Below are 57671 nucleotides of genomic sequence, written 5' to 3'. Positions count from 1 at the left end.
CCAGCGCGCCCGCCGCCTCGGCAACGGTCAACCAGTCACCGCTCGCAAGCTCGGTGGCGTCGATGCGCTGCCAGCTGGCCGCCGTACGTGGCCGGCTCGAGGTGCGCGTGCCCTTCGCTCGCACACGTGTCGCGCGACGCTCGGCTTTGCCCGCCCTCACGGTGCGGTACCAGGTCGCCCAATCCAGGACCGAGGTTCGATCCAGAGTCGGCCGCGAACCGTGGGTGGTCCGGCGGTTGATGCGGCCGACCCTGACCGCGTGCTCGACGGTCGGCACGGGCAACCCGGTCAGTCGTGCGGCCTCCTCCCACGAAACCCACGTCTCCGAGTCGCTCACGCCGACATCATGCACCGGTCGCGGCACGCGGATGAGCGCTGCGGCTCGATCCGGAGCGTTGATCTCGGCATCCGTGAATAAGACGGCGCGGGACCAGAGGGGCACGACCGACGCCGGAGGCAGGACAGGCTCGGCTGCGTCGGGAGCGTGCCGGGGTCCAGTGCTCACACGGCACCCACGACCCGCTGGCCTACCTGGACTTCTGCGCGCGAGAGCCTCCCTAGACTCTCGAACAATTGTTCGATCTAGAGGTGGTGGGTGTGGCCGGCGGAATGGGCAGGCGCGACGACGACGCGTTCCCACGCGAGACACTCGCCGAACGAGTTGCCAACACTCGAGCCCGCAAGGCCGAACAGGAAGCCCCGTCAGATGCACCCGCCGCAGCGCACTCCACGGCCGGGTTCAACAGCCGACACACCGCTTCGCCACCCAAGTCCTGGGCGGCGCCGCCTGCCCTGCCTCCCTCGCCAACCTCACCGGCGCCGCTCATCCGCCACTGCTTCTATCTGAGCCCCGACTACGGGCGCCTCCCGGCGCTCTTCCTCAAGTGGCGCCGAACCAGCCAACCTGGGACGCCGCCGCACTTCGACGGCTTCATCTGCACCATCACGCTCGACGAGAGCGGGACCTGGTGCCTTACGGAACTCTGGGTCGATTCCGCCATGCTCGAACCAGCCTGACCAGAAGCATTGGTCGGCGCACAAGCTGACACTCAACGGTCGGGGCATTGCCAACGGCGCTCGGTACCCGACGAGAATGTCTCCATGGTCACCATCAACTGGGAGCGGGAGAGCGGCGACCGGATCGAGGAGTTCGTTGCGGCTGCGCTCGTGATGCGCCACGGCGCCGGATGCCGGGTCACGCCATCGCGGGGGGACGGCGGGATGGACGTCAAGCTTCCGCTGGCGAACGGCAGGTGGTGGGTCGTGCAGGTCAAGCGGTACAGCGGCCCGCTGACGTCTCGACAGGAGACGAGCATCGAGAAGAGCTACGGCGCGCTGCTCGCCGAGATCGCCAGAACTGGCCTCGAGGTTGAGCGGTGGACCTTGGCCACGCCGTGGGATCCCACCCGCGAACGTCTCGGCTGGCTCGAGGGCTTCGACAGGTCGCCCGACGGCCTTCCCGCCACGCTGGACTGGATGGGTCGGGTGTCGCTGGATGGATTGGCTGCCGACTGCCCGCAGCTGGTCGACTACTACTTCGGCGACGGTGCCGAGAGGCTGACAAGCCTCATGGCCCTCGCGTTGAAGTCGAGCATCACGCTGAGCGGCTCCGGTCCCGAGCAGCTGCTCGAGGCCGCGATGGAACGCATGAACGACCTGGCCAAGGCGATGGAGGAGATCGATCCCTTCTACCGCTACGAGATCTCAGCGATCGACGCCATCCCCGATCACTCGAAACTCGCGGAGCACGGCGAAGGGGCAGCGATGGTCCGCTTCGGTACTGGCCCGGACGGGCGCGCCGTCCGGCTACGCATCGTCCCGATGAGCGACCTGTCCGCCCACTTCCGACCAATCCGACACAAGGTCCGGCTCCATGCCGCGCCTGGCAGCGGCGAAGAGGCGGCACTGCGCGACTTCGCGGCCACCGGCAAGCCCTTCGCTAACGTCCGCGCCGAGGTCGTCAAGTCCGTTGGACCACCTGGAGCCACTTTGGGCGGACAGTCGCTGCTCTCCCTCTACGTCGAGGAGCACGACCATCTCCCGCCGATGGAACTAGTCCTGCTCGACGACGACGAGGTGGAGGTCGCCGCGCTGAAACTCGAACAGGCGCGGGGAAACCTGAGTCCGGCGGGAAACGGGTTCTGGATGGCCACCTCGGATATCGCGGGCGCCGTAGACGTCGAACTCAAGCATCCGGGCGAAGCCCGGGAGATCACGCTAGGTGTCACCTTCAACAGACCGGCGGACGTCCCGGTCGCATCCCTTGTCCCCGTGGTGAAGTTCGCCAATGCGCTCGCCGAAGGTGGCTGGCTCTTGATCCGTGCCGTCGCTGGGCGCCCGCTCGTGGGCCCGTTTGGCCGGGTCTGCCTCGACCCGAGCACTGCGAAGTTCTGGGAGTTCGCCGACCTCTACGTGAGGCTCCAGGCGCACACTTTCGATGTCGTCCGCCTGCCCGACCTCAGCACCGTGAGTCCGGATGACTTGGTCCGGCTCCAGTTCACAGTCCGTGCACTCGACGGTGACGCGCCCGAAGGCATCTGGGCGACACAGGTCATGCAGGCAAACGGCATCGATTGGCCCGCAGGCGACTTCGAAGGACGGCTTCTGCGAGAGATCACCATGCCGCTCGCGGGGGTGGACGTCGCGCTGCACAAGATGCTCCAGCAGCGTTTTCACTCATGCCGCGTCGACCCGAACGCAGTACTGCCCGCCGGGGCGACCGTCTGTTTGGTGCCCGGAGAGTCCAACACGATGTCCATGCACGCCCTCAACTTCGAAGACGGCATGGAAGACGGGCTCTGGACCATCGAGAGTGAGTGAGCCGCCACGGCCACGGCGACCGTCCTGACTGGTGCTTTGGCTCCACGGCCTCACGCGTCCCAGCCTGGCCGCCTTCTCTTCACACGCCAGCGTGATCAGCTGCCTGGATCTCCGAACACCACGACGACTCTGGCCTCCAGGGCACGCTCCGCGAGCCGCCCGGCCATCGCTTCGTTCTCCGCAGTCTCCGTCTTTATTAGAACTTTGGATCCAAACATGACTTCGCCATGCCAGCTCTCGGGGTCAATCGAGTCGCAGACTGCCCAAAACGTGAAGGCAACCTTCTCGAGGTTGGAATGGTGCCTGTCGCGGGCGCCGGGTACTACCTCGACACCGGCCCCAGTGAACCGCTTGCTCTCCAGATACATGTAATTGACCGTAGCTCTGGCCGCTGACATCGGCTTGTCATGGGCCGAGCGCTCGCAAGGCACGGGAACGTGCTCGCTAGAGCTGCTGTACTTCTAGTGAGGCAGACGCAGTCCCGCAACGACTGCCACGATCCGCCGAACGAGCACCGTGTGGGTGGCATCGGGAACGATGGCCGTGTGAGGTACTCGATCAACCAATTCATGTGGGGCTTCCAGCAGCACTTCCGTGCCGGTTTGGAGAGAGCGACCCGCCGTGTATTCGACGACATCGGATTCGGCCTCGGGGCGAGAGCGTTTCTAGTCGGGTTCACCGATGATCCTGACAGGCCGTTCTCCGTCTGCTTCGAGCCCGAGGAGGATCCGATGGCCGCTGTCGATCTGTCCGATGTGGTGGCGCAGGCGCGAACCGGATATGCGGAAGATCCCGAGTCGCGGATGCTGATGAGCAGCGCGCGACACCGGGAGCGCTTCCATCGTTCGCTGTTCGACTCCCACCGTGCCGAGGCCCTTCGTAGAGCCCTCGCCGATTCCGCGCCCGGCAGCGAAAAGACGTTCTTCGTGGGTAGGTCGGTTCTAGTGGATGGACGCTACGAAGTGCACCCAGTGATCTCCGTCCCCACTGCCCGATGGAACTCGAAGCCAAAGCTCAGTCGCTCCCGCATTGACCGTTATGCCGTTGTCCCGTCGTTCCAAGATGCGCTCATGCAAGAGATACTCGCCGCCGCCACTGCCGACCTCTCAAGGAGCACACCACCGGAGGACTTTTCGGTCTACTGGTCCGACCGATCAGAACTGATACGGAAGGCGGCGCGGAGCTTCGTCCAGTCAGTGTCGCTCTACGCCGGCCACGAGTTTCCGTCAGAACTCGCGGTGGCTCTCGACGAAGTGTCTGCACAGCCCTACGAGGGCCGCACCGGAGTGGGTGGCATCCTCCTTGCCGCGACCGATCACCCGCACATTGAAGTCGTCATGGAGTTCGTCGACCCGATCCACCTCTCCGAATCCCGTTCCCTGCGCAAGGCGCTCGAGATGACCGACCCGCGGCACCAACTTCTATGCGACGGCGAGAAGGTCCGGGGACTCGCACGCATGTTGGAGACCTACGATCCTCTCGGTGAGAGCGCATTCAACTTCACTGTCGCCGCCCGAGGGACTTGGGAGCTGAGCCACCACGGTGAACCCCTACTCCGGGTAGCTAACACACGCCCAACACTCCCCCGCCCACCGCTGGACCCCGCCCGATTCAAGTCAGTCGCCAAGCGAGTCTTTTCCGAGGTCGGCGAAGTCGAAGCCGACACCCTCTGGAACCTCAGCCAAGAAGCGTCTCGCGCCTCACACGGAACCATGCTGGTCGTTCACCGACACGCCGACCGTGAGGCCGCGCGGCTCGTGCCCCAAGCCCAGCAGATCCGTCCCCAGCCCCTCGACCCGACGACCTTGGGAGCAGTCACCACTATCGACGGCGCCGTCCTCGTCGACACTCAAGGCGCATGCCACGCCGTCGGAGTGATCCTCGATGGCCATGCCACCGGAAGCGGCGACCCAAGCCGCGGCGCTAGGTTCAACTCGGCGGTTCGCTATCAAGCCGCCCAGGCAGGCGACACGATCGTGATCATCGTCAGCGAGGACGGCATGATCGACCTGCTACCCGACCTCCGCAGGCAGGTGTCCCCCAGCTCCATCGAAGCGGCCCTCGACAATCTCGAGCAGACCATCGGCGAAGACCCGGACTTCGAGGTTTTCTTCAGGCACTGGGAGCACCTAGAATCCTTGGCCTTCTACCTCTCCGAAGACCAATGTGGCAGAGCGAACGCGGCAAGATCCGCACTCGAGGAACACCGCGCCAAGCCAGACCCGCGCGACACCAGCGGCCTGGGACGAATCACTCACGTCTCGTGGACACCCCTCGAGCCCGATCCCGCCATGAACTCCAGCTACTTCCTCGCCGAGGGTGACGACTCGGGAAACTAGAGGCCGCTCCAGCCGTCGCAACACAGGGCTCTGGCGCACTTGCCGGTGGGCATCACCAAATGCTCGCCGCACGTGCGATGACATTCAGGGCGCCGGACGAGAATCTCGTCCGGCGCCCCCCGCCTTGTGGCGGTCGCGGATCTACTGGGTGAGGACCTGGGCCTCTCCCACACGAATGGCAGCGACGCTGGACAGGTCGAACTCAATCACTCCGGTCATCCCTCCCCCGGTCCACTCCACGATCCAGTAGGAGGTCGCCGATATCTGGTACGCACCGTGGGGTTGATCGGCGCTGGTCCGCTGGTAGCGGTACCCGCATGTCGGAGAGTCCGACTTCCCGTAACGGTCCGCGTAGGGCGTTCCTGCTCCGCAAGTGATCGGGTCGGAGCCATCTCCCATGTCCCACACGACCTTGGAGACCGATGCCGTTGCTGTGACGGTCACGCCGGCGGCTGACGCCGACCTCGTGATGGGGCCGAACGTGTTGGGGGCGGGATTTCCCACCCACATCCACACCGGGAGCCCGATCAGACCCATCCGATCTTCGCCCGCCTCGGGGACGATCCCGATTCCGATCGGCTCAAGGTCCATCGATGCCACCGCTCGCGCAGCAAGCTCGCCGGGGTTCACCCACTCCGTTGCGGGCCCGTCGATCCACACCTTCGGTGGCCCACCTGTCGGGGCGATGTAGGGCGGGGGCGGTGAACAGAAGTACCAGTCGCCGTCCTCATCGACCTTGCCCTCCGGCGGCGGGTCCTGAGGATCCACACGAGTCACCCAGCAGTTGTGAACTGCGCTCCATGGAGCGCCTTGGTTCTCGCACGGAACCTCGTTCCCCAGGTAGAAGCATTTGACGGTGCCACCACCCGGGTTCTCGCCGCCCCCACCGGGTGTGCCGGGACAGACGATCTTGATCTTGATCTCTCCGGTCTTCGGATCCTTGTAGGTGACCTTGTAGCAATCGTCATCACCGCCTTGGGACGGGCTAGCGTGGCTCGCGACTGCATTAGCCGTGAGGGCCAGCGCCACCACTGCGATCCTCGCGAGACGGCTCAGCACTCGGCCACCTCATTGGGCAATGACTCTGCGGACGAGACCTTCCACCGGCCACCCGTCATCTCGACGCGGTAGACCTGCTCAAGCCTGCGCGGGAGTTCCTTTCCTTCAAACTTGATCCACGGCAGGACTGAGGAATCGGCAACACGAACGACATTGACGTCGCTGCCATCTTCACAGTCGGTCACCAACGCGCTGCCACCTGATTTCAAATCGACGTTGATGACGTCGTGATCCCAAGCGCCCTGGAAGCGCGTCTCGGGAGGTGAGGTCAACTGTTGTACGAATTGCTGCAGTGCGAAGTGCTCTTGGCCGGTCGCGTACTTGTTGAGCTTTTTGCTGATGCGACCTGTGGCGTATGCCTTGTCGCGAACGTCGAGGTAGCCGAGAAGGGCGGCTGCGGCCTTCTCTTCATCCGTCGCCGGCTCTGACGTGGTCGGTTCGGTCGGTGTCGGCTCGGTGGTGTCTGAAGTGGCGCTCGTCGGGCTGGGGTCAGTGGGCTGATTGCCGTTGTCCGGTTCGTTGCCGCCGCAGGAGGCGGCGCACATCAGCGTGCTCACCACGCTCAGCGCAACGACGGCGCGTTCTCGGCGGGACCGCCGTGCCGTTCCGCTGCGGGTTCGATTGGTCATGCCGCTACTCCTTCGCGCATCCCCGCTAGCTCGCGAGCCATTGGTGGTTGCGGATGATGGTCTCGGTCCGTTCGGGCAAGTCGGTGGGGGCCTCGTCGCTGTCGGTGCGGTTGCAGACCTGTTCGCGGAGGATCTGCTGGGCGCCGGCTGCGTCGCCCTCGGCTTCGGTGATGCGGACAAGGCACAGTCGGGTTACTTCTTCGTCGGGGGCGGCGAGCATCGCGATCTCCGTCGCGGCGCGGGCTCGGACGAGATCGCCGGTGGCGAGGTAGGCGGTGGTGAGAGTGAATGCCACGTCGGCAACTGCGACCAGGGCGTACTCGTCGTGGCGCTCGCCTTCGAAGAGCCAGGTCCAGCCGCCGGGTCGCAGTTGGTCGAACGGTCGCCCGGTCACAAGTCGGAGCGCTGTGGCGAGATCTCGTTGCCCGTCTGCTCCTCCGCGGGTCCTCCCACGCAGACTGAGGCGCTTGAACAGGTCCGCGTCGACGAGCAGTCCGTGATCCACCTGGTAGAGGTTGAGGCCACGCGCCTGGGCTGCGGGTGACTTGTCGGCGTGCGGGAGGTGTGGCTCGTTGATGCTGGGGTTCGTTCCGAGCCAGTCGCGGACGATGTTGATGTAGTCGCGGCACTTGCCAGGCGAGATGCCGAATGCATCGCACACCTCGTCGCGGGTGACGCCGTGGCGGCGCCTTAGGGCGAGGTAGGCCAGCAGCTCGGTGAAATAGGGCTTCCGCTTCGTTAGGGCTTGGCCGTGGGTGCGCGCGGTGACGGGCCCGAGAAGGATGAGTCGCGGCCGGGGGCAGTCTGGGTCGAACCAGTCTGTGACGTCTTGGTCGAGATGTGGGTCTGCTGTCTCGACGTCGGTTCGCAGTCCGGCCGAGACCTTTGGTGCCACGGCTTGGAGGTCGTCCTCGGTCAGGGCGCCAGTGCGGAGGTAGTCCTCGTCCGGGCCGTCTAGGAGGCTCACATAGCCGGACTCCTCGCCCCCGTCGTCTTCATCGTCGGCCCGGTCTGTGTCTCGGGGTCGCGTGTATTCGTCACGCAGGGCGCCGGCCTTGTCGGCGTAGATCTCCCAACCGACCGCGTTGTCGTCGGAGGCAGGTTCGTCGTCGACGGGAACCGCGACGTCGTCGAGATCTGCGCGCTGGGCGTAGAGCTGGGCGCAACCGCCAGCTTCATCGGCCGTCAGCCCGACGGCGATCAGGTCGAGGCCGGCCTCTTCGAGAGCGAGGCGCCCGGTCGAGGTGAGGGTCAAGGTGACCACGTGGTCGCTTGCGCCGTGGGCATTGTGATTCGGGTCGTTGAAGACAATGGCGGTGGAGGCTTGGCCGGGGTGATCGGCGATGAGCTGGGTGAGGTGCTCGAGGAGCTCCAGCGTTGATGGTTCGGCCGATGCTGCTTCGATGAGCAGGATGCGTGCGGGCCACGTGTCGTCGTCGACGTAGCCGGTCCGAGCCGTGGCGACGTCTGTGGCGTGGGCGCCTGCGCGCGTGATGCTCGCTTCGGCCGCGGTGATCGTGTCTTGGACGAGCGTCTCGATGTCCTCGGCTCCGGCGATGTAGGTCAGTCGCTCGTCCATCGACGCGGCCTCCGCGGCGACCCCGACACAGGTCGCGGTGACGCGCGATGACCATGGGTTGACGGCGATCTGCGCGCCGAGATGTCGGATGAAGTTCTGCGCGTTGTCCCGGTCGCCCGAGATAGCGATGGCTCCGAGCTCCTCGCAGTTCAGCATCCATGTCTCGCCGATGTCGCTGGTGCCGATGTTGACGAGGAGCGGATACGGCGCCTCCAGGTCCGACACACTCGACTCCGGACCATCGGCGGACCGACCATGGCCGCTCTCGTCCGCGATGCCGAGACCGTCCACAAGAACGTTGCCTGATCCGCTGCCAGGGCTGACGTCGAGATCGGTGCGAGGCCCGTCGATGTGCCAGTGGGTTCGATCGACCGATCCCATCCATGGCGACGGAAGGTCGGAGGGTGCGCTGAGGTGCAGCGTCAACGTTGAGTGACCCAGTTCGACAGCTGCCAGCGGCGGCATGCTCGACCGCGTTGCGGCGACACTGACAGCGAGGTGACGCAGGGCGTGGTCGAGGAACTCAACCGTCACTGCTGCGCCGGTCGCGGCGGCGATGGACTTCTCAACCGGAGCCAGTGCAGGGTCCGGTGCTGCGATCGTCCGGCCGGGTCGACGGGCGCGGACCTGCGAGCGTCGTCGCGCCCGTAGAGCCATGAGGAGGCCACCTGCCAGCAACATCCCGCCTCCGGCGAGCCCGGTGACGAACCAGGGCGCCGACACGATGGAGTCCTGTCCCGCTTCATCATCGACCCGAACGCGATTACCGGATCGATCGTCGCGATCAGCAGAGTCTCCGATGCGGTCCGGGGTCCGAGAGCGATCTCCAGATCGTGTCGACTCGTCCGAACGAGACCCCAGCATCGAACCCGCCGTGGTGTCTTCATGGTTGACGTTCCCGCGATCGACGTGGTTGTCGGCCGTGTCCTCGGCTTCCCCGTCGGGACGTGCGTGGTCTCCCCCACCATGCCGGCCCTCTGTGGGCGCTGAGTGTGCTGGGCTGGTGGTCACTCCGGGGATCGTGAGGGTCCAGCCGGGTCGAATCAGGTCGGGGTCGGTCAGCCGAGAGCCGTCGGCTTGGAGAGTGCTGGCGGAGGCGTGAAAGATCTCGGGGTAGCGTCTGGGATCGCCGAGGTAGTGGTCAGCGATGGCAGTGAGGGTGTCACCGGGGTGCACGGTGTGGTGCCGTGGTCCCGTCGGCGCGCCGGTAGCCGTGGTGTTGGCGGGGATGCGGAGCACCCATCCGGGCTGCAGGAAGCTGGGTTTGTCGCCGAGGAGGTCGCGGTTGAGGTCCACGATCTCGGTGAATCGGGATCCGTTCCCGAGGTGCTGGGTTGCGATCGACCAGAGGCTCTCTCCAGGCTTGACGACGTAGTCGAACGCTTGCGGCTGCGCGGGCGTGCGCGCGTGCTGTTGCTGAGCGGTCTGACTGGGCGCTCGTGCGGACGGGGAATCGCTGGCGTAGTCGTTGAGCTGCGTGGCGGCGCCACTCGTTGAGGTCGAGGGGTCGTGGAGTGGGCGGGCGGTGGTCGGTGCTGAGGATGCGACGCCTAGGGGTGTTGCTGCTGCGGGAGCGGCTCCGGTGACGTTGGGTGCGGCCACGAAGAGCAGCGTGGCGAGGCCGAGGAGTGTCCTCGCCATCAGCTGTGAGGTGCCCAGTCCGGGCAGTCGTGGTGCGGGAACGCCGCGCAGGAGTGCGGTCAGCTCGGCCAGCAGGCCCGCTGCTGCGAAGGCCCATGCCGCCCATGCGACCACCTCGAGTGTGGCGAGGACGAGGGAGCCGTCGTCGGGTGCGAGGAGGCGGTCGGTGAGCGATGTCAGCGAGGGTGAGGCGCCAGGCAACGGGGTCGCACCGATCGTCAGCAGCAGCGCCGGCAGTCCCACGAGGATGCCGACCACCGCGAGGCTGGCCACGAGTCCGAGCATTCGACGACTGGCTCGGTCCACGAATCGCGACGCGTCGTCCGCACGCTCGCCTTGGATCTTGCGCTGGATCTTGCGCTGGACGTTGATCTCGTCCTGACGCAACCCGTGGTGGGGAGGGGTGGGTGGGGTCATGTCCGGCTCCCGAGAGTCTGGATGAGGCGCGCGGATCCTTCGCCTGTGACGGTCATGCGGGTGAGCCCGATGATGCTGAGGAACTTGGGCCGGTAGGTGTCGGTGGTGCGCACCGTGAGGAGAGTTCCGTTGCTGACGGTGACGGTCCCGGTCACGCCTGCAGCGCGGAGGTAAGCGGTGGCGGCGGCGCGGGCACTGGTGGGGTCGATCGCCAGGCCCTGGCCTTTGACGGAGGTGGCGTCGAGCTCCTGGGCGCCGGCGCGGGCGGCCTGCGCGGCGACCGCGCGGGCGCGCTGCTGGGTCTGGACCTGTCCGCCAACGTCGACGACCAGGCCGACGAGCACGACCATGATGAAGGACGTCGTGGCGAACCAGATCGTGATCGATCCGCGGTCGTCGCGACCTCGGCCCACCGCGGTACGAGCGCACTCGACGGAGCGGCTGGAGATGTTCTTGCCTGCGCTGCGGTCCGCGGGATGCACCAGGCACGGGGCGTAGGTCATCGGCGCTCCCGGTAGGCGTCGACCGGGCTGTAGGCGGTCTCGGTGATCACGCGGTGGCCCGGGACGCCGGGCAGGGACAGGTCTGCGAGACCGACGCGGCACGTGATGGTGACGCCGACGAGCACCGTGGTACCGAGTGGGGCGTCGTAGCCGGCTGCGTCGACGACGATGCTGCTGGTGCTGCACGGAAGGCCGGCGAGGCTGGTGGCGACTCGTGAGCGTGCGGCTTCGGCGGCGTCGGTTCGGGTGCGTTCCAGCGATGCCGTGCGGGCGCCGTCGTAGGCCGCAGCTTCGATGGCTTGGCGAGTGACCTCGATCCGGCCTCCCATAACGATGAGCGCGACGAACAGCGCGAAGGCTGGGAGGCCGACGACGGCCTCGATGGCGACCGACCCGCGGTCGTCGCGGCGATGCCAGTCCTGGAGGATGGCGTCGTCGGTGAACTGTGAGCTCAGCGCGGGGCTCATGGGGTAATCCGTTCGACGGGCATGCTCGCGTGTTGGGTCACGGTGCCTCGCCAGCCGGGGATGACGCTGAGGGTCTTGCCGGTCACGGTGACCGTGGCGGTGGCAGCAGTGCGGGTGCCGGTGATGCCGGTGTCGGTCATGACGTCGTCTCCGCCGGCATCGCGCAGGAAGGCCGATGCGACCGCGATTCCGCTGTCGCGGGTGCCGGTCTGTCCGGCTGCTTCGCGGGCGCCTTCCTCGGCGGCGGCGAGGGCGACGCTGCGTGCGTGGTAGTACAGGGATGCCTGCATGCCGAGGAACATCACCGCGAACAGGGCAGGGAGCAGCAGCGCCATCTGGATGGCGACGGACCCGCGGTCGTCACGGGTGCGGTGCTGCTGGGTCGGGCCCTTGCGCGGCGACATCGTGGACGGGCCTACTTGATCTTGTCGGCCTGGGTCGTGACGTAGCCGGTGATGGCAGCGACCACGATGCCCACGATCACGATGACGGCGCCGGCCCAGATCACCTGCTCGATCGTGACCGAGCCGCGATCGGTGCGTCGCCGTCCCGCGTGTCGTGGTGCCGCGACGTCGCTGGTGGAGGCGCGGTCGAGCGAAGTGGCCCTGGCGTTGAGCATGTGGAGCCAGAGGTAGAGCTGGGTGTGGAGGTGGAGGAGAAGCTTCATGGCTGCTTCCTTTCGGGCTGAGTGGGAGGTGTGTCGTGGACCGGTGGTGCTCCTTGGTGTGGGCGGGATGTGTGCGGGTCAGGTGGTGAATCGGAGGAGTGCGGGGGTGATGAGGATCGCCATGAAGACGATGCCGAGGAGGCTGGCGGGGATGTACATGCGTTCGGAGGCGGCGTTGGCCTTGCCGATTTCGGCGCTGAGCATGGCGGAGCGCAGCGCGGTGGCTCGTGCGCGGAGGTTGGTGTAGATCTGGGCGCCGTCCTGGCTGGACTGCTGCATGATGTCGGCGAGGTCGTCGAGTTCGGGGACGCCGAGCTCGTCGGCGAGGTCGTGGAGCGATTCCCACGGTGCGCGTGAGGCGTAGCGGGCGCGGCGCAGTTCGGTGGCGATGCGGGTGAAGACCCATGAGTCGCCGACGTCGGCGGCGGTCGCGAGGGCCTGGTGGCCGCTGGCGCCGGAGCGGCGTTCCAGGGCGACGAGCTCGATGTAGGCGCCGAGCGCGCGGAGGAACTCGACCCGTGCGCGTTTGGCGTCGTCGACGGCGTTGTAGTTGGGGACGAACCAGCCCACGGTGGCGAGCACGATCGACCCCAAGGCGGGGACTACGAGTGGGATCGGCAGCCCGAGGAGCGCCCAGATGGTCGACAGCACGGGGAAGAAGATCAGGCCAAGTCCAGCCCAGAGGACCTTCTCACCGTAAAAGCGGGTCTCACCGATCTGCAGGATGGCCAGGTCCCGGCGCGGTGTACGCGCCCAGGCGCTGCCGGGCAGGGTGCGCATCGCCCAGACGCCGAGCCGGTCGGCGAGGGTCGCCGACGCGATGCCCGCGCTGGCGCCGCCATCGCCGTACGCGCTCCGGGCCAGGGGTTCGGGGCCGAGGCGGTCCAGGACGTCACCCAGGTGCGGGTCGGACGGCGCGAGGCGGTAGGCCAGCAGGGCGCAGGCCAAGCCGATCGTCAGACCACCACACAGGGCGACTTGGAGGCCGGTCATGAGACGTCCCCCGCCCCTACTCGACGTGCGGGAGGGCTGCCTACGACCAAGGCTGATCCCGGTCCTGCTTGGGGTCCTGGGCCGGCGTGGGCTCGCTGGCGGTCGGCGAGGTTGAGGAAGCGTGGCAGCGGTGGGAGCACCGCCATGCGCCGCAGCCACAGCAAGGTCGCGACGTAGGCGCACAGGAGGAGGCCGAGGACGATCTGGCCGATGGGTGTGCCGTAGGGGGCGATGTAGGTCCCGGTCAGGCTCAGCACTGCGAGCACGGCGAGGGTGATGGCGGTGACGGTGCGGGCGGTGGTGCGCGGCTTGGCCTGGTCGGCGGCGATCTGCCGTCGTGCACGGACGTCGGCGGCCACGGTCTCCGCGAGCGCCTCGAGCGCGACCGACAGGCCGACCTGACCCCGCCCGGAGGCGGCGAGGATGAGGTTGGTGACGACCACGTCGCAGGTGGAGTCGTTGATGTCCTCGGCGAAGAGTCGGAGCACGTCCTCGGTCGAGGTGCTGTTGTCCCACAGCCGTGCGACGAGGAGTCCGACCTCGCGTTCTATCGGGGCCGGCGCCGAACGCAGGGACCGGATCAGTGCCGAGCGCAGGGACTGGCCCGCGGTGAGCTTCCCGGACAACGACCTAGCCCATTCCTCGAGAGCCTCGAGCTTCTCGACCTGAGTGCCGGACGTCGGTGGTGTCAGCAGGACCGGGATCCCCACCACGGCGGCCGGTACCAACACGATCGCGATCACCCACCCCGAGACGAGCGCGACCACCAGCCCGGCCAGCGCGCCGATGAGCATCAGCCGCTTGGAGCGGACGCTGGCGCCACTCCACGCCCGACCGACCCGGCCGAGCCGCGCTCCCCTACCGCCGGGGCGGTTCCCCGCGCGCGTCCGTACCGGTCGCGCTGGTGCAGGTTGAAGGGCGACCACCATGCCGATCAGTCCGGCCACCATGACTACACCGGCGACGGCTGCGATGAAGGCGTTCACGATGCACCTCCGCCGCGGTTGAGGGGTCGCGTGTGGGTGGACTCGGCGTTGTAGGCGTCGAGGTCGAAGCCGTGACGGACCAGGTCGCGGCACAACCGGTCCGAGATCTCGCCGGTAGCGACAGCGGTGCCGGCAGAGCCGGTGCCGTCGGGGCGGAACACCGAGGTGGCCGAGTAGCCCATCACCGCGTCGGGGCTGGGTTCGACGACCAGGACCTCATGGACCCAGCGGCGCTTGCGCTGGGTGCCATCCGGGTCCGTCACGGTGTCGGCCTGGAGATAGACCACGACATCGATCGCGGCGGCGATCTTGCTGATCGCGAGCTCGCGGGTGACCTGCGGACCTGATTCCATCGCGCAGGACACCAGCTTCTCGACCGTGTGCTCGGCACTGCGCGCATGGGTGGTGCTGATGGAGCCGGGGCCAGACTCCATGGCCTTGAGCATCGCCCACACCTCGGGTCCGCGGACCTCCCCGACGATCTGGCGGTCCAGGTTGAACCGGAACGAGTCGTGGATGGCCTCCTCGAGGGTGAACTCCCCTGCCTGACGTCCGGCCACGCCGATCTCTCCCGACCCGGGACGGTGCTCCCAGGCGTGCACGATCCGGTGCCGGCCGGTCATCTCGTGCAGGTGCAGCTCGAACTCGGTCTCGAAGGTGCCGATCATCTCGTGCGAGGGGATCTGGGAGCACAGGGCGCGCACCCACGTGGTCTTGCCCGAGCCTTGGATGCCGGAGACCACGATGCTCTTGCCGGCCCTGACGCAGGCGGAGACGAAGTCGGCGAGCGCGGGGCTGCAGGCGCCTCGTACGTGCACCATCTCCTCCATCGACACCTCCACGAGGCGGTGACGGCGGATCACGACCGAGGTGTGGGCGGTGACCCAGGACGCGGCGGCGAGACGAGCACCGCCGGGAAGTCGCAGGTGCAGGCTGGGGCGTGCTTCGGTGAAGGGACGGTTCTGCCGGGCACCAAGGTCGGCGAGGAACTCGCGCAGGTCATCCTCGGAGTCCGCCACAGGCGGGCCCTCGGACAGGGTGCCGTCAGATGCCTCGAGCCACACCGTCACCACAGCACCACGGGCGGTGATGATGATGTTCTCCAGCGACTCATCGTCCACTAGCGGCTGCAGGCGACCCAACCCGAAGATCGCGTCGTAAAGCGCCTGACGGAGGTGCTCCTCCTGCGAAGGAGCCCAGCTGGACTGCCCGGACGAGACGCGTTCCTCCGACTCGGCGCGGACCAGCTCGGCGATCACAGCGAGACCGACTTGCTCGCGTTCGTCGTCGGTAAGCCGGCTGCCCTCCTTCTCGAGCCGAGCGGTGAGCCGACTCGAGGCCTCCGCCCGCAACTGGGCCACCACCTCCCATCCCACGTCACTAACCCCGTGGGTGGCACCATGGTGGGCGCCGTGCCTGTCGGGCAGTGGGGGTTCGGGGATCAGCGCGCGCACCGGCCCGCCCCAGGCTCCCGCGCCGGCTCCCCGATCCGGGACCGCGTCGGCCCCGGTCGCAAACATCGGGAGATCACCCAGGTCTGGCGGATCAGCGAATCGGGTACCGACCGACACGTCTCCGGGGCTGACAGGGCTGACCGGGGTGGAGGACGTTCGAGGTGCGGGCGCCGATCGGCTGTCGCCTCGCAAGTGCGCGAACCGCGACCCGGCCCGGCCCAGCTTCTCCGGCTTCTGGGGCGACTCAAGCGACTCAGTCGGCTCGGGCACGCTGGCCGTGTCGAACGCGTGGTCCAGTTCGTCTCGGTGCTGCTCGACCTTCTGCTGTTCAGCCTGGTGCTGTTCGGGCCGCTGCTGCTCGGCGCTCATGTCCGGCCTGCTGTCGTCGGCGTCAGCACGCTGTAACGGGCGGTGGCGCGGGCGGAGATGTGTCCTGCGATGGCGCCGACCGCGGCTCGGCAGCCGGCCACGAGGGCAGAGTCGGCGAACTTGCGGGGTGGCCGCGCGCCGTGCGAGTAGACCTCGGCTGCGTCGGGTGCCCACGGAAGCGTGGTCACGACGGGCAGCTCGAGTGCCTTCTCGATCTGCCGCGGCGTGTAGGGGCGCACCGCCGGGAGCCTGTCGGCCTTGGTTGGCCAACGATGACGTTCATCGACCGTCAGGATCCCGAGGCGATCGGTGCCGCCGACCGATGCGAAGTTCTCGCGCAGCATGTCGGCATACGACCGCGTCGAGGCGAGCGCAGGCAGCGAGGTCCGGGTCATCAGCAGCGCGAGGTCGGCTCCCATGATCAGCTCGCGCGGCCATCCGGCGAGACCGAGCCTGCCGGCGTCGACGATCACGTCCTGGCCCTGGGCGTCCATCGCCCGCAGCTGTTCGGCCAGCGGTTCCCACAGCGGCACCACGCTGGGTGCTTGCCGGTGGTCGCGGATGCCGGCGAGGAACCACACTCCCCCAGCACCTGATCCTGCCCTTGGTCCTGCGCCCGACGCCCCGCCAGGGGTCGGAGACTCACCTCGCTGCAGGTGAGGTGGCGGGTCGAGAACCAGCGTCTCGTGCGGGAGTGCCTCGGCCAGGGCGCCGTCGCGGTGTGCGAGTGCCAGGCGGATCAGCCCGCCGCCGGGTGTCTGTGTGCCGCGCAGGTACCCCGCGAACACCGCGGACGCTCCGCTGGGGTCGGCGTCCACCAAGAGCACGGGCCGGTGCCAAGCGAACGCCAGCGCCAGGGTCGCGGTGCTCACGCCGGGCGATCCGCCGGCGGAGCACACCACGACCAGAGCCACGTCACTTCTCCCGCGTATCCAGCACGAGTGCGACACCGCCCCGAGCCCCAGCCGCAGCGAGGTCCGCGGCCTCGTCTTCGGCCACGGTCACGTCGACGACCGTGTTCCCGGTCTCGGGGACGTAGGACACGTTGACCACGGACGCGTCGATGGTGCGCAGCGGCTGGGTGTCCGATCCGGTTCCCGCTGCGCCTTCGGGAGTCAGCACGAGCCGCACGTCGTCGCCGGCATAGAGCGGCTCTGACGGCATCTGGGCACTCGTGAGGCTGACACCCACGAGCGACTGACCGGCGACGGGAACGACGGACTCGGCGACCGAGTCTGCGGTGATCAAGGTGCCCGACCACAAGTCGGCGGCCGCCCGCTGCCCCACGATCCGGGACTCGTCGGCTGCCACGACGGCCGAGAGGGCCGGGTCGACGCTCAGCCGGACCACCGAGACGTCCGACTGCTCGATCACGGCACCCCGGGCGACGTCGTCGGAGAGGACCAGCACGGCTTCGGTGGAATCGAGCGAGGTGTACGCGTACGCCGCCAGCAGCCCACCGGCTGCCACCAGGGCCGCCATGAGCGCGAACAGCCACGGGCGGCGACGAGCTCTGATGTTGGGCAACGGCCTCGAGGCAGCGCCCATCGCCGGCACGGCCGTGCGGGCGTCCGGTCCGGACCTGCGGTCTGCATCAACCGACATCGCTGCTCAGTTCCTCCCGAGTCCTCCGACCACCTACGGATCGGAGTCGAGGCGGAGCGTTCAACGCGCGCCGACTCGCTTCGCAAACTACGACGATTGCGCCGGAGCGAAACGGTTATCCACAGGCACCGGGCAGGGGCGCAAGGAGTCGCACTACCGAGGGCCTCCCTTACCCAGTGGCGGTCTACTCCCCCGATGAAGTGAGACAAGATCGCCTTGACGCGATTGTGCGCCCAACTCGCCCACATGAGAAGAGGCAGCCACGACTCACTCAGCGGGTCCAGGCAGCCGGCCTGACCGCACCAGACGGACCCCCTCAAGATCGCGGTCGCGCCTCAACCAGCTGAGAGGGTGCCCTCCCCGGCGGCGCGCCTCTGAGTCCCGAGGCCCCCACCAGTGGCCGCGGGGACTACGTGCGGACTACTCGGTCCGCACGAGATACAGACGAGGTCGATCCGCAGCAGCGATGCTCGGCGAAGTCTCGGCGACATCGATCACGACCGGCGCGCGTACCCCAGCGGGTGAAGAACCAGCCTCAAGAACTCGGCCATGCCGGAGCCCTGCCGCGTTCCGGACCATCTCGGCCTGCGAGGCCGTTCGTCGAGAGACCTCCCTCTTGGCGGTGGACATCATGTAGCTGATGAGCACGACGGTCGCGGCTGCGAGGCCACCCCACAGCCGGTCGTGTGTGACGCCGTCGGCCACACAGATTGCGCCGATCACCGCTCGCAACTGCCACGCCACGACGACCGGCTGCCACCTGAACAACCGGCCAAGCAGCGGGCCAAGAGCGACCGCCAGGACTCGGACAGGAAGAGTCACGAGCCATCCGTGGACGGTGCCACGACAGGGCGCGACGTGATGCTCGGCGCGACTGCGGGCCACCTCACCGGCCACCGCTACCGCGGAGACCTGCTGCGTGGCCAAGTCCTGCAGAACCAGAGGTGAGACCACTACCACTGCCCGACCCGCGTGGCTCACCTGCGCAGCACGCGAAGTCGGAGATCGCCTGACGAGCACGGGCCGATTGCCGACCCTCCCGCAGCCGGCGCCGCCTGCGTCGACCAGTGTCTCGACGCTCGCCCAGAGCGCGAGCTCCTCAGACGACGCGGGGCGTGACCACGACAGTGCCTGCGCCACGATCACCTCGGCGCGACCCGCGATAGGCATGGACATCGCAGCCACCAGAAGCACGAGAACGACCAGTGCGACGACATCCGGCAAGGACGTCAGAACGCACACGTAGATCACGAGGCTGGCCAGCACCGATGGGCCGTTGAGCAACAAGCGCAGTAGTCGATCCGGCATTCGGTTCATGTCGAGCTCTCCTCTCGAGTTCTCTCCCCGGTACGGGTCCTCTGGTGGGGCTCATCGGGTTGGAGGCTGAGCGCACCCGCGCGGCTCCTGCCCGTAGGTGCCCATGACCAGTGTGTGTTCGCCGCGGGCCTGCCATGGCGTTTTCCACAGGCGCTCGGATCGCCTTGCGGGTCCCACAGACTCACCCGGTTCCGCCCAGGCAGGTTCGCCCTCCCGGAACCTGGCGAGATGAACCCGCACCCCCTCAGTCACGAAGACGAACTACGTGCGATCGGCGAGATCAGCGCCCTGCTTGACCGCGCCTACGACCAAACCTGGGCCATCGAGCTGCCAGACCCACCGCGGATGGACCTCGGCCTAGGCATCTATCTCGTCCGAGCGCAGCCCTACCTCGCGCTGAGTACTGCAGCACCGGTTCTTGGCCCCGAACGCGACGACCACAGCGGCGTGCCCGCCCTCCTCCGCGCGGCGGAGCGCCTCACACGCACCCTCCCCCTCAGGACTGCAGCGCTGCCCGATGCCGCGGAACTCGCTGTCGACCTGTGCGACCTCATCCGCGACGCGGACCGCATCCCGTGGTGAGCCATGACTGACCCATTGAAGGACCCCACGAACGGCCCGCTGTCGCCCATGTACGACCGCGCCGACGTCGAACTCTTCGACCTCAACACCATCACCCACACCTCCGACCAGCGCAGCGTCGGCGAGCTGCTCTTCGACGTCGATCGGCAGGCACGCCTCCTACTGATGGACGTCTCGGAGCACGACGCCGGACCGCTCCTCCACGCGTGGCCCACCCTGATCTCATCAGCCAGCAGCATGTGGCACGCCATCCCCGCGCCGCTCCCCACACCCCTCCTCGAGTGGGTGCCGGCGCCATCCCCTGCGCCCTCACCGACGCCATCTCGGGCGGCGGCTCGTGGAGCTCAGCCAGCCACGTGCATGGACCGCCTAGAAGTGATCAGCGTCGGCGTCTCTCATCGACTCTCCACCAAACGGTGGCCAGGGCCGGACGTGCCGGACCAGCGGATCATGGAGATGGCGGACACGCTCTCCAGAGCAGCTGACCTCACGCGACGCTTCGCCCACGTTGGTCCGCTCTCCGCGGCAGGTCGAGACGACCTCGAAGCAGCGCGAGCCCGGCTCCTTCACTCGATCTACCTTGCGACCCACGCTGTCTCTGTGGCCCTCCTCCAACACGGCCGCAACCAACACGCTGCCGCTGCCGCCACGCCTCGTCCCCTCGCTGCGCCGGGCGAGCGCATTCCATACGCCGTCGCCCCCGTCACCGAGTGGGTCCGCCGCATCGGTGCCGCTGAAGCCGCCGCGGCGAGCTTCGTCAGCCGACGTCAGTTCACCCACCTCCTCATCGGCGAACACCATCCCGCCCCCACGTCCGTCGGCCGGCTGAATCTTGCTCTGGCACGTTGGGACGTCGAAGCGCATCGCGCCCTGGCGGGACCCGACTGGCACGACAACGTCGTGCTGGTCACCCGGACGCAAGCATTCATCGCAGGGTCCGCGATGACACTGATGGAAACCGCGCGGGAGCAAGTTGGCTTTCCCGGTCGCCTCGTCGAAGCCATCGGTCGGTCAGGTGCCGCGTGGAGCGACCTGGGCTGCAGGTGGGACGAACTCACCCCCGCCCACGCACGACCCGCCGAAGTTCTCGTGCTTGCCGCAGCGGAGCTACGAGGTGCGGCGCGAGAACTCACCCACGACGGCGCCACCCGAGCCTCGTCGCCCGAGATCCTCGCGCGCCCCGGCGCCTCCGAAGGGCTGCGCGCACTCCTGGTCTCGTTGCGCCACTGCGATGAACTCGCCCACGTCGTCGACGAGAAGAGCACAGCCGCCGGACTCACGGGACCCGCCAGAGTCATGTCACGGCGCGCCCACAACGACATCGACGCCGGCCGCGTACCCATTGCCCTGGACGAGAACGCAATCTGGGTGTCGCCCGCCGACATCCTCGCCAAGCGCATCGTGCCCGCACCCGTGGCCGTCATCCTCGCGCTCCAGGCCTCCAGCCACACCGTCGTCCAAGCCGCGACCGCTGCCGGCGCGATCGCCACCGCCACTGGTGACTTGCTGTCCTCATCAGTCACCTGCACGCGCGGCGACGAAGACTCTGCGACCCGCCCGACCGCGCCTCTCGGTGACGCTCGGACCATCCCTGCCCAAACCCCGACGGCCAGCACGCCACACAGGACCGGGCAGTCCTGGCCCCGCTGACTGAATCCGCCTGTGCCATCTGAAAGCAAGAGCCCATCTCGGCCCCCTCCAATAAGCAGAACCACACCGCTGCAGCGGCCTGAATACCCGTCCGCCACTTGCCCATCTTGGTCTGTGGAGAACCGGGGAACCACCACCAGACGTTCTAGGGTCGGGCCATGGACAACACCGCCCCCTGCGCCGCGTGCGGCTCGCCCGTTGCTATCGCTCGAACGGTAGACGCGGACACCGTGGGCGAGGCCGGTCCGCGCGTGGAACTGCGCCGCGTCTGCACCGACGACGGATGCCCCACGAATGGTCAGCCTCGCCGTATCGGCGAGACGGCCTGACCAAGCGTCCTGGCACCCGGCCGGCGCACAACGCCTGGCACGCGCTCAGCCCGTCGATGACCTCAGCGAATGCCTCCTGGCACGTAGGTCTCCATGACCAGCCGATTGCCCAGTGAAGTGACGAGGCCTACCGCCGAACGGGCCGTCGCAATCGCTGTGGGCGCGCCGCCTTGGGCTACGCCGTCAGTCGGCACGCGCGGCTACCCCGTGGTGCGGAGCGGACGATGAGCACGACCAAACAGCTGCCGGTGTACGTGAGCCTCGATGAGGCTGCCCAAATCATGTCACTTTCGACGCGGACCATCCGTCGTCGCATCAGCGACGGCACCATCCCGGCCTACCAGTGCGGGACCCGGCCGATCCGCATCCGCCTCGACGAGCTCGAGGCCGCCCTGAGGCCCATCCCGACCGTCCGTCGCTGAGAACGCCGGCGGCATAGCGCCTTGCCGGCTCGTTCGGCCGAACACAGAGGATAATTCGTTAACCCCTTGAGGATGTGCCGCGCACGTCGCCCCGATAGACCTGACCTCGCTGGCCGCGATCTTCCGGGGGGTCGATCGTGGTGGGGCACCGTCGGGCATGCTGACCGGCGGTGCCGACAGCACCCTGAGCCAGCGGTCCCTACTCCGCCCTGGGACATCGTCCGTCGAGGACTCTGACAACCGCCCTCGCGAACCGAACGTTCGATCGTCCTCCCCCGGTGCCGTCACTCGATCGAGATAGGCCCGGGACACAGCGAACTCCGATCGGCCATCGTGCCCAGCCAGCTGAGAGAAGTTGACCGGCCGACACAGCTCCGCTTCCGTCCGTACTGCCAGTTTCGCTAGGCGCTCGTCCTGTCTGCCTCGACAACATCGCGACTCAACTGAGGCACCGCCATGGGCGAAAACACCTTGTGATCCGACACGTATCCGACACGACACCAAAATCAGAAAAGGCCCAAACCTGCGTTTCCGCTGGTCAGGGCCTATTTCTGCTCGGTGGGCGATACTGGGTTCGAACCAGTGACCCATCCGCGTGCAGTCAGGCAGCGTTAGAGCGTATGGGTTCGCACTAGTTGGCCGCGTTGTATGGCCAACCCGCGTCGACGAGCCTGCGTTCGATCCCGAGTGGCGCGAGGCAGTAATGGCGCGCTCTCCCCTGGGCCCGCAACGTCAAGATCAGCGTGGCAGTAGCAAGGTGCGCCGGTCGCGGCACATCGCACACCGCCGCGACGAATCGCGCTCACGCTCAGTCTTAATCGCCGGACGAACAATCGCGATGACGGCGGCGCAATTCGATCTCCCCTACATTGACCGAACGACCCACTGCTTGGCGTGAATCGGCCAGTGAACCTACAGAGCGCCGTAGGAGCGAACTCCAACAAATACGAAAAGTACGCCCCATGCTAACAGCCACCCAACTACGGTGAAAACTTGAAGACGGCGACTAGCCATCAATTCCACCAGCCACAGCCAGCCAAATGCCCACAAGAAGAGCAAGCCGAAAAGTATAAGAACAGAGAAAACACCTTGAAATTCCGCGCTAGAGCGCGGGATCCAAACGCAGTACGCAGAAGCCAACGCAAAGACCGACGCAAAACCCACGAGGCGTGTCACAACGGCCGGCGGCGGGACCACCTCAGCCGAATACGCGTACTTGCCCATGGCCATACCTCGCGCCACCAAGTGAACAACGGGTACGAGCAGAACCCACCATGGGAGGATGATACAAAACGTCAACCATCCTTCGAGTACGCCAAGAAGGTGCAGTGTCGTAGCCGAGGTCCATACTGCGGTCAACGCGAGCGGGACAATCCAGATGTGCGATTCCGTAAACCTTCTGGCCCTCTCACTCCCGAAGACTACGCTGAGCGCCAAGAATGCAAAGGATACCGGCGTCAGGTACAGCCAGATAGTTCGACCAACTTCTATCAAGGTGTGGGATGAAAATGGACCTTGAAGTAACACCCCGAACTTGAGGGCAATACAGATCGACGCCATTTCGAGCAGGCCCGCGATGACTGTCATTCGCGCGGTGTCCTGAACCAGTTCGCTTCTATCCCAGTTCAACGCTGCGTCGCGAACCCACAACCCGTTGACGTGGATAGCCACGATCAACGCACCTATAGCGAGGAACGACGAGGGCACAGCTAGGAGCAGTGTCACTACCACTCGACCGGACCACTGGGGACCGAAATTTGAGAAGTCTGGCAGGAGGGAAACATTGGCCAGGAGTGTCGCGAGGCGGGCGGCATTCGCGGCGCTGTCTGCCCAAGCCGAACTTGCAGTAATGGCGAATGCACCCAGCCAAGCTATCCGCATTCCAACGCGCCGGCGGCCCCAAGCGTGGCGATACTGGATCCAGTCCGCTGACGGCCGCATTCTCGCGGCCGCGTGCGGCGCTCCCCCCAAATGCGCGATCTCGGCACATATTCTCATGCCAACCTCGGACCTATTCTTGAGATAAGACGTGTGGTCGGTGAGGAAACTGTTGCCATTGACCACAGAGACTTCTTGGACGCCGCCATACGCTAAACCGACGACTGGTGCCCCACTAACGGGATCGGCCGTCGCGGTGATGTCCACCCAATTCGAGACTCCCGGCAGAATGCGCACTTCCTGCCGCATTCGATCGCGACGTTGCCCCTGCAGGAATGAAACGAGATGCAATACAATTCCAGGGAGAGCCATGTAGCCACCGAACATGGTGAACGCAACCAACCATCCCGCACCTGCTTGATTTCCGTTCTGTGCGGCACGCAGAATCACAGCGGAGACGACCCCGACAGCAGCAATTCCCAACCATGCTGCAGTGCCCAATGCAAAATCAATCACGCGCCGCCCCTCATACTGTCGTAGCCACGAAAGTTGTCCGATTCCGGACCCATACGTGATCAGACTCGTTGGCGTGTGCCGGGTGGCGTCGAGCGAGTCAACAGCAACTTGCGCCCCCTGTGAATGAGCCAGGACCAGTACCCAGTTGCAGTTTGTTAGTTCTGTCAATCCGTCGTTCACAACTGTTTGAATCGCACTCTTACCTACCCGACTAACGGTATACAGATAGCTATCTCCCAGAACCTGGGCAGCAGTCATCTGCGCGTAACCGATGAAGTTGCGGAGGGCCTCTACTGGGACAATAGGGCGGATGAGCGACAGCGCTAACGTCACCACAGCCAGCGCCACTGCGACAATTGGCAGAAACGCGAGGCTCAGCATTGCTGCCGCTATACGCCACCAGTGCAAGGGATGGTGCCACCACCGAGAGTAGGCGAGGCTCAGACCCTCAAGGGATCGGGTCAACAACGCTAGCGGTGCAACCAACAGGACCCAGCCAATGACGCGAGTCGAGCCCGGCGGGTCGAAAGAATCAGCCCAGTGCGCCTCGAGGAACCGAACGTAAAACGATGCTGGTTCGACTGTGGAACCAGGATCTTCACTCACATGCATGAGCGCCGATGCGCCTTTGGACTCGCGCAGCCTCGTTTCGATCAAAGAAGTCTGTAGTCCCTGCTTCTCGAAGGCTGCGGATACTTTGTCCGTTACCGCAACTAATGACCGACCCGGACGCTGACGGCCGATGCCGTGAACGAGGAGTACACCGACATCTGCTGCCCGCGACGGGTCCAGTGACGACACTCCAGTCAACATGGAGGGAGCATGCACCCGCGGCACCGCTCGGGGCCAGCGCGAGCCAGATCCTTACGTCGACGTTCGCTCCTCGCCCAGACGTCGCTGCGCTGCTGGCGACACCAGAGACGCACCTATGCGGAACGTCTGTCGAATAGGGCTTCCCCACACGCTCAGCCGGTCCGGCTTATCCACAGGAGGGCTGACCGCCGCCACCGGTGGTTCCCCGTAGGTGACCATCAAGTCATACCGCCGCACACCCGCGCATCGACGGGTCAGCACGTTAGCAATCAGCACCGGACGAGGGAGCACGCAATGAGCAGCACGTCGACGTTCAGACGGCACACGCCGTGGTGCGCAATACACAAGTCGGAGACACAGGCGTGATTCGCGTACGTGTGGTGCATCCAGCACCTCTCGTGACGCCGACTCAGGCCGAGCCAGGCCTCAGCCCGGCCACAATGAACGTGGCACAAGCTGCGTCCTACCTCGGTATCTCGAAGGCGACTCTGTACACCTGGCGCACTCGCCGGCCAGGGTTTGGCCCGCGAGCAGTGAAGGCAGGGGGCGCGTTGCGGTACCGCCTGTCCGACCTCGAGGTATGGATCGAAGAGCGCGCCGAGACGCTTGATGTTGTCTCGACGACCGGCAGCAGTATCGGCGACGACGCAGGCCGGGCGGCGGCACCCGATCCTGCGGTCTCGTCGATGTCCAGACGTTCCCATCCGCGCTACAAGCACCCTCGCCGCTCGACCGAACGGTAGGACTGTGGCTCGCCCTCCTCTCCCTATCGGGACGTACGGAAGCATCTCTACGGAGTCGGTGCGCCCCGGGGTCTACCGAGCGCACACCCGATTCCGCGACCTCGACGGCGTCACGCGGCGCGTCAAAGCGACTGGGCGGACAGCAGCCGCTGCGACGCGAGAGCTGAAAGCGAAGATCGCTGATCGAAGCGCCCCGACCGGTGACCTGATCGGTCCTGAGATGCGCGTCAGCCAGGTTGGCGAGACTTGGCTGACGCTCTACCGCGCCGAGCAGCGATCTGAAGCAACAACGGCAAACGAGTACCAACGCGTCCTCGACAACGTCATCAATCCCGCCATTGGCAGCATCCGGCTGCGCGAGGCCACAGCTGGCCGCCTCGAGCGGCTCCTCAGGTCCCAGCCAACCCCCAGCCGTCGGAAGAAGACGAGGACGGTCCTCAAGATGATGCTCGACGCGGCCGTCATCGACGGTGCGATCGCCGCCAACCCCATTGCGTCGACGTCACGTCTCCGCGGGACCCGCAACGAGGTGCAGGCGCTGTCGATTCGGGATCTCGGTACTGTCCGCTCCGCCGTCGACGCGTGGATGTCCCAGAAGCGCCCCGGACCGAAGCCGACCCACGACATTCCGGACATCATCGACATGTTGCTGGCAACCGGCTGCCGGATCGGCGAAGTACTCGCGCTGCGGTGGTCCGACATCGACCTTGCCACCACCCCACCGACTGCCTCAATCAGCGGGACCATCAAGACCGAGACCGGCAAGGGCACGTACCGGAAGGCCAAGCCCAAGTCCGACGCCTCCAAACGCACCCTCGCCCTGCCGTCGTTCGCGGTCGCCGTATTGCTGAGGCGCCAGATCGAGCAACCCACCAACCCCCACGATGCTGTGTTCGCGACCCGCAACGGAACCTGGCACCAGGTGGGCAACATCGAACGGCGATGGCGTGCTATCCGCGCCGACACGGACCTCGAGTGGGTTACGCCCCACACCTTCCGCAAGACCGTGGCGACGCTGATCGACCGCAACCTCGACCCCGAGACCGCGGCCCGTGTTCTCGGGCACTCCTCCGCTGACATCACGAAGGAGTTCTACATCGTCAAGGACCGGTCAACGCCCGACGTGACAGCCCTTCTGGACAGCCTCGCCGGCGGCAAAACGCCCACTGAGTCACCCACATGACGATCTCGAAGGTCTCGTGAGCTCATTGCGCCGCCTGGCAGCACGACCCGGCCCATGACCGCAAAACAGACCGTTTCGGGAGGGGTTTTCGTCCCATAAACGTCCCATTCGGGTATCTGGTTCAAGAACGACGAAGCCCCTGACCTGCGTTACCGCAGGTCAGGGGCTACTTTTCGGTCGGGCTGACAGGATTTGAACCTGCGACCCCTTGACCCCCAGTCAAGTGCGCTACCAAGCTGCGCCACAGCCCGAGTGCTCCCCGGCACGAGGCCTGCGGAGCGAGGGGAACACTACCGCAGGCCCTCGGGACTCACGGAATCGACCCGCCTCCCGGGACCGATCAGCGCTTGCGCTTCTCCCGCGGCTTCTGCTGGATCACGATCGGGGTGCCGACGAAGCCGAACTCCTCGCGCAGCCGGCGCTCCACGAAGCGCTCGTAGGCCGCGTCGAGCTTGCCGCTGGTGAACAACACGAAGGTCGGCGGAGCGACCGACGGCTGCGTGGCGAAGAGGATCTTGGGCTGCTTGCCGCTGCGCACCGGGTGCGGGTGCTCGGCGACCAGGCGGCCGAGGAACGTGTTGAGCGCGCCGGTTCCGACGCGGGTCTCCCAGCCCTCCAGCGCCTTGTCGATCGCCGGGACGAGCCGGTCGACGTGCCAGCCGGTGCGGGCGGTGAAGTTGATCCGCGGCGCCCACTGCAGCTGCACCAGGTCGCGCTCGATCTCGCGCTCGAGGTAGTAGCGACGCTCCTCGTCGACGAGGTCCCACTTGTTGAAGGCGATGACCATGGCGCGGCCCGCGTCACGGATGCTCTGGATGATCCGCATGTCCTGCTCGGAGACGGTCTGGCTGGCGTCGAGCACCAGCACGGCCACCTCGGCGCGGTCGATCGCGGTGGTGGTGCGCAGCGAGGCGTAGTACTCGTGGCCCGAGGCCTGGTTCACGCGCTTGCGGATGCCGGCGGTGTCGATGAAGCGCCACGTGCGGTCGCCGAGCTCGATCAGCTCGTCGACCGGGTCGACCGTGGTGCCGGCGGCGTTGTCGACGACGACGCGGTCCTCCTTGGCCAGCATGTTGAGCAGCGAGGACTTGCCGACGTTGGGCTTGCCGACGATGGCGATACGGCGCGGGCCGCCGACCTCCTCGAACGACTCGGCCGGGGTCTCGGGCAGGGCCTCCAGGATCGCGTCGAGCATGTCGCCCGAGCCGCGGCCGTGCAGGGCGGAGACGGGGAAGGGCTCGCCGAGCCCGAGGTTCCACAGGCCGTAGGCCTCGGCCTCGGTGCGCTGGTCGTCGACCTTGTTGGCCGCGAGCACGACGGGCTTGCCCGACTTGCGCAGGATCCGTACGACGGCCTCGTCGGAGTCGGTGATGCCCACGGTCGCGTCGACGACGAACAGCACGGCGTCGGCCAGCGTCACCGCGACCTCGGCCTGCGCGGCGATCCGCTCGGCGAGGCCGCGGGCGTCGGGGTCCCAGCCACCGGTGTCGACGACGGTGAAGGCGCGGCCGTTCCAGTTGGCGTCGTAGGACACGCGGTCACGGGTGACACCCGGGCGGTCCTCGACGACGGCCTCACGACGGCCGATGATCCGGTTGACCAGCGTCGACTTGCCCACGTTGGGACGGCCGACCACGGCCAGGACGGGGGTCGGGCCAGACGGCTCGTCGGAACCTGCCTCGACGCTGACGGCGTCGTACTCAGTCATGGGTGCTCACAGCTTCTGGATGGGAGGAACGAGCCCCGTGTCGGGGTCGTCCTCGGATTGTCCCGCAGGAAGCGGTCCGGGCAAGGATCGTCGCGTCCGCGCGAGGGCGCCGTCCAGCTCGGACAGCATGTGCTCCCGCAACAACACCGACGTGGCACGCACGTGTTCCCGCGTGCGGGGCCAGGGCTGCTGTGCCGTTCGCCACGGTGCGCCGAACACGAGGTCGATGGTGCCGCCGCGGGCGGGGAGGGCGTTGCTCCCGCCGCCCGGCGGGCGGGTGCCGAGCATCGTGACGGGTACGACGGGCGCGCCGGTGACGAGGGCGAGGTAGGCCGCGCCGTGGTGGAAGCGCCCCAGCTCGCCGTCGCCGCGGGTGCCCTCGGGGAAGATGCCGGCCACTCCCCCGTCGCGCACGACCCGCAGGCAGGCGCGGATGGCGCCCGGGTCGGCGGCGTACCGGCAGAGCGGGATCTGACCGGCGGCTCGCAGGAAGCCACCCAGCGGGCCGACGAACATCTCCTGCTTGGTCAATGCGTGCACGGGCCGCGGCGCGAAGACCGCCAAGAGCGGGCCGTCGATGACACCGACGTGGTTGGCGGCCAGGATCACGCCCCCGGTGGCCGGCACGTGGTCGGCGTCGTGCACCCGGACGGGCCACTTCCGACGGACCAGCCACGCCGCGGGCGGGCGGAGGCCGTGCAGCAGCCTGGTCGAGGGGTGCCGCTCACTGCTCCTGGGAAGCTCGGCCGGGCACGCGCTCACGCGCCCTCCCGCGCTCCCGCCTGGACCTCAGCCTGGACCTCGGTGGCAAGGGCGACGATGCGGTCGATGACCTCGACCAGGGTGAGGTGGGTGCTGTCGACGTGCACGGCGCCCTCGGCCATCGTCAGCGGCGCGGTGGCGCGCCCGGAGTCGATGCGGTCACGCTCGAGCAGTGACTCCTGGGTGCTGGCCAGGTCGGATCCACCCTCCTCCGCCGCACGGCGCGCGGCACGGGCGTCGGGGTCGGCGCTGAGGTAGACCTTCACCTCGGCCTGCGGCCACACGACCGAGCCGATGTCGCGGCCCTCCACGACGATCCCGCCGGCGCCGATGGCCTCGCGCTGGAGGTCGAGCAGGCGGGCGCGGACCTCGGGCACCGCGCTGACGGGGCTGACCGCGGCGTTGACCTCCTCGCTGCGGATCTCCACCGAGACGTCCTCGCCGTCGATCGTGATCGTCGGGGCGAGCGGGTCCGTGCCGGACTCGATCCGCGGCCGGCCGGCGACGGCCGCGACCGCCCCCGCATCCCGTACGTCGACGCCCTCGCGCAGCAGCCACCAGGTCATCGCCCGGAACATGGCTCCGGTGTCGAGGTAGCGCAGGCCCAGCCGGTCGGCCACCCCACGCGAGGTGCTCGACTTGCCCGAGCCGGACGTCCCGTCGACGGCGATGACGAGCGAGTGGTCCGGTGTGGTGTCGACGCTGTTCACGGGCGAGAAGATTACCGGTGAGTCGTCCACCCGCGGGATTCGAGAGCACCCAGGAGGCGCTCGGCGCTGCTCTCCTCGACCACCAGCTCGGTGAGACCGACGGGCCGGCCGGGGTCGTGGTCGATGTGGACGTCCTCGATGTTGACACCGACCTCGCCGGCGTCGCCGAACAGGCGCGCGAGCTCGCCGGGGTGGTCGGGCACCGAGACGAAGACCGAGCGGGTCGGGCGGGCGGGGCCGCCGTGCTTGCCGGGGATCGCCGCGGTGCCGTCGTTGCCGCGCACCAGGATCTCGACCAGGTCGGGACCTGAGTCGGCGGCGACGGCGGTCATCAGCGCGTCGAGGTCGGCGCGCACCTCGGCGAGGAGGTCGAGGACGGCCTCGGAGTTGGCCTCGAGGATCTGCTGCCACAGGGCGGGGTCGCTGGCCGCCACCCGGGTCACGTCGCGCACGCCCTGGCCGGAGAGCGCGAGGTGCTCCGGGGGCGCGGCGGCGAGGCGGCCTGCGACGAGCACCGCCGCGAGGTGCGGCAGGTGCGACGTACGGGCGACGGCGCGGTCGTGCTCCTCCGGGTCCATCCGCAGGGGCGCCGCGCCGCACTCCAGCACGAGTGCTTCGACCAGCCCGACGACGGCCTCCTGCGCTCCTGCGTGGGGGGTGACCGCCCACGGCCGGCCGTCGAAGAGCGCCGCGCTGGCCGCGAGCGGTCCGGACCGCTCGCTGCCGGCCATCGGGTGCGAGCCGACGTAGCGGGCCAGGTCAGCCGCGGACACCCGCGACGACACGGCTTCGAGCGGGGCGGACTTCACGCTGCCCACATCGGTGACGACCGCGTCACTGCGTCCGAGCGCGGCCACGATCGCGTCGGGGATCACCGCCGGTGGGACCGCGACGACCACGAGCTGCGGTCGGTCGGCCGCCGTCACGGCGCGTCCGGCGCCGAGGCCGGTGGCGGTGCGGACGTTCTCCTCGGAGGTGTCGCGCAGCACCACCTCGAGCCCGAGGCGGCGGCAGACGAGGGCGATCGAGGTGCCGATCAGGCCGGCCCCGACCACCTCGACCGGTCCGGTGAGCGCCGGGAGGGCCTCCCCGGGCTGGGAGTCGGTCATGGGTGGCACGGGAGAACCCTAGGCCAGCACCCGCGCTCCCCACCGCCCGTCTCGCCAGCGGGATCAGGCCGGCGTCAGGCCGGCTGGTAGCTGCCAAAGGACCAGTGGTTGCCCTCCGGGTCGTTCACGCTGCCTCCTCGGCCGCCGTAGTCCTGGTCGACCGTCGGCCGCACCACTGTGCCACCGGCGGCCACCGCGGCGTCGAAGGCGGCGTCGGGATCCGCCGTGACGAGGTACGCCGCTCCCGGACCCGTGCCGGCGATCGCGGAGTCCGCCCGCTCCGAGCCGAACCTGATCCCGCCGCCACCGGGCCACGCCCACTCGGCGTGCACGACGACGGAGGGGTCCGCCTCGTCGCGATAGGTCGCGTGCTCGGTGAACCCGATGGCGCGCAACCAGGCGACCATCGCGTCGGCGTCACGCACCGAGAACGTGTGCCAGAGGGTGGTGCGGGAGACATCGGTGCTCATGGGGTCCTCCTTCGTGGGGCCGGTGGATCCGGCTGTCCCACTCAGGCTCCCTCGGCCCGGTCCCCCGTGGCTTGGACGATTGGGAACTCCCGCCGCAGCCACTCCGTCGGGCTGCACCCGGCGAAGCCGGTCCACTCGCGGGCCAGGTGGGCCTGGTCGGCGTACCCGCTCTCGGCGGCGAGCCGCGCCACCGACACGTCGCCGTCGAGCGCGTCCCGGCGCAACCGCCCGTGGGCCCGCGAGAACCGGGCCAGGCGCTGGTAGGTCTTCGGCGAGAGGCCGACCTCGTCGCGGACCAGGGTGGTGAGGCGTCGTCGGCTGTAGCCCACGTCGTCAGCCGTCGCGGCGACGGGCACGCCACGCGTCAGCAGGGCCATCGCCCGCGCGACCTCGGGTCGGGACTCGGCTCGCTCGCGGCGGCGCAGCGCCCCGAGGAGGGCACGCTCGAGCACCTCCAGGCGAGCGTCCCAGGTGGCCTCGCCCGCCAGACGACTGGGCAGGTCGCCGAGGTCGGCGTCGACGTCGCCGAGAGCAAGGAGCTCGCCGGCCAGGGCGCTCGCGGGGACGCCCCACAGCGCACGCGCGCCGGCCGGGCTGAGGCTGAGCTGGATGCCGGACTGGTGCAGGCCGTGGTGGACCGCCGCCGCGGTGGTGTGCAGCCCGGACACCGACGACCAGCCGGACGTCCTGGTGTGCGGCGCGGCGTCCCAGGCCACCTCCAGCGGCTCATCGACAGGAAGCACGCAGGTCAGGCCGGTCGAGGGCATCCCGATGTGCACGCCCGGGGCGCCGAACGTGACGTCGTACACCACGATCGAGCGGACGTAGGGCGCCAGTGCGGGGTGCACGGTGGCCATGGGCCCAACCCTAGGACCGGCGACCGACAGCGCTCAGAGCTGTGCGCTGTCCATCAGCTCGCCGAGCTCGGCCACGGTCAGCTCGCGCATCTCCCCCGACCGCAGCCGCGCCAGCGTCACCGGCCCGATCTCCGTACGGGTCAGCCGTCGCACCGGGTGGCCGACGTGGTCGAGCAGCCGTCGCACGATGCGGTTGCGGCCCTCGTGGATCGTCAGCTCGACGATCGAGCGGTTGCTGCCCTCGCGGCGCGGGTCACCGCCCACCACGCGCGCGCGGCTGACGGTCACCGGTCCGTCGTCGAGCGTGACGCCGGCGAGCAGCTCGCGGACCGTCCGCACGTGCACCTCGCCCTCGACCTCGGCGACGTAGGTCTTGTCGACCTCGTGCGAGGGGTGCGCGAGGTGCTGGGCGAAGTCGCCGTCGTTGGTGAGGATGATCAGGCCCTCGGTGTCGGTGTCGAGCCGGCCGACGTGGAAGAGCCGCTCCGGGCGGTCGGCCACGAGGTCGCCGAGCGTGCGGCGTCCCTCGGGGTCGCTCATCGTCGAGACGACGCCGCGCGGCTTGTTGAGCACGAGGTAGACCTTGTCGCTGATCGGCGGCAGCCGCTTGCCCTCGACCCGGATCACGGCCGTGCGCGGGTCGACCTTGGTGCCGAGGCGGGTGATCACCTCGCCGTCGACCTCGACGAGGCCGTCGAGCATCAGCTCCTCGCACTTGCGACGGCTGGCGACGCCGGACTGCGCGAGCAGCTTCTGGAGGCGGATCAGGCCGTCCTCGTCGGTGTCCGGGCGCTGCGAGGCCGGCTGGTCGTTGTCGGGGGCGTCGTGGGGCTTCATGCGGTTTCGGGGTCCCTGCGGAAGCGCGAGCGGAGCGAGTGGTTTCGTGGGGTGGTCATGCGATCTCGGTGCCGCCGTCGGGCTCGGTGCCGGACCCGCTGTGCGGGGACGCATGGGCATGCGCGGGCTCGGCCGCAGGCTCGGGCATCGCATCGACGGTCGGCTCAGCGGGTGCGTCCAGCCCGGCGACGCTGGCGAGCTCGTCCTCGAGGTCGTCCATGTCGGGGAGGTACGGCGCCAGCTCGGGCAGCTCCTCGAGCGAGGTGATGCCGATCCGCTCGAGGAAGTACGACGTCGTGCGGTAGAGGTTGGCGCCGCTCTGCTCGTCCTGCCCGGCCTCCTCGACGAGGCCGCGGGTGAGCAGCGTGCGCATCACGCCGTCGACGTTGACGCCACGGATGGCCGAGACCCGGGCGCGCGAGACGGGCTGCTTGTAGGCCACCACGGACAGCGTCTCGAGCGCGGCCTGGGTGAGCCTGGCCTGCTGGCCGTCGAGCACGAACGACTCCACGACCGCGGCGAACTCCGGACGGGAGTAGAAGCGCCAGCCGCCGGCGACCGAGCGCAGGTCGAAGCCGCGGCCCTGCTCGGCGTACTCGGCTGCGAGGCCCTCCAGGGCCGCCTCGACGTCGGCGACGGGGTGGCCGACCACGGAGGCCAGGCGGACCTTGTCGAGCGGCTCGTCGGAGACCATCAGGATCGCCTCGAGCGCCGGCCGCAGCTCGGCGACGGCCACCGCAAGGGTGTCCACGTCGTCGCTGTCGGGAGCCGGCTCGTCGGTCTCGGTCGGCTGCTCGGCCACGTCCTCGACGATCTCCTCGACCGCCTCGGGCTGCTCGCTCACTCGTCCTCCTGGGGCTCGTCCGCCGGACCGGTCGCACCGGCGTCGGCAGGCGGCGCATCGCTGCCTTCATCATCGTCCGACGGCGGGGCGCCGTCGAATTCGTCGTGGATGTCCACGTCGCCGTCCTCGGCGCCGGTCCAGCGCACCGTGAGCTCACCGAGCGGGGTGACCTGGTCGAACGACACCGCGCCCTCACGGAACAGCTCGAGGAGCGAGAGGAAGCGCGCCACCGTCGTCAGCCGGTCGGGCGAGTCGCCGCACAGCGCGCGGAACGTCATCGTGCCGCTGCGGCGCAGCCGGTCGACGACCACCTGGGCCTGCTCGCGGACGCTGACCTTGGCTGCGTGGATGTGCTGGAGCGACACCTCGAGCACGGGCTTGGGCTCCATCGCCTTGGCCGCGAGCTGCGCGAACTGCTCAAGGCCGATCCCGATCAGCACCTCGGGCAGCAGCGTCGCGAAGCGCTCCTCCAGCCCCACGGCGCGCGGGTGGCGCCGTGACTCCGAGGCCAGGCGCTCCTCGAAGACCGAGGCCACCTGCTTGAACGCGCGGTACTGCATGAGGCGGGCGAAGAGCAGGTCGCGGGCCTCCAGCAGCGCCAGGTCCTCCTCGTCCTCCACGTCGCCCTGCGGCAGCAGCCGCGCGGCCTTGAGGTCGAGCAGGGTCGCGGCGACGACGAGGAACGACGTCGTCTGCTCGAGGTCCCAGGCGTCGCCGAGGTTCTTCACGTGCGCGATGAACTCGTCGGTGACCTGCGAGAGCGCGACCTCGGTGATGTCGAGCTTGTGCTTGGCGATCAGGCCGAGCAGCAGGTCAAAGGGTCCCTCGAAGTTGTCCAGGCGTACGGCGAAGGCCGGGGCCTCGCTGCCGGGCTCGAGCGTCCCGGGAGCGAGGTCGGTCGAAGCGCTCACTCGTCGAGCAGCCGCTGGACCAGGGGGCTGTCGGCGCCCTGGGTCTCGAGGTCGGCGAGCACGAGGGCCAGCGCCTCCCGCACGAGCCGGCCACGGTCGACGGCCAGGCCGTGCTCGCGGCGCAGCGTCAGCCGGGCGTGCTCGATGTCGAGCAGCTCGTCGGCGGTGACGTAGACGGTCATCTTCTCGTCGTGACGGATCCGCCCGCTCGGGCGCTTGGGCGTCGGCTCGGCGTCGTCGGCGACCGCGCGAACCCGGCGGGGACGCTGCTCGGGCGCCGCCTCGGCAGCGCCGTCGGAGGTCGGCCGGAACAGGTCGTCCGCGGCCGGCATGCTCACTCGGCGGGCCACCGGGTGAGCACCTCCTTGGCCAGCTGGCGGTAGGCGTCGGCGCCTGTCGACGACGAGGCGTACGACGTGATGGGCTCGCCCGCGACGGTCGCGTCGGAGAACTTCACCGTGCGGCGGATGACCGTGTGGAAGACCGTGTCGCCCCACGCCGAGACCAGGCGCTCCATGACCTCGCGGCTGTGGAGCGTGCGACCGTCGAACATCGTGCCGAGCACGCCGTCGATCTCGAGCTTGGGGTTGAGCCGCTCGCGGACCTTGTCGATCGTGGTCTTCAGCAGCGCGACACCGCGCAGCGCGAAGTACTCGCACTCCAGCGGCACGATGACGCCGTCGGAGGCGGTCAGCGCGTTGACCGTCAGGAGGCCGAGCGAGGGCTGGCAGTCGATCAGGATGACGTCGTACTGCTCCAGGGCGGGGGCGAGCACCCGCTGCAGGGTCTGCTCACGCGCGACCTCGTGGACCAGCTGCACCTCGGCGGCGGAGAGATCGATGTTGGAGGGCAGCAGGTCCATGCCCTCGATGCCGGACGGGACGACGACCTCGTCGAGCGTTGTCTCGCGGTCCATCAGCAGGTTGTAGATGGAGGCGTCCATCTCGTGCGGGTTGAGTCCCAGGCCGACGGACAGCGAGCCCTGCGGGTCGAAGTCGACGAGCAGCACCTTGCGGCCGAACTCGGCCAGCGACGCGCCGAGGTTGATCGTGGTGGTGGTCTTGCCGACGCCACCCTTCTGGTTGCACATCGAGATCACCCTCGCGTGTCCGCGCCGGGTCACCGGACCGGGCTCGGGGAAGACGGGCATCGGGCGACCCGTCGGCCCGAGGGGCGCGTCGTCGCGCTCGAGGACCTCGACGGTCGGTCGTTCGAAGGGGATCGGCTGGGTCACGGGGTGCTCGTCTCGGGGGGAAGGCTGGCTCGAGGCCGGGGAAGGAGAAGGGGCCTGCGGGACCGGAGGTCGGGCCAGGGGCGGCATCTCGGGGGCACTGCTCCCGGAACTTCCCGGACCTGGGAATCCCGCACCACTCATGTCAGCTCCTTCGCGTCGGCTGGGGGTTCGATTGGATCACGCCGAAGGCCATGAACTTTGTCGACACGTCGACAGTTCCGAGAACGGCTTCGCGCGACTCTAGGACCGGCCGGAGAGGCCCGACAACACCGTCCCCCAGTCCCACAGGCCGCACCCGAAATCTGTGTACGACGCCCGCCTCACGTGCACAGGCGGAGCGTCCCTGTGCACAAGCCTGTGCAGGCTTCCGGCCCCTCCCGAAGACTGGCGCAGACACCACGGCTTGCCAAAGGTAGTACCTTTCGGCGAAGATGCCCGGGACCTGTGACGACGCTCACACCGCGTCCACCACGACCCCACCTTTGGAGCCCTCCCCCATGGACAACCTCGAACCGGCGTACAGCACGCCCGTCCTCCTGCTGATCGCCGCAGCCGCCGTCGGCCTGCTGCTCTTCCTGGTCATGAAGGTCCGTCTGCACGCCTTCATCGCCCTCGTGCTGATCAGCGTGCTCACCGCGGTCGCCGCCGGCATCCCGGTCGCGGACGTGCCGGCGGCGCTCCTGGCCGGGTTCGGGACGACCCTCGGCTCGGTCGCCCTCCTCGTCGGGTTCGGGGTGATGCTCGGTCGGCTCCTCGAGGTGACCGGAGGCGCCCAGGTCCTCGCCGACAGCCTGATCAACCGGTTCGGTGAGCGGCGCGCCCCCTTGGCGCTGGGCGTGGCCGCGCTCCTCTTCGGGTTCCCGATCTTCTTCGACGCCGGACTCGTGGTCTTCCTCCCGATCATCCTCACGGTCGCGCGACGCTTCGGCGGCTCCGTGCTCTTCTACGCCCTCCCCGCGGCCGGCGCTTTCGCCGCGATGCACGCGATCGTCCCGCCGCACCCCGGCCCGGTCGCCGCCGGCACCGCACTGGGCGCCGACATCGGCGTCGTCCTGCTCATCGGCCTGCCCGTGGCCGTGTTCTCCTGGTACGTCGGCGTCTACCTCGTCTCGCGCGTCCTCGGTCGCAGGTACGACGTCCCGGTGCCCGCCCTGCTCTTCGGCGAGGTCAACGGAAGCACCGACGCCGACCGCCCCACCGTCACTCCCCCCACGTTCGGCACGGTCCTGGGCCTGCTGCTGGTACCGCTGGTCCTGATCTCCTTCAACACCGTGCTCACCACGCTGGTCACCAGCGGCACCCTGGCCGAGGGGCAGACCTGGGTGGAGCTCCTCCAACTGCTGGGCAACACACCCGTCGCCCTCCTCGTGAGCCTGCTCGTCGCCATCGCCGTGCTCGGGCGCCGTACGGGCTCCCTGGCCCACACCACGGAGGTGCTCGACCAGTCACTGGGACCCATCTGCTCGATCATCCTGATCACCGGCGCGGGCGGGATGTTCGGTGGCGTGCTGCGCACCAGCGGCATCGGCGACGCGCTGACCTCCTCGCTCTCCGACCTGGGGCTGCCCCTGCTGCTGCAGGCCTTCCTCATCGCCACGGCGCTGCGCGTCGCTCAGGGCTCGGCCACGGTCGCGCTGACCACGACGGCCGGCCTGATCGCCGGCCAGACCGGCGGCCTCGGCAACGTCGAGCTCACCCTGCTCGTCGTCGCGATCGCGGCCGGCTCCACCGTGCTGTCCCACGTCAACGACTCCGGCTTCTGGCTGGTGAGCCGGTTCTTCGGGATGGACGAGAAGACCACGCTGAAGACGTGGACTGTCATGGAGACCACACTCGGCGTCACCGCGTTCGCCATCGCGGCGGTGCTGTGGCCGGTGGCAGGGCTGCTGTGACCTCGATGAGGTCAGGGGGCGTGGCCGAGGTCGGAGACCACTTCGGCACAGATCGCGGTCATCGCGAAGCGCGCCACCTCGGCCTCACCCCCTGCGACCGCGTCCGCCACGACCTGGTGGAGCCGACGCGCCTCCCGCTTGGGCTCGGGAGGCATCAGGTCGTGGTCGGTGCGTCCGCGCAGCACTTCCTCCACCACACCGCCGAGCCGGGAGAACATCACGTTGCCCGAGGCGCGCAGCAGCAGCCGGTGGAACGCGATGTCCTGCTCGAGGAACGCGCGGAGGTCGCCGGCCGCGCCGGAGTCCTCCATCTCCTCGGCGATCCGCACGATCTCGGACCGCTGCGTCTCGTCGGCATGCACGGCCGCGAGGGCGGCCGACGCCGGCTCGACGGCGGCGCGCAGCTGGGCCAGCTGGTGGAGGTGCGCCACCCGGTCGGCGCCGTCGAGCCGCCACCGGATCACGGCGGGGTCGAAGTCGTCCCACTCCTCGCGGGGCAGGATCCGCACGCCGGTGCGGCGTCGGCTCTCCACCAGGCCCATCGACACCAGCACCTGCACCACCTCACGGGCGACGGTGCGGGAGACACCGTAGGCCTCCCCGAGCCACTCCAGGGTGATCACGGTGCCCACGGGCAGGTCACCCCGGACGATCCGGGGGCCAAGCTCGGCGAGCACGGTGCTGTGGGCGGTCGACACGCCGAGCAGACTATCCCCGCGTCCGACCGCCGTGAGGGACCCCTAGGTGCACCGCGTCACCTGGTGGTGATGGGGGTCTCGGGCACCGGGAAGACCACGGTCGCGAGCGCGCTCGCCCACCACCTGGGCTGGCGCTTCATCGAGGGCGACAGTCTCCACCCACCCGCGAACATCGCCAAGATGTCCGCCGGGACCCCGCTCGACGACGACGACCGCCGACCGTGGCTGGAGGTGCTGGGACGGCTGCTGGCCTTCCACCACGTCGACGGCGTCTCCAGCGTGCTCACTTGCTCCGCCCTCAAGCGCTCCTACCGCGAGATGCTGCGCGCGGGTGTGCCGGAGGGCTCGGTCTTCTTCGTGCACCTCAACGCGCCGTTCGAGGTGCTCCGCCAGCGGATGGAGTCGCGCGAGCACTTCATGCCGCCCTCGCTGCTCCAGTCGCAGCTCGACACGCTCGAGCCGCTCGGGGCGGACGAGGCGGGCGAGGTGTTCGACGTCTCGGGGGCGGTCGAGGACGTGGTCCGCGCCGTCGTCGAGGTGATGGGCGTCTGAGCGCCCGCCGGCCCGCGACGCGCTCAGAGTCGGCGCACCACCCGCGTGGCGAGCACGAGCTCTCCCGCCTCGTCGGTCGCGTCGCAGTCGACGACCGCCTCGATGACCCAGTCGTGGTGGCCCTCGGGGTCGTGGATGGTCTGGCGTACGTCGCGGACGCGCGCGGTCGTGCCCTCCTCGACGCCGACCGGCTCACCGGTGCGCTCCTCCCCCACCACCAGCAGGTCGGGGCCTCGCGCGTCGCCGTCGGTGAGCACCGAGTCGTGCTCGCCGTAGTAGTCCTCCAGCGCGGTGTCCCAGACCGACCGGCCGACGACGACCTCACGCGGCGGGTCGGAGCGGTCGGCGGCCGCCCGCTCGAGACGTACGAGCGTGTCGAGGTCGTCGCGGGCGAACGCCTCCACGCGTGCCCACATCGCGTTGCGCAGCATCACCCGGAACGGGCGCTCCTGCCGCGAGAGCGGGCGCGGCGGCGGGGGCGGCTCGTGGTGCGCCACGGCCGACGACGCGTGGTCGGGGTCCGACAGCGCCTCCCACTCGTCGAGCAGCGAGGAGTCGGTCTGCCGGACGGTCTCCCCCAACCACTCGATGACGTCCTCGACCTCGGGCGCGCGGTGCGCCTCGGGGACGGTCTGGCGCAGCGTCCGGTAGGCGTCGGTGAGGTAGCGCAGGACGAGGCCCTCGGAGCGGGCGAGCTGGTAGCGGCCGACGAAGTCGGTGAAGCCCATCCCCTTCTCCCACATCTCCCGCACGACCGACTTCGGTCCGAGCGCGTCCTCGGGGAGCCAGGGATGGGTCTGGCGATAGGTCTCGTAGAGGGCCTCGAGGAGCTCGCGCAGCGGCTGCGGCCAGGTGATCTCTTCCAGCAGCGCCATCCGCTCGTCGTACTCCAGGCCGTCTGCCTTCATCTCGCCGATCGCGTCGCCACGCGCGGCGTGCTGCTGCGCCATCAGGATCTGGCGCGGCGCCTCGAGCACCGCCTCGACGACGGACACGACGTCGAGCCCGTAGGTCTCCGCCTCCGGGTCGAGCACGTCGAAGGCCGCGAGTGCGAAGTGGGCGAGCGGCTGGTTGAGCGCGAAGTCGTCGGGCACGTCGGCGCTGAGGACGTAGCGCCGGCCGGACGCGTCGAGCTCCGGCAGCCGGGTCACGATCCCGGTGCGCACCAGCGACCGCGACAGCCGAAGCGCCCGACGAGCGAGGCGCAGCTGCCCGCGCCGCTCCTCGTGGTTGTCGGTCAGCAGCCGCCGCAGCACCGGGAACGCGTCCTCCTCGCGCGAGACGACGTTGACCAGCATCGCGTTGTCGACCTTCATCCGGCTGGTCAGCCGCTCGGGCACGCCCGCGACCAGCTTGTCGAAGGTCTGCTCGGTCCACACGACCGTGCCCTCGGCCGGCTTCTTGAGCTGCGCCTTGGACTTCTTCTTGCCCGCCGCGACCCGCGCCGCGGCCTTCGCCTTGGCCTGCTCGTTCTCGATCACGTGCTCCGGCGCCTGTACGACGACGTAGCCGGCCGTGTCGTAGCCCGCCCTGCCGGCCCGGCCGGCGATCTGCTGGAACTCCCGCGTCCGGAGCACCCGCTGCCGGTTGCCGTCGAACTTGGCCAGCCCGGTGAACAGCACGGTGCGGATCGGCACGTTGATGCCCACGCCGAGGGTGTCGGTGCCGCAGATGATCCGCAGCAGGCCCGCTTGGGCGAGCGTCTCCACGAGCCGGCGGTACTTCGGCAGCATCCCCGCGTGGTGTACGCCGATCCCGTTGCGGACCAGCCGCGACAGGGTCTTGCCGAAGCCGGCCCCGAAGCGGAAGGCCCCGATGCGCTCGGCGATCGCCTCCTTGTCGACCTTCTTCGGCGGGTGCCGGAGCAGGTTGGTGGCGTGCTCGACCGCGGCCGCCTGGGTGAAGTGGACGACGTAGACCGGGTCCTGGCCGGTCGTGACCAGCTCCTCCAGCGTGTCGTCGAGCGGGTCCATCGACCAGCGGAAGCTCAGCGGGACCGGGCGCTCGGCGTCGTCGACGACCGCGGTGTCGCGCCCGGTGCGCCGCTTGAGGTCGTCGACGAAGAAGGAGACATCGCCGAGGGTGGCCGACATCAGGAGGAACTGCGCGTCGACCAGCTCCAGCAGCGGCACCTGCCACGCCCAGCCCCGGTCGTGCTCTGCGTAGAAGTGGAACTCGTCCATCACCACGAGCCCGACGTCGGCACCCCGGCCCTCGCGCAGCGCGATGTTGGCCAGCACCTCGGCGGTGCAGCAGATGATCGGGGCGTCCGGGTTGACCGCGGCGTCGCCGGTCAGCATGCCGACGTTGTCGGCGCCGAAGATCTCGATCAGGGCGAAGAACTTCTCGCTCACCAGCGCCTTGATGGGCGCGGTGTAGAAGCTGACCTCGTCGCGGGCCAGCGCCGCGACGTGCGCGCCGATGGCGACCATCGACTTCCCGGAGCCGGTCGGCGTGGCGAGGATGACGTGGTTGCCGCCGAGCAGCTCGATGACCGCTTCGTCCTGGTGCGGGTAGAGCTCGAGGCCCTGGTCGGTGACCCACGCCGTGTAGGCGTCGTACACCGCATCGGGGTCGGCGCCGGCCGGCACGCGGGTGTCGAGGCGTGCGGCGCGGTCGGGCATGCGTCGATCCAACCATCCGCGGGTTTCAGCGCTGAAGGCGCCGCGCAACCACCGTGAAACCGGGCGGCCGCAGGCTTGCCGTCATGACCACAGACAACCACTCCGACCGGGAGCTCGCCGTCCGCGCCACCGGCCTCGTCAAGCAGTTCGGCGACCAGCGCGCCGTCGACGGGATCGACCTCGAGGTGCACCGCGGCGAGGTCTACGGCGTGCTCGGCCCCAACGGCGCCGGCAAGACCACGATGCTCCGGATGCTCGCGACCCTGCTGCACATCGACGCGGGCCAGGCCGAGATCTTCGGCCACGACGTCCGCGTCGAGCCCCACGCCGTACGACGCCTCCTCGGTGTCACCGGGCAGTACGCCTCCGTCGACGAGAACCTGACTGCCACCGAGAACCTCTGGCTCTTCGCCCGGCTCCAGGGCATGTCGCGCACCAACGCCCGCAGCCGCGGTGCCGAGCTGCTCGAGCAGTTCGACCTCACCGAGGCGGCCACCAAGCCGATCTCCGCCTTCTCCGGCGGCATGCGCCGGCGACTCGACCTCGCGGCCAGCCTGCTCACCCGCCCGCCGCTGATCTTCCTCGACGAGCCGACCACCGGCCTGGACCCGCGCACCCGCGGCCAGATGTGGGAGACGATCCGCGACCTGGTGCGCTCGGGCTGCACGGTGCTGCTCACCACGCAATACCTCGACGAGGCCGACCAGCTCGCCGACCGGATCGCGGTCATCGACCGCGGCCGCAAGGTCGCCGAGGGCACCGCCGACCAGCTGAAGTCCTCGGTCGGCCAGTCCACGCTCCAGCTCCAGGTCGCCGACCCGGCCGACCTGCAGACCGTGGCCGACGAGGTGCGCCGCCTCATCGGCGAGGAGGCCGTGCCCTCCCCCGAGGCCCGCCGCGTCAATGTCCCGCTGACCCGCACCGACCAGTCCATCGACGTCCTGGTCGCGCTGCGCGACCGCGGCGTCGCCATCGAGTCCGTCACCGTCCAGAAGCCCTCGCTCGACGAGGTCTTCCTGGCCCTGACCGGGCACGACACCCAGGACCACACCCAGGACCAGCCGGCGTCCGACGAGACCGCCGGCACCGACGATCCCGAGCTGATGGAGGCCTCCCGATGAGCACTCTGACCGTGACCGACCCCGCCGACATCGTCATCCCGCCGAGGGTCAGCCTCGCCGACACCGTGAGCCAGACCCTCACCCTCGCGTGGCGCGCGACCATGAAGATGCGGCGCAGCATGGAGGTGATGTTCGACGTCACCATCCAGCCGCTGATCTTCACCGGCATGTTCGCCTACATCTTCGGCGGCGCGGTCTCCGGCGACGTCAAGAGCTATCTGCCGCTGATCATCACCGGCCTGATCGGCCAGACCGTGCTCACCGCGTGTGTCGCGACCGGCGTCCAGCTGCGCACCGACATGGACACCGGCGTCTTCGACCGCTTCAAGGTGCTGCCGATCGCCCGGATCGCGCCCCTGGCCGGCCCGATGGTCGCCGACCTGCTGCGCTACTTCATCGCCTCCGTGCTCACCTTCGCCGTCGGCATCGCGATCGGCTACCGCCCCGGTGGTGGCGTGATCGGCGTGGCCGGCGCTGTCCTGCTCGCGATGCTCGCGGGCTGGTCGCTGGCGTGGATCTTCACCTACTTCGGCATCCTCGGGCGCAACGCCCAGGCCGTGCAGGGCATCTCGCTGCTGGTGATGTTCCCGCTGACCTTCCTGTCCAACGCCTTCGTGCCGACCGACACGATGCCCGGCCCGCTGCGGGCCTTCGCCGAGGTCAACCCGGTCTCGCTGGTCATCACCGCGATCCGCGACCTCGCCAACGACGGCGCGGTCACCGGCAACGTCGGCTGGGCGCTCCTCGGCTGCGCGGTCGTGATCGCGATCTTCGCGCCGCTCTCGGTGCGGGCCTTCAACCGGAAGATGTGACCCACCGCTGCCGCAGCCGCTCGACCGCGGCGGCAGCACCCGGCAGCAGCTCGGGGCCCGGGCGGTCGGCCAGCTCGTCCACGAGACGGCCGACCCGCCCGGGCGCGACCGTGTCGGCGAGGGCGACCAGCGGCTCCCAGGCCATCACCGGGATGCTGCGGTTGTAGGCCCACCGGTGCGCGACCGCGAGCAGGTGGACGGCCTCGTCGTGCTCCTCCGCTGGGCCGTGGCGCAGCACCCAGGCGGCCAACGCCACCAGGAGAACGCCGTTCAGGGGCAGGTCGGTGAACCACAGCGTGCCCTCGGGCGTCAGCCTGCTGTCGCCCGCGACGACGTCGCGGAGCTCGTCGGCCCGCGGATCCGGGCCCAAGCTACCGTGCCGGACGCGGGCGACCAGCGCCGCCGACGCCGCCAGGGCGAGCCAGGGCGACGTCGCCGGTCCGCCCTCGACGTCGGTGACCAGCCCGACGACCGCGTCGTAGCGACCGAGGGCCTCCTCGTAGTCGCCCTTGGCCAGGGCCAGCTCCGCCTGGGCGGCGTACCAGGTCAGGCGGGCCCCCATCTGCGCGGTGTCGCCGTCCGGCGGGCCGAACGTCTCCAACAGCGCCTCGGCCTCCTCCACCCGGCCGTCGAGCAGGGGCGAGATGGCTGTCGCGACCTGCAGGCTGTAGGCGTCGGTCAACGAGTGGATCCGCTCCAGCACCGGCCACGCGACCGCGGCGTGCTCAGCGGCCCGCTCGTGCTCGCCCACCGCCATCGCCAGCTGGCTGAGCTCGGCGTGCAAGGAGGCGTGGAGGTACGGCGGGAGCGGGCCCTCGAGCGCCTCCTCGGCATAGGTGCGGGCGGCATCGATGTCGCCGTCGTTCTCCGAGACGATCGCCGCCCAGAGCAGCAGGGCACCGGCCATCGCCGGCCGGGTCTCGTGCGCCGCCACCTCGGCGAGCCGCGGCGCGACGGGACCGTCGTCGACGTAGACCGTGTGCGCGACGAGACCCCATGCCCCGGTGGGCGTGTCGCCCTGGAGCAGCAGGCCGCGGAGCCCGCCGAGGTCGGCTCCCGGCATCCAGCTCATGTGGACCATCAGCACGCCCGCTGCGTCCTGGGCGTGGCCGTGCAGGCCGTCCGGCACCTCCCAGCCGGCGAGCAGCTCGGCGGCCGCGTCGCAGATCGCGAAGATGCGCGGCTGGTCGCCGGTGATGGTCCAGAGGCCGCCCAGGAGCGACACCAGCCTCACGACGAGCTCACGGTCGCCGGTGGCCAGCGCGTGCCGCAGCACGTCGGTGAGGTTGTTCTGCTCGCGCACCAGTACGTCGACGAGGCGGGCCTGGTCCTCCGACAGCACGAGGTCCAGCGACCGGTCGGCAAGCTGCTGGGCCCAGCGGCGCTGGGCCTGGGTCGCCTCCTCGGCCTCACCGCTGCGGGCGAGCTGCGCAGCGGCGTACTCGCGGATCGTCTCGAGCGCCCGGAAGCGGGACGTGCCGCCGTCCTCGGAGATCACCAGCAGCGACTGCTCGGCGAGCTCGTCCACGAGGTCGGAACCGTCGGGTCCCAGCACCGACACCGCGGTCGCCCGGTCGACGCCGTCCTGGAAGACCGACAGCCAGGCCAGCGCGCGCTGCTCGTCGGGGGTCAGCAGGTCCCACGACCAGCCGATCACGGCCTCGAGGGTGCGGTGCCGGTCGGGGGTGCTCCGGTCGCGGCTGCGCAGCGTGGCGAACCGGTCGTCGAGCGCGGCAGCCACCTCGGTCACGGTCATCGTGCGGACCCGCGCGGCCGCGAGCTCCACGGCCAGCGGCAACCCGTCGAGCCGGTCGACCACCGCGCGCACCAGCTCCGGCTCGAGGACCGCGTCGGGCCGGGTGGCCGATGCTCGCTGCACGAACAGCTCCACGGCGTCGACGGTCGAGAGCTGGCTGAGCGGCACGGCTCGCTCCGCGGCCAGCCGCAGCGGTGCCCGGCTCGTCGCGAGCACCTGGAGGTCACGCGTGGTGGCGAGCAGGAAGGCCACGAGGGCCGCCACGGGCTCGAGCACGTGCTCGCAGTTGTCGAGCACGAGGAGCGTGGGCCCGGCATCGAGCTCCTGAGCGAGTCGGCCGCGTACGTCGGCCTGCTGGGCGGGCGTGAGCGCGGTGCGGGCCGTCACCGAGCCGCGCACGCCGAGGGCGGCGCCGACGGCCACGACCACGTCGTCGCCCGCACCGACGCCGACCAGCTCCACCACGTGCACCCGCGCGAGGCTCGACTCCCGCGCGAGCACCTGCGCAATGCTGGTCTTCCCGATGCCGCCGGGGCCGAGCACGGTCACCAGGCGCGAGGCCGCCATGGCCGACCGGAGCCGGGCCAGGTCCTGCTCGCGGCCGAGCAGCCCTGCGCCGTCGTACCTCACGCCGGTGCGCACGGGGTCGTCGGCAGCCAGCAGCTCGCGGTGCAGGCGCTGCAGCTCAGGTGCCGGGTCGACGCCGAGACGCTCGGCCAGGTCGAGCCGGTAGGCCTCGTAGCGGCTGAGCGCGACGGCGGGACCGCCGAGGGCCGCCATGGTGCGCAGCAGGTCGGCCAGGACGCCGGCGTCGTCGGCCCAGCGGGCGGCGGCCGCCTCGAGCAGCGGGAGCGCCTCCGCGTGCCGCCCCTGCCGCGCCAGCGCGCGGCCCAGCAGGTCGTCGGCCGCGTCGAAGGTGCGGCCCGCCAGGTCGCGGAGCCGGGCGAGCGGACCGGTGGCGGCGTCCGCGGCGGGCACGGGCCAGCTGCGCGCCGACTGCGCCTGCTCCGCCGCGGCAACGGCGTCGCCCGCCAGGAGCGACTCGCGGGCGTGGGACACCCGCAGGCCCAGCGCGAGCACGTCGACCTCGTCGGGGTCCAGCCCGAGGCGGTAGCCGGTCTCGGTGAGGTCGACCGCGTGCGGCGCGGTCGCGGAGCGCACCCGCGAGACGATCACCTGGAGCGCCTTGCCGGGCGTGGCCGGCGGCTCGTCCTCCCAGATCTGCTCGACGAGCTGGGCGACGGACAGGCCGCGAGGCTCGAGCACGAGTGCGGCGAGCAGTGCGTGCAGCCGGGCTCCCACGATCGGCGTCCCGTCCCAGGCGGGCGGGCCGAGGAGCTCGAGGCGGATCGTCATTCGCGCGCTCGCGGGTGGGCGGTGGCGAAGACCTCGCGCAGGTTGTCGACCGTGACGAGCGTGTAGACCTGCGTGGTGGTGACCGAGGCGTGCCCGAGCAGCTCCTGGACCACGCGGACGTCCGCCCCGCCGTCGAGCAGGTGGGTGGCGAAGGAGTGCCGCAGGGTGTGCGGCGACACCGAGGCCGTCACACCGGCCCGCTCGGCCGCCTTCACCAGCACCGCCCACGCGCTCTGCCGGGAGAGCCGCCCGCCGCGCGAGTTGAGGAACATCGCCGGCCCGCCGCGGCCGGAGCCGACGAGCTCGGGACGCGCGCGGGTGAGGTAGGCGCCGACCGCCTCGCGGGCATAGGTGCCCACCGGCACCAGGCGCTCCTTGCCGCCCTTGCCGCGCAGCAGCACCGTGCCGTCGACGGTGTCGAGGTCGTCGATGTCGAGCCCGACCGCCTCGGAGATGCGGGCGCCGGTGCCGTAGAGCAGCTCGAGCAGGGCACGGTCGCGCAGCGCCAGCACCGTGTCCGGCGCACCCGCCGCCTCGAGGATCGCCTCCACGTCGGAGAGCGGCAGCGCCTTGGGCAGCCGCTTGGCCGGCGTCGGCGGCTTCACCGCGGCCGCCGGGTCGGCGGCGGCGAGGCCGTCGGAGACCGCGAACTTGTGGAAGCCTCGCACCGCGACCACGGTGCGTGCCGCCGACGTCGCGCTCAGGGGCGGGTGCCCCTCGCTGCCCTCCCGCAGGTCGACGAGGAACGCGGCCACCGTCGCCTCGGTGACCGCGTCCAGGTCCTCGATGCCCTGACGGGTGAGGAACTCGTCGTAGCGCGCCAGGTCACGCCGGTAGGAGCTCAGCGTGTTGGCGGCCAGGCCGCGCTCGACCGCCAGGTGGTCGAGATAGGTGCGAAGAGCGCGGCGCAGCGTCACCCCACCAGTCAACAGCCCCTCACCTCAGGATGCTGTCCAGTCCCACCGACTCGATGCCGACCGCAGCGCCGACGGGGCCGTTGGTGAGCTGGCCGGCGTGGGTGTTGAGACCGAGCGCGAGGCTGCGGTCGTCGCGCAGCGCCTGCTGCCACCCCTTGTCGGCCAGCGCGACGGCGTAGGGCAGCGTCGCGTTGGTGAGGGCGTACGTCGACGTGTTCGGCACCGCGCCGGGCATGTTGGCCACGCAGTAGAACACCGAGTCGTGCACCGCGTAGGTCGGGTCGTCGTGGGTGGTCGCGTGCGAGTCCTCGAAGCAGCCGCCCTGGTCGATCGCGATGTCGACGAGCACCGAGCCGGGCTTCATCCGCGAGACGAGGTCGTTGCTGACCAGCTTCGGCGCGGCCGCGCCGGGGATCAGCACGGCGCCGATGACCATGTCGGCCTCCATCACCTGCTGCTCGATGGCGAGCTTGGACGACGCGAGGCCGTGGACCCGGTTGTTGTAGCGCCAGAACGACATCCGCAGCTTGTCCAGGTCGGTGTCGAGCAGCGTCACGTCGGCGCCCATGCCGAGCGCGATGTTGGCCGCGTTCTGGCCGGAGACGCCGGCGCCGATGATGACGACCTTGGCGTTGGCCACCCCGCCGACGCCGCCCATCAGGACGCCGCGGCCACCGTTGGCCTTCATCAGCGAGTACGCCCCGACCTGGGGCGCGAGGCAGCCCGCGACCTCCGACATCGGGTAGAGCAGCGGCAGCCCGCCCGAGGGCAGCTGTACGGTCTCGTAGGCGATGCCGGTGACCTTGCGGTTGATCAGCTCCTCGGTCAGCGGCTTGTCGGCGGCGAGGTGGAGGTAGGTGAAGAGGGTCTGGCCCGCGCGCATCCGGCCGTACTCCTCGGCGACCGGCTCCTTGACCTTGAGGATCATGTCGGCGGTGCCCCACACGTCGTCGGCCGTGTCGAGCATGGTCGCGCCCGCGGCGACGTACTCCTCGTCGGGGATCAGCGAGCCCTCGCCGGCGGTCTTCTGCACGTAGACCTCGTGTCCGTGCTGGACCAGCTCGTGCACACCGATGGGGGTCAGGGCCACGCGGTACTCGCGGTTCTTGACTTCCTTGGGTACGCCGACCTTCATGCCTTGCTCCTCCGGGGTCCGGGCGCCCACCACGGTGTGGGCCGCCTCACAGCGGGACGACACTACTCCCGGGCGGGCTCAGCCGGCGTCCAGGGTGCCCCGGCTCCTCAGCACGGCGTACGCCAGCACGGCCTGCGCCAGCGGTCCCTCGCGCACGCGCCCGTCGAGCACCGCGTCGAGCAGCTCCTCGAAGGGCACCCAGAAGCGCTCCATCTCCGCCTCCTCGTGCTTCATCTCGAAATCCCCGCGGGGCGCGTGCGTGAGCCCGCGCGCCAGGAAGATGTCGTGGACCTCGTCGGTGATGCCCGCGCTGGAGTAGGTGCTCAGCAGCAGCCGCCAGTCTGCGGCGTCGAGCTCGACCTCCTCCCGCAGCTCGCGCTTCGCGGTCTCGACGGCCGGCTCGTCACCGGCGTCGCGCAGCCCGGCCGGCAATTCGACGAACTCGTGGCCGCTGGTGTGGCGGTACTGGCGCAGGCACATCACCCGCTCCTCGTCGTCGACGGCGAGCACGATCACCGCGCCCGGGTGCTCGAGGCTGATCCGGTCGAACTCCTCAGGATGGCCCGGACGCGTGATGGTGTCCTCGCGCAGCGCCACCACCCAGTCGTCCCGGTGCAGGTCACGGCTCGCCACCACCGGCCAGGACATCGGCCGGTCGGCGAGCGGTTCGACGGGAGGTTCTCCTGACGGGTGTGACATGCCCCGCACGGTAGCGCGGATGGACAGGGTGAGTACGGTCACCCGTATGACGTTGTCGACCCTCACCAGGCACGAAGCAGCCACCCGGTCCGACCTCCTCGAGGTGCAGCGCTACGACATCGCGGTCGACATGACCGGGCTGCTCGAGGGCGAGACCTGGTCGTCGGTCAGCACGATCACCTTCACCTGCACCGAGCCCGGCGCCACGACCTTCGTCGACGTGGCGATGGACGTCGCGCGCGCGACGCTCAACGGCGTCGAGGTCGACGTCTCCGCGGCCGCGGACGGCCGCCTCCCGCTGCCCCCGCTCGCCGAGGTCAACGTGCTCGTCGTGGAGGCCAGCACCACCAACACGGGCAGCGGCGAGGGCATCCTGCGCACCGTCGACCCCACCGACAAGCTCGTCTACGTCTGGACCAGCCTCGAGCCCGACGAGGCCCGCCGCGTCTGGGCCTGCTTCGACCAGCCCGACCTCAAGGCGCCGCACCGGTTCACCGTCACCGCGCCGTCGTCGTGGCTCGTGACCTCCAACGGCGCGCCGGAGTCGATCGTGGACGCCGAGTCCGACGACGCCCGCGTCTGGACCTTCCCCGACACGCCCCGCCTGTCGACGTACGTCGTCGTGGTCAACGCAGGTCCGTTCCACGAGGTGCGCCGCCAGCACGACGGCCACGACCTCGGGTTCTACTGCCGGCAGTCGCTGGTGGCCGTGCTCGAGCGCGACCTCGACGAGCTCGTCACCCTCACCCGGCAGGGCCTCGCGTTCTTCGGCGAGCGTTTCGACTGCCCGTTCCCGCAGGAGCGCTACGACCAGGTCTTCGTGCCCAACCTCGGCGGCGCGATGGAGAACTGGGGCTGCGTGACCTACGGCGACGGCCAGCTGTTCCGCACTCCCCCGACCCACGCCCAGCGCGGCCTGCGCGCCGAGTTCATCTTCCACGAGATGGCCCACATGTGGTTCGGCGACCTCGTGACGATGCAGTGGTGGGACGACCTGTGGCTCAACGAGGCGTTCGCCTCGTGGGCGGCCAACTGGGGCCTGGCCGGCGCGAGCGAGTTCACCGACCAGTGGGCCACCTTCCTCGCTGCCTCCAAGCGCACCGCCTACGAGATGGACATGAGCCCGGCCCGCCACCCCATCCGCAGCGACGTCCCCGACGTGTCGGCGGCGATGTCGAACTTCGACGCGATCACCTACGTCAAGGGCCAGAGCGTGCTCCACCAGCTGGTGGCCTACATCGGCGAGGACGCCTTCGTGGAGGGCCTGCGCGACTACTTCAGCCGGTACGCCTTCTCCAACACCCGTCTCGACGACCTGATGGACTGCTACTCCCGCGCCTCGGGCCGTGACCTGTCGGCCTGGACGAAGGCGTGGCTCGACGAGTCCGGCACCGACGTCATCTCGCTCGTGGGCGACGAGCTCGTCGTCGAGACCACCGACGGTCAGGAGCCCCGCCCCCACCGCCTCGACATCGCGGTCTTCGACACCTCCGGCGACGACCTCGCGCCCGCCGGCCGGTCCTCCCACGAGGTGGGCGGCCAGCGGACCACCGTCGAGCTGCCCGCCGGCGACCTCCGCCTCGTCAACGCCGGCGACTACACCTTCGCCGCGGTCAAGCCCGACCCCACCTCGCTGGAGCAGATGCTGCAGCGGGTCCAGCAGCTCACCGACCCGCTCGACCGCGCCCTCGTCGCGGCCACGGCCGGCCAGCTCCTGCTGCTCGGAGACGTCGCCCCGCGCGACGTCTCGGCCGCGCTCACGCGGGCACTGACCACCGAGACCAGCCCTGCGCTGATCGAGCCGTTCCTCGGCCAGGCCCTCCAGGTCGCCGACCGGTGGGCGCCGGCCGCCGAGTCGCCCGGGCTGCTGCTCGCGCTCGCCGACGCCGCCACCGGCCTGGTCGACCTCCCGGACGCCCGGCAGGCAGCACTGCGCACGCTGGCCTCCTCCGCCTCCACCGACGCGCACTGGACCGTCCTGGAGGAGGCGGCCGCACAGGCGACCGACCTCGACCTGGCCTGGCGCATCGCCGTACGGCGTTCGGAGCTCGGTGACTACGACGAGGGCCGGGTCAAGGCCCTGCTGGAGGCCGACCCCGACCCCGACGCCGGGATGCGGCGCCTGGCCGTGCTGGCCGCCCACCCCGACGTGGAGGCCAAGGAGGAGGTCTGGCGCGCGTTCTTCGTCGACTACGCCGTGCCGGCGAGCCGGGAGACCCTCGTGCTCGGCTCGACGTTCTGGCGCCCGGGCCAGGCCGAGCTGCTCGCGCCGTTCACGCACCGCTACCTCGACGAGCTGCACACGCTCAAGGGCGGCCTGCTCAACCAGGGCCTCACCATCCGCGCGATGTACCCGCTCGGTGCCGGCGACGCGGCGTTCCTCGCCGCGGCCGAGCAGGCCGCCGACGACGAGACCCTGATGGCCTACGCCCGCAACCATCTCCGCTCCAACTCGTTCGTGCTCAGCCGGATCCTGCAGGCGCGCCAGCTCTGACCCCGGCGTCGCAACCCGAATGGCAGAGCCCCTGCGGTCGCCCGCGTTCCGCACCTACTGGTTCGCGACGACCGTCGGTTTCCTCGGCCTGTCCTTCACCTCGCTGGCCGTCGACGTCCTGGTCATCCGGGGCCTCGACGCCAGCGAGGTCGGGGTCGGCGTGGTGCGTGCCTCGCAGTACCTCCCCTACCTGCTGATCGGCCTCGTCGCCGGTGCGTACGTCGACCGCTGGCGGCGCCGGCCCACGCTGGTCGTCGCCAACCTCGCCCAGGGCGCGCTGCTGCTGCTCCTGCCGCTGCTGTGGTGGCTGGACGCGCTCACGGTCTGGGCGGTGGCGGGCGTGCTCCTGGCGGCCGGCATCGGCGCGGTCTTCGCCGCGGCCGCCGAGCAGTCCTACCTCCCCGACCTGGTGCCCCGCGACGAGCTCGTCGCGGCCAACGCGCGCCTCGGCCAGGCGATGACGGTCTCCCAGTCCGCGGGTCCGCCGCTCGCAGGCGCCTTCCTGGCCGGGCTGGGCGCCTCGGCAGCGCTGGTCACCGGTGCCCTCGCCCGCCTGGTCACGGCGGTCCTGGTCCTCAGGATCCCGCACGACGAGCCGCCGCCGGCGCCGACCGGGCGGCCGCACCTGCGTCGCGACATCGCCACGGGTCTCGCCTTCATCTACCGGCACCCGATCCTGGCGCCGCTCGCGATCTCGACGCACACGTGGTTCCTCGCCAACAGCATCGCCACCACCGTGCTCGGCCTGTTCGTCCTGCGCGGGCTCGACCTCGGCGCGACGGCCTACGGCTTCGTGCTGGCGGCCGCGGGCGTCGGTGGCTTCGTCGGTGCGGTGTGCGCGCCCGCGCTCGGTCGGCGGATCGGCGAGGGTGACGCCGTGATCATCGGCCGGGCGATGTGCACCGTGGCGTGGCTCGCGGTCGCGCTGACCCCCGACCTCGGCGGCGCGGCAGCAGCGTCGTACGTCTGCGGGGCGTTGCTGCTCTACGGCCTCGCGATGGGCCTCGAGGACCCCAACGAGATGGGCTACTGGCAGTCCCTCACGCCACGTGACGTGCTCGGACGGGTCAACGCCACGCGTCGTTCCGCCAACCGGTCGATCGCCGTCGTCGGAGCGCTGCTGGGTGGCGTGCTCGCGTCCGTCGTCGGCTACCGCGGCACCCTCGTGGGCGTCACGGTGGCCTTCGCCGTCGCCTGCCTCGTGGTGGTGCTGTCGCCGCTACGCGGGGAGCGCGTCGCGACGACGGCGCACGACCGCTGAGGCTCAGTCCTCCGACTCGTCCTTGCGGCGCAGGCCCGACTCGTCGATCGGGAAGCGCTCGGAGCGCTGGCGCTCGATGGCTGCCCCGATCAGGCCGGCGAAGAGCGGGTGCGGGCGCGTCGGGCGCGAGCGCAGCTCGGGGTGGGCCTGGGTGGCGACGTAGTAGGGGTGCACCTCGACCGGCAGCTCGACGAACTCGACCAGGCCGAGCTCGGGGTTGATCCCCGAGAACACCAGGCCGGCCTCCGCGAGGGTCTCGCGGTAGGCGTCGTTGAACTCGTAGCGGTGGCGGTGCCGCTCCTCGATCGTGTCGGCGCCGTAGGCGGCGCGCACGACGCTCCCCTCGGCCAGCTCGGCCTTCTGCAGGCCCAGGCGCATCGTGCCGCCGAGGTCGCCGGCCCCCTCCACGAACTTCTTCTGCTCCTCGATCGTGGAGATCACCGGTTCGACCGTGTCGGGGTCGAACTCCGTCGAGCCGGCCTTGCCGAGGCCGGCGACGTTGCGGGCGTACTCGATGACCATGCACTGCAGGCCCAGGCAGAGCCCGAGCGTCGGGATGCCGTGCGTGCGGGTGTAGCGCAGGGCGCCGAGCTTGCCCTCGATGCCGCGCACCCCGAAGCCTCCGGGGACCAGCACCGCGTCGACGTCGGCCAGGTGCTTGGCCGCGCCCGCCTCGGTCTCGCACTCGTCGGAGGCGACCCAGCGGATGTTGACCTTGGCCTCGTGGGCGAAGCCGCCCGCGCGCAGCGCCTCGGCCGGGGAGAGGTAGGCATCGGGAAGGTCGATGTACTTGCCGACCAGTGCGACGGTGACCTCCTCCGCGGGGTGGTGGACGCGGCGGAGCAGGTCGTCCCAGTTGGTCCAGTCGACGTCGCGGAACGGCAGGTCCAGGCGGCGTACGACATAGGCGTCGAGCCCCTCGCGGTGCAGCACCTTCGGGATGTCGTAGATCGACGGCGCGTCGGCGGCGGTGACCACCGCGTCGTCGTCGACGTCGCACATCAGCGCGATCTTGCGCTTGATGCCCTCGGGCAGCTCCCGGTCGGCCCGGCACACGATCGCGTCGGGCTGGATGCCGATCGAGCGCAGCGCCGCGACGGAGTGCTGGGTCGGCTTGGTCTTCAGCTCACCGGAAGGGCCGATGAAGGGCACCAGCGAGACGTGGATGAAGAAGCAGTTGTCGCGGCCGATCTCGTGCCGCGTCTGGCGGGCCGCCTCGAGGAACGGCAGCGACTCGATGTCGCCGACCGTGCCACCGATCTCGGTGATCACCACGTCGAAGTCCGGGCCGCCCATCGCGAGGATGCGGTCCTTGATCTCGTTGGTGATGTGCGGGATGACCTGGACGGTGTCGCCGAGGTAGTCGCCGCGACGCTCCTTGGCGATGACCGTGGAGTAGACCTGCCCGGTCGTCACGTTGGCGATCTGGTTGAGGTCGGTGTCGAGGAACCGCTCGTAGTGCCCGATGTCGAGGTCGGTCTCGGCCCCGTCGTTGGTCACGAAGACCTCACCGTGCTGGAACGGGTTCATCGTCCCCGGGTCCACGTTGAGGTACGGGTCGAGCTTCTGCATCGTGACGCGCAGCCCGCGCGCCTTGAGCAGGTTGCCCAGGCTGGAGGCGGTGAGCCCCTTGCCGAGGGAGGAGGCGACGCCTCCAGTGACGAATACGTGCTTGGTCGGCGTGCGGCTCTTCACGGGCTTCGATCCTACCCGACGGGAACGGGTCCGTCCGAACCCGACGCACCGAAGGATCCGCCCTGGGTGCCCAGTGCACGCTGCAGGGCGACGATCGTGGCGACCCGACCGGCGGGCGTGTCGATGCCGTCCACGCTGGCGACGGCGGCCGCGGCCGGGTCCGAGCGGAAGCGCCCGAGCTGCCCCGAGGCACCGTCGGCGGTGGTGCCCGCGACGACGAGGCCGGTGGCCTGCGCCGCGAGGCCCTCGGCCAGGCCGGCCAGGATCGCGTCGGACCCCTCGTCGTCCGCGTCGGTGCCCAGCACCAGGAGCACGAGCGGCGAGCGCTGGTCGACCTTGTCCGGCTTCGCCATCAGCCCGGCGCCGCTGATCGCGTCGACGATCGCGCGGGCCTTGCCGTTGACGTCCTCGCCCTCGGCGACCTTGCTCGCGACCGCGAGGCCGAGGAGCTGCCCGATCCGGTCGTACGTCGACGCCTCCGCCGACACGGCGTCCGCGGACTGCTGGGTGAGGAGCTGGCTGCCGAGGGTGTCGACGAGCGACTTCTGGCTCGGGTCCACGAGGTCCTCGGCGAGCGAGTAGCGGGCGCTGACCTTGCCTCCGGCGGCGTCGATGCCGTCGGCGATGGCCGACACCTCGCGCTCGTCGGCGCCGGGGACGGTGACGATCGCGACCGACCGGTCGGTGAGGCGACCGTTGAGCAGCGTCGGCTCGACCGCGGTCAGGAACGACTCGTTGTAGGCCGCCTGCGGGCTGTCGCCGGCGGGCTCCGCGGCCCTGTCGTCGCCCGACGTCGCGACGGTCGCGCCGACGTCGGAGAGCGGTCCGCCGCCGAGCACGATCCCGGCCGCGAGGGCCAGGAACACGGCGACGATGGTGAGCACGTGGTGACGCAGGGTGATCACGGGAGAAGTCCTCGTACGTTGTCGATCAGGTCTGAGGTGGTGCGGGAGACGGCCGGCGACGCGTCGTCGACCCACTGCTGGCCCACCGGCGTAACGCTCACGGCGGCGGCGACGGCGAGCACGCCCGCCAGGACGGCGCCCAGCAGGTGCCGGGGCCGGACGGCGCCGTCGTACAGCCTCGGGAGGGCTGCAGCGTCCACGAGGTCGGGGCCCAGCTTGAGGCGGGTCAGGAACGTGCTCGCCAGCCCGGCGCGACGGCGGTCCAGGAACTCGTTCAGGGTGGCGTGCATGCCGACGCCGACGATGAGTGCGGCGTCGCGGGCAGAGGCCAGCAGGAGGGCGGCGTCCTCAGTCGTGGCGGTGGTCTCGAAGCGCAGCGCGCGCACCCCGATCCGCTCGAAGTGCTCCGTGGCGCTGCGTGGGGTGCCGCGCTCGACGAGCACGATCACGTCGCGGGCCTTGCGGAGCACCGCCGCGGCGGGCAGGTCCTCGGTGCCGCCGGTGACGACCACCACGTCGGGCTGGTGGCCGGCGCTGGCCAAGGCGTCGGCGCCGCGGTCGACGCCGATCATCACCGGTCGCTGCTCGCGCACGAACGGCTTGATGCCGCGCAGCTCGTCCTCCCACCCGTGCGAGCGGACCGCCACGACCACCGGGCGACCCGCCATCTCGGTGGACGTCTGCGGGACGCCGTGGCCGTGCAGGAGCAGGTCCTGCTCGCGGCGGAGGAACTCGGTCGTGTTGTGGGTGAAGCTCTCCAGCTGGGCCGCCAGCCCGGTGCGGGCCTGGCCCATCTCCGCGCGCACGAGCTCCTCTGTGAGCTCGCGGGCCGGGGCGACGAGGTCCTCGCCGGCGTAGACCGCTCCCCCGTCGATGCGGAGCTCAGTGCCGTCCTTGAGCCGGTCGAACACCTCGACGCCGGCGTTGTCGACGACGAGCACGCCCGCCTCGACGAGCCGCTCGGGACCGAGGTTGGGGTAGCGCCCGGAGATCATCGGTCCGGCGTTGACCACGGCCACCACGCCGGCGTCCACCAAGGACTGGGCGGTGTCGCGGTCCATGTCGAGGTGGTCGATGACGGCGATGTCACCGACGGTCAGTCGGCCGAGGACGCTGGCCGTACGCCGGTGGATCCGGGCGGGGCCGTGCACGCCCGGCAGGGCGAAGGCTGGACGGGAGCGGACTGCGAACTTCATGACCGCGCCATGGTGTCAGCCGCGCACCTGCCGTTCCGGGAGGCACGCCCGCTCGGGCGCGGCGGGGCCGTGCACGCCCGGCAGGGCGAAGGCTGGACGGGAGCGGACTGCGAACTTCATGACCGCGCCATGGTGTCAGCCGCGCACCTGCCGTT

50 protein-coding genes and 1 tRNA gene (1 of these 51 running past the window's edge) are annotated in these 57671 nt (G+C 69.7%); 14 read left to right on the top strand and 37 right to left on the bottom strand.

What is annotated here, in order from left to right:
• A protein-coding gene (locus J2X46_RS15760; RefSeq protein WP_310252186.1) for a helix-turn-helix domain-containing protein crosses the window boundary here: on the bottom strand, positions 1-337 show its start. 344 nt of this gene lie to the left of the window's left edge; the window shows 337 of its 681 coding nt (coding positions 1-337); it begins with the start codon at positions 335-337; its stop codon lies beyond the left edge, outside the window.
• 236 nt (positions 338-573) lie between these two features.
• Here J2X46_RS15760 and J2X46_RS15755 point away from each other — a divergent pair, with 236 nt between their 5' ends.
• A complete protein-coding gene (locus J2X46_RS15755) occupies positions 574-1017 on the top strand; it encodes a hypothetical protein (protein ID WP_310252184.1) in 444 nt (147 codons plus the stop codon).
• Positions 1018-1101: 84 nt separating this feature from the next.
• Complete coding sequence (locus J2X46_RS15750; RefSeq protein WP_310252182.1) at positions 1102-2820, top strand: restriction endonuclease; 1719 nt, start codon at positions 1102-1104, stop codon at positions 2818-2820.
• Positions 2821-2915: 95 nt separating this feature from the next.
• On the opposite strand, the gene J2X46_RS15745 is transcribed toward J2X46_RS15750, so the two are convergent.
• A complete protein-coding gene (locus J2X46_RS15745; protein WP_310252180.1) occupies positions 2916-3188 on the bottom strand; it encodes a hypothetical protein in 273 nt (90 codons plus the stop codon).
• 177 nt (positions 3189-3365) lie between these two features.
• Here J2X46_RS15745 and J2X46_RS15740 point away from each other — a divergent pair, with 177 nt between their 5' ends.
• Complete coding sequence (locus J2X46_RS15740) at positions 3366-5159, top strand: diadenylate cyclase (protein ID WP_310252178.1); 1794 nt, start codon at positions 3366-3368, stop codon at positions 5157-5159.
• A 141-nt stretch (positions 5160-5300) separates the two neighbouring features.
• Here J2X46_RS15740 and J2X46_RS15735 read toward each other — a convergent pair whose 3' ends face one another.
• From J2X46_RS15735 to J2X46_RS15675, 13 genes are all read right to left on the bottom strand, one after another.
• Positions 5301-6188, bottom strand: a complete 888-nt coding sequence (locus J2X46_RS15735) for a hypothetical protein (RefSeq protein WP_310252177.1) — start codon at positions 6186-6188, stop codon at positions 5301-5303.
• Between the two features lie 23 nt (positions 6189-6211).
• The gene (locus J2X46_RS15730) at positions 6212-6847 is read right to left on the bottom strand and encodes a hypothetical protein (RefSeq protein WP_310252175.1); all 636 of its coding nucleotides are present in this window, start codon (positions 6845-6847) and stop codon (positions 6212-6214) included.
• A gap of 25 nt (positions 6848-6872) precedes the next feature.
• Complete coding sequence (locus tag J2X46_RS15725; RefSeq protein WP_310252173.1) at positions 6873-10484, bottom strand: LysM peptidoglycan-binding domain-containing protein; 3612 nt, start codon at positions 10482-10484, stop codon at positions 6873-6875.
• Positions 10481-10987, bottom strand: a complete 507-nt coding sequence (locus tag J2X46_RS15720) for a pilus assembly protein TadG-related protein (RefSeq protein WP_310252172.1) — start codon at positions 10985-10987, stop codon at positions 10481-10483. The genes J2X46_RS15725 and J2X46_RS15720 overlap by 4 nt, the downstream gene beginning before the upstream one ends.
• On the bottom strand, positions 10984-11454 hold the full coding sequence (locus J2X46_RS15715; RefSeq protein ID WP_310252171.1) for a TadE/TadG family type IV pilus assembly protein: 471 nt from the start codon (positions 11452-11454) through the stop codon (positions 10984-10986). Before J2X46_RS15715 ends, J2X46_RS15720 begins: the two co-directional genes overlap by 4 nt.
• Entirely contained in the window at positions 11451-11858 is a 408-nt protein-coding gene (locus J2X46_RS15710; RefSeq protein ID WP_310252169.1) for a pilus assembly protein, read from the bottom strand. Before J2X46_RS15710 ends, J2X46_RS15715 begins: the two co-directional genes overlap by 4 nt.
• Positions 11859-11869: 11 nt before the next feature.
• Positions 11870-12121 carry a hypothetical protein gene (locus tag J2X46_RS15705; RefSeq protein ID WP_310252167.1) on the bottom strand — a complete coding sequence of 84 codons (252 nt, stop codon included), beginning with the start codon at positions 12119-12121 and terminating at the stop codon, positions 11870-11872.
• 78 nt (positions 12122-12199) lie between these two features.
• Positions 12200-13114 (bottom strand): hypothetical protein, encoded by a 915-nt coding sequence (locus J2X46_RS15700; protein ID WP_310252166.1) that lies wholly within the window; start codon positions 13112-13114, stop codon positions 12200-12202.
• A complete protein-coding gene (locus tag J2X46_RS15695; RefSeq protein WP_310252164.1) occupies positions 13111-14100 on the bottom strand; it encodes a type II secretion system F family protein in 990 nt (329 codons plus the stop codon). Before J2X46_RS15695 ends, J2X46_RS15700 begins: the two co-directional genes overlap by 4 nt.
• A complete protein-coding gene (locus tag J2X46_RS15690) occupies positions 14097-15476 on the bottom strand; it encodes a CpaF/VirB11 family protein (RefSeq protein ID WP_310252162.1) in 1380 nt (459 codons plus the stop codon). The genes J2X46_RS15695 and J2X46_RS15690 overlap by 4 nt, the downstream gene beginning before the upstream one ends.
• 443 nt (positions 15477-15919) lie before the next feature.
• Positions 15920-16795 carry a hypothetical protein gene (locus J2X46_RS15685; protein ID WP_310252160.1) on the bottom strand — a complete coding sequence of 292 codons (876 nt, stop codon included), beginning with the start codon at positions 16793-16795 and terminating at the stop codon, positions 15920-15922.
• A 43-nt stretch (positions 16796-16838) separates the two neighbouring features.
• Complete coding sequence (locus tag J2X46_RS15680; protein ID WP_310252158.1) at positions 16839-17528, bottom strand: SAF domain-containing protein; 690 nt, start codon at positions 17526-17528, stop codon at positions 16839-16841.
• A 420-nt stretch (positions 17529-17948) separates the two neighbouring features.
• On the bottom strand, positions 17949-18845 hold the full coding sequence (locus tag J2X46_RS15675; RefSeq protein WP_310252156.1) for a hypothetical protein: 897 nt from the start codon (positions 18843-18845) through the stop codon (positions 17949-17951).
• A gap of 228 nt (positions 18846-19073) precedes the next feature.
• Between J2X46_RS15675 and J2X46_RS15670 the strand changes: the two genes are divergently transcribed.
• The 3 genes from J2X46_RS15670 to J2X46_RS15660 all read left to right on the top strand — a co-directional run bounded on the left by J2X46_RS15670 (position 19074) and on the right by J2X46_RS15660 (position 21828).
• Positions 19074-19427: a hypothetical protein gene (locus J2X46_RS15670; RefSeq protein ID WP_310252154.1), complete on the top strand. Its 354-nt coding sequence runs from the start codon at positions 19074-19076 to the stop codon at positions 19425-19427.
• 3 nt (positions 19428-19430) lie between these two features.
• Complete coding sequence (locus tag J2X46_RS15665; RefSeq protein ID WP_310252152.1) at positions 19431-21077, top strand: hypothetical protein; 1647 nt, start codon at positions 19431-19433, stop codon at positions 21075-21077.
• Positions 21078-21630: 553 nt separating this feature from the next.
• A complete protein-coding gene (locus tag J2X46_RS15660; protein ID WP_310252150.1) occupies positions 21631-21828 on the top strand; it encodes a helix-turn-helix domain-containing protein in 198 nt (65 codons plus the stop codon).
• A 912-nt stretch (positions 21829-22740) separates the two neighbouring features.
• Here J2X46_RS15660 and J2X46_RS15655 read toward each other — a convergent pair.
• Positions 22741-25035, bottom strand: a complete 2295-nt coding sequence (locus tag J2X46_RS15655; RefSeq protein WP_310252148.1) for a hypothetical protein — start codon at positions 25033-25035, stop codon at positions 22741-22743.
• A 440-nt stretch (positions 25036-25475) separates the two neighbouring features.
• On the opposite strand from J2X46_RS15655, the gene J2X46_RS15650 reads away from it, so the two are divergent.
• Entirely contained in the window at positions 25476-25778 is a 303-nt protein-coding gene (locus tag J2X46_RS15650) for a helix-turn-helix domain-containing protein (protein ID WP_310252966.1), read from the top strand.
• 58 nt (positions 25779-25836) lie between these two features.
• The gene (locus J2X46_RS15645) at positions 25837-26961 is read left to right on the top strand and encodes a site-specific integrase (RefSeq protein WP_310252146.1); all 1125 of its coding nucleotides are present in this window, start codon (positions 25837-25839) and stop codon (positions 26959-26961) included.
• A 177-nt stretch (positions 26962-27138) separates the two neighbouring features.
• On the opposite strand, the gene J2X46_RS15640 is transcribed toward J2X46_RS15645, so the two are convergent.
• The 12 genes from J2X46_RS15640 to J2X46_RS15585 all read right to left on the bottom strand — a co-directional run bounded on the left by J2X46_RS15640 (position 27139) and on the right by J2X46_RS15585 (position 36403).
• Positions 27139-27212, bottom strand: a tRNA-Pro gene (locus tag J2X46_RS15640).
• An 89-nt stretch (positions 27213-27301) separates the two neighbouring features.
• Positions 27302-28669, bottom strand: a complete 1368-nt coding sequence (gene der, locus J2X46_RS15635) for a ribosome biogenesis GTPase Der (protein WP_310252144.1) — start codon at positions 28667-28669, stop codon at positions 27302-27304.
• Between the two features lie 6 nt (positions 28670-28675).
• Positions 28676-29431, bottom strand: coding sequence for a lysophospholipid acyltransferase family protein (locus J2X46_RS15630; RefSeq protein ID WP_310252142.1), 756 nt, complete (start codon positions 29429-29431; stop codon positions 28676-28678).
• Entirely contained in the window at positions 29428-30141 is a 714-nt protein-coding gene (cmk, locus tag J2X46_RS15625) for a (d)CMP kinase (protein ID WP_310252141.1), read from the bottom strand. Before cmk ends, J2X46_RS15630 begins: the two co-directional genes overlap by 4 nt.
• 11 nt (positions 30142-30152) lie before the next feature.
• On the bottom strand, positions 30153-31250 hold the full coding sequence (locus J2X46_RS15620; RefSeq protein WP_310252965.1) for a prephenate dehydrogenase: 1098 nt from the start codon (positions 31248-31250) through the stop codon (positions 30153-30155).
• A gap of 74 nt (positions 31251-31324) precedes the next feature.
• On the bottom strand, positions 31325-31720 hold the full coding sequence (locus J2X46_RS15615; RefSeq protein ID WP_310252138.1) for a VOC family protein: 396 nt from the start codon (positions 31718-31720) through the stop codon (positions 31325-31327).
• A gap of 41 nt (positions 31721-31761) precedes the next feature.
• A complete protein-coding gene (locus tag J2X46_RS15610; RefSeq protein ID WP_310252136.1) occupies positions 31762-32577 on the bottom strand; it encodes a helix-turn-helix domain-containing protein in 816 nt (271 codons plus the stop codon).
• Positions 32578-32610: 33 nt separating this feature from the next.
• The gene (locus tag J2X46_RS15605) at positions 32611-33414 is read right to left on the bottom strand and encodes a pseudouridine synthase (RefSeq protein ID WP_310252134.1); all 804 of its coding nucleotides are present in this window, start codon (positions 33412-33414) and stop codon (positions 32611-32613) included.
• 55 nt (positions 33415-33469) lie between these two features.
• Positions 33470-34258 (bottom strand): SMC-Scp complex subunit ScpB, encoded by a 789-nt coding sequence (scpB, locus tag J2X46_RS15600; RefSeq protein WP_310252132.1) that lies wholly within the window; start codon positions 34256-34258, stop codon positions 33470-33472.
• On the bottom strand, positions 34255-35169 hold the full coding sequence (locus J2X46_RS15595; protein ID WP_310252130.1) for a segregation/condensation protein A: 915 nt from the start codon (positions 35167-35169) through the stop codon (positions 34255-34257). Before J2X46_RS15595 ends, scpB begins: the two co-directional genes overlap by 4 nt.
• A complete protein-coding gene (locus J2X46_RS15590) occupies positions 35166-35519 on the bottom strand; it encodes a hypothetical protein (protein WP_310252128.1) in 354 nt (117 codons plus the stop codon). Before J2X46_RS15590 ends, J2X46_RS15595 begins: the two co-directional genes overlap by 4 nt.
• Entirely contained in the window at positions 35504-36403 is a 900-nt protein-coding gene (locus J2X46_RS15585) for a ParA family protein (protein ID WP_310252126.1), read from the bottom strand. Before J2X46_RS15585 ends, J2X46_RS15590 begins: the two co-directional genes overlap by 16 nt.
• A 497-nt stretch (positions 36404-36900) precedes the next feature.
• On the opposite strand from J2X46_RS15585, the gene J2X46_RS15580 reads away from it, so the two are divergent.
• Positions 36901-38295: a gluconate:H+ symporter gene (locus J2X46_RS15580; RefSeq protein WP_310252124.1), complete on the top strand. Its 1395-nt coding sequence runs from the start codon at positions 36901-36903 to the stop codon at positions 38293-38295.
• Positions 38296-38306: 11 nt separating this feature from the next.
• Here the strand turns inward: J2X46_RS15580 and J2X46_RS15575 are convergent, their stop codons facing one another.
• Entirely contained in the window at positions 38307-38993 is a 687-nt protein-coding gene (locus tag J2X46_RS15575) for an FCD domain-containing protein (protein WP_310252123.1), read from the bottom strand.
• Between the two features lie 69 nt (positions 38994-39062).
• On the opposite strand from J2X46_RS15575, the gene J2X46_RS15570 reads away from it, so the two are divergent.
• The gene (locus tag J2X46_RS15570; RefSeq protein WP_310252122.1) at positions 39063-39545 is read left to right on the top strand and encodes a gluconokinase; all 483 of its coding nucleotides are present in this window, start codon (positions 39063-39065) and stop codon (positions 39543-39545) included.
• A 23-nt stretch (positions 39546-39568) separates the two neighbouring features.
• On the opposite strand, the gene J2X46_RS15565 is transcribed toward J2X46_RS15570, so the two are convergent.
• Complete coding sequence (locus J2X46_RS15565) at positions 39569-42169, bottom strand: DUF3516 domain-containing protein (protein WP_310252120.1); 2601 nt, start codon at positions 42167-42169, stop codon at positions 39569-39571.
• A gap of 83 nt (positions 42170-42252) precedes the next feature.
• On the opposite strand from J2X46_RS15565, the gene J2X46_RS15560 reads away from it, so the two are divergent.
• Both J2X46_RS15560 and J2X46_RS15555 read left to right on the top strand, forming a co-directional pair.
• A complete protein-coding gene (locus J2X46_RS15560) occupies positions 42253-43290 on the top strand; it encodes an ATP-binding cassette domain-containing protein (protein ID WP_310252118.1) in 1038 nt (345 codons plus the stop codon).
• Complete coding sequence (locus J2X46_RS15555; protein WP_310252116.1) at positions 43287-44102, top strand: ABC transporter permease; 816 nt, start codon at positions 43287-43289, stop codon at positions 44100-44102. The genes J2X46_RS15560 and J2X46_RS15555 overlap by 4 nt, the downstream gene beginning before the upstream one ends.
• Here J2X46_RS15555 and J2X46_RS15550 read toward each other — a convergent pair.
• The 4 genes from J2X46_RS15550 to J2X46_RS15535 all read right to left on the bottom strand — a co-directional run bounded on the left by J2X46_RS15550 (position 44086) and on the right by J2X46_RS15535 (position 49965).
• On the bottom strand, positions 44086-47214 hold the full coding sequence (locus J2X46_RS15550; RefSeq protein ID WP_310252114.1) for a BTAD domain-containing putative transcriptional regulator: 3129 nt from the start codon (positions 47212-47214) through the stop codon (positions 44086-44088). The two genes, J2X46_RS15555 and J2X46_RS15550, sit on opposite strands and share 17 nt — an antisense overlap.
• Positions 47211-48131, bottom strand: coding sequence for a site-specific tyrosine recombinase XerD (gene xerD, locus J2X46_RS15545; RefSeq protein WP_310252113.1), 921 nt, complete (start codon positions 48129-48131; stop codon positions 47211-47213). Before xerD ends, J2X46_RS15550 begins: the two co-directional genes overlap by 4 nt.
• A 19-nt stretch (positions 48132-48150) precedes the next feature.
• Positions 48151-49266: an alanine dehydrogenase gene (gene ald / locus J2X46_RS15540; protein ID WP_310252111.1), complete on the bottom strand. Its 1116-nt coding sequence runs from the start codon at positions 49264-49266 to the stop codon at positions 48151-48153.
• Positions 49267-49344: 78 nt separating this feature from the next.
• Complete coding sequence (locus J2X46_RS15535) at positions 49345-49965, bottom strand: NUDIX hydrolase (RefSeq protein ID WP_310252109.1); 621 nt, start codon at positions 49963-49965, stop codon at positions 49345-49347.
• Positions 49966-50011: 46 nt separating this feature from the next.
• Here J2X46_RS15535 and pepN point away from each other — a divergent pair, with 46 nt between their 5' ends.
• Both pepN and J2X46_RS15525 read left to right on the top strand, forming a co-directional pair.
• Complete coding sequence (gene pepN, locus J2X46_RS15530) at positions 50012-52459, top strand: aminopeptidase N (RefSeq protein WP_310252107.1); 2448 nt, start codon at positions 50012-50014, stop codon at positions 52457-52459.
• A 19-nt stretch (positions 52460-52478) separates the two neighbouring features.
• Entirely contained in the window at positions 52479-53720 is a 1242-nt protein-coding gene (locus J2X46_RS15525) for an MFS transporter (RefSeq protein ID WP_310252104.1), read from the top strand.
• Between the two features lie 3 nt (positions 53721-53723).
• Here J2X46_RS15525 and J2X46_RS15520 read toward each other — a convergent pair whose 3' ends face one another.
• The 3 genes from J2X46_RS15520 to steA are packed head-to-tail and all read right to left on the bottom strand — an operon-like array spanning position 53724 to position 57516.
• Complete coding sequence (locus J2X46_RS15520; protein WP_310252102.1) at positions 53724-55415, bottom strand: CTP synthase; 1692 nt, start codon at positions 55413-55415, stop codon at positions 53724-53726.
• An 11-nt stretch (positions 55416-55426) separates the two neighbouring features.
• Complete coding sequence (locus tag J2X46_RS15515; protein WP_310252100.1) at positions 55427-56320, bottom strand: copper transporter; 894 nt, start codon at positions 56318-56320, stop codon at positions 55427-55429.
• Positions 56317-57516: a putative cytokinetic ring protein SteA gene (gene steA, locus J2X46_RS15510; protein ID WP_310252098.1), complete on the bottom strand. Its 1200-nt coding sequence runs from the start codon at positions 57514-57516 to the stop codon at positions 56317-56319. Before steA ends, J2X46_RS15515 begins: the two co-directional genes overlap by 4 nt.
• Positions 57517-57671 lie beyond the last annotated feature (155 nt).

This window comes from Nocardioides sp. BE266 (assembly GCF_031457855.1).
Lineage (GTDB): Bacteria > Actinomycetota > Actinomycetes > Propionibacteriales > Nocardioidaceae > Nocardioides.
This window is presented reverse-complemented; position numbering and strand designations above follow the sequence as displayed.

Bases quoted from the DNA above. Each gene is read 5' to 3' on its own strand.
- J2X46_RS15750 (WP_310252182.1), top strand. From the start codon at position 1,102: ATGGTCACCATCAACTGGGAGCGGGAGAGCGGCGACCGGATCGAGGAG.
- J2X46_RS15745 (WP_310252180.1), bottom strand. From the start codon at position 3,188: ATGTATCTGGAGAGCAAGCGGTTCACTGGGGCCGGTGTCGAGGTAGTA.
- J2X46_RS15730 (WP_310252175.1), bottom strand. From the start codon at position 6,847: ATGACCAATCGAACCCGCAGCGGAACGGCACGGCGGTCCCGCCGAGAA.
- J2X46_RS15725 (WP_310252173.1), bottom strand. From the start codon at position 10,484: ATGACCCCACCCACCCCTCCCCACCACGGGTTGCGTCAGGACGAGATC.
- J2X46_RS15720 (WP_310252172.1), bottom strand. From the start codon at position 10,987: ATGACCTACGCCCCGTGCCTGGTGCATCCCGCGGACCGCAGCGCAGGC.
- J2X46_RS15715 (WP_310252171.1), bottom strand. From the start codon at position 11,454: ATGAGCCCCGCGCTGAGCTCACAGTTCACCGACGACGCCATCCTCCAG.
- J2X46_RS15710 (WP_310252169.1), bottom strand. From the start codon at position 11,858: ATGTCGCCGCGCAAGGGCCCGACCCAGCAGCACCGCACCCGTGACGAC.
- J2X46_RS15705 (WP_310252167.1), bottom strand. From the start codon at position 12,121: ATGAAGCTTCTCCTCCACCTCCACACCCAGCTCTACCTCTGGCTCCAC.
- J2X46_RS15700 (WP_310252166.1), bottom strand. From the start codon at position 13,114: ATGACCGGCCTCCAAGTCGCCCTGTGTGGTGGTCTGACGATCGGCTTG.
- J2X46_RS15680 (WP_310252158.1), bottom strand. From the start codon at position 17,528: ATGTCGGTTGATGCAGACCGCAGGTCCGGACCGGACGCCCGCACGGCC.
- J2X46_RS15675 (WP_310252156.1), bottom strand. From the start codon at position 18,845: ATGAACCGAATGCCGGATCGACTACTGCGCTTGTTGCTCAACGGCCCA.
- J2X46_RS15670 (WP_310252154.1), top strand. From the start codon at position 19,074: ATGAACCCGCACCCCCTCAGTCACGAAGACGAACTACGTGCGATCGGC.
- J2X46_RS15665 (WP_310252152.1), top strand. From the start codon at position 19,431: ATGACTGACCCATTGAAGGACCCCACGAACGGCCCGCTGTCGCCCATG.
- J2X46_RS15660 (WP_310252150.1), top strand. From the start codon at position 21,631: ATGAGCACGACCAAACAGCTGCCGGTGTACGTGAGCCTCGATGAGGCT.
- J2X46_RS15655 (WP_310252148.1), bottom strand. From the start codon at position 25,035: ATGTTGACTGGAGTGTCGTCACTGGACCCGTCGCGGGCAGCAGATGTC.
- J2X46_RS15650 (WP_310252966.1), top strand. From the start codon at position 25,476: ATGAACGTGGCACAAGCTGCGTCCTACCTCGGTATCTCGAAGGCGACT.
- der (WP_310252144.1), bottom strand. From the start codon at position 28,669: ATGACTGAGTACGACGCCGTCAGCGTCGAGGCAGGTTCCGACGAGCCG.
- J2X46_RS15620 (WP_310252965.1), bottom strand. From the start codon at position 31,250: ATGACCGACTCCCAGCCCGGGGAGGCCCTCCCGGCGCTCACCGGACCG.
- J2X46_RS15615 (WP_310252138.1), bottom strand. From the start codon at position 31,720: ATGAGCACCGATGTCTCCCGCACCACCCTCTGGCACACGTTCTCGGTG.
- J2X46_RS15610 (WP_310252136.1), bottom strand. From the start codon at position 32,577: ATGGCCACCGTGCACCCCGCACTGGCGCCCTACGTCCGCTCGATCGTG.
- J2X46_RS15605 (WP_310252134.1), bottom strand. From the start codon at position 33,414: ATGAAGCCCCACGACGCCCCCGACAACGACCAGCCGGCCTCGCAGCGC.
- J2X46_RS15580 (WP_310252124.1), top strand. From the start codon at position 36,901: ATGGACAACCTCGAACCGGCGTACAGCACGCCCGTCCTCCTGCTGATC.
- J2X46_RS15570 (WP_310252122.1), top strand. From the start codon at position 39,063: ATGGGGGTCTCGGGCACCGGGAAGACCACGGTCGCGAGCGCGCTCGCC.
- J2X46_RS15565 (WP_310252120.1), bottom strand. From the start codon at position 42,169: ATGCCCGACCGCGCCGCACGCCTCGACACCCGCGTGCCGGCCGGCGCC.
- J2X46_RS15560 (WP_310252118.1), top strand. From the start codon at position 42,253: ATGACCACAGACAACCACTCCGACCGGGAGCTCGCCGTCCGCGCCACC.
- J2X46_RS15555 (WP_310252116.1), top strand. From the start codon at position 43,287: ATGAGCACTCTGACCGTGACCGACCCCGCCGACATCGTCATCCCGCCG.
- J2X46_RS15550 (WP_310252114.1), bottom strand. From the start codon at position 47,214: ATGACGATCCGCCTCGAGCTCCTCGGCCCGCCCGCCTGGGACGGGACG.
- ald (WP_310252111.1), bottom strand. From the start codon at position 49,266: ATGAAGGTCGGCGTACCCAAGGAAGTCAAGAACCGCGAGTACCGCGTG.
- J2X46_RS15535 (WP_310252109.1), bottom strand. From the start codon at position 49,965: ATGTCACACCCGTCAGGAGAACCTCCCGTCGAACCGCTCGCCGACCGG.
- pepN (WP_310252107.1), top strand. From the start codon at position 50,012: ATGACGTTGTCGACCCTCACCAGGCACGAAGCAGCCACCCGGTCCGAC.
- J2X46_RS15525 (WP_310252104.1), top strand. From the start codon at position 52,479: ATGGCAGAGCCCCTGCGGTCGCCCGCGTTCCGCACCTACTGGTTCGCG.
- steA (WP_310252098.1), bottom strand. From the start codon at position 57,516: ATGAAGTTCGCAGTCCGCTCCCGTCCAGCCTTCGCCCTGCCGGGCGTG.